Annotated in this window: 31 protein-coding genes; 16 read left to right on the plus strand and 15 right to left on the minus strand. The window is 68.3% G+C overall.

Going from position 1 to position 42,235, the window contains the following annotated elements; genetic code table 11:
- The first annotated feature begins 193 nt into the window (after positions 1–193).
- Both AC5JJ2_RS15955 and AC5JJ2_RS15960 read left to right on the plus strand, forming a co-directional pair.
- On the plus strand, positions 194–658 hold the full coding sequence (locus AC5JJ2_RS15955; RefSeq protein WP_495859003.1) for a hypothetical protein: 465 nt from the start codon (positions 194–196) through the stop codon (positions 656–658).
- Positions 655–960, plus strand: a complete 306-nt coding sequence (locus AC5JJ2_RS15960; protein ID WP_495859004.1) for a hypothetical protein — start codon at positions 655–657, stop codon at positions 958–960. Before AC5JJ2_RS15955 ends, AC5JJ2_RS15960 begins: the two co-directional genes overlap by 4 nt.
- Before the next feature lie 112 nt (positions 961–1,072).
- On the opposite strand, the gene AC5JJ2_RS15965 is transcribed toward AC5JJ2_RS15960, so the two are convergent.
- From AC5JJ2_RS15965 to AC5JJ2_RS15990, 6 genes are all read right to left on the minus strand, one after another.
- Positions 1,073–1,768, minus strand: coding sequence for a HisA/HisF-related TIM barrel protein (locus AC5JJ2_RS15965; protein WP_495859005.1), 696 nt, complete (start codon positions 1,766–1,768; stop codon positions 1,073–1,075).
- A 105-nt stretch (positions 1,769–1,873) separates the two neighbouring features.
- Positions 1,874–6,133: a DUF4340 domain-containing protein gene (locus AC5JJ2_RS15970; protein WP_495859006.1), complete on the minus strand. Its 4,260-nt coding sequence runs from the start codon at positions 6,131–6,133 to the stop codon at positions 1,874–1,876.
- A 282-nt stretch (positions 6,134–6,415) separates the two neighbouring features.
- Positions 6,416–8,992, minus strand: a complete 2,577-nt coding sequence (locus tag AC5JJ2_RS15975; RefSeq protein ID WP_495859007.1) for a hypothetical protein — start codon at positions 8,990–8,992, stop codon at positions 6,416–6,418.
- 107 nt (positions 8,993–9,099) lie between these two features.
- Positions 9,100–9,864 carry an ABC transporter permease gene (locus AC5JJ2_RS15980; RefSeq protein ID WP_495859008.1) on the minus strand — a complete coding sequence of 255 codons (765 nt, stop codon included), beginning with the start codon at positions 9,862–9,864 and terminating at the stop codon, positions 9,100–9,102.
- 104 nt (positions 9,865–9,968) lie between these two features.
- Positions 9,969–10,691 (minus strand): ABC transporter ATP-binding protein, encoded by a 723-nt coding sequence (locus tag AC5JJ2_RS15985; protein WP_495859009.1) that lies wholly within the window; start codon positions 10,689–10,691, stop codon positions 9,969–9,971.
- Between the two features lie 212 nt (positions 10,692–10,903).
- Positions 10,904–12,901 carry a HEAT repeat domain-containing protein gene (locus tag AC5JJ2_RS15990; protein ID WP_495859010.1) on the minus strand — a complete coding sequence of 666 codons (1,998 nt, stop codon included), beginning with the start codon at positions 12,899–12,901 and terminating at the stop codon, positions 10,904–10,906.
- 256 nt (positions 12,902–13,157) lie between these two features.
- On the opposite strand from AC5JJ2_RS15990, the gene AC5JJ2_RS15995 reads away from it, so the two are divergent.
- Positions 13,158–14,633 (plus strand): WD40 repeat domain-containing protein, encoded by a 1,476-nt coding sequence (locus tag AC5JJ2_RS15995; RefSeq protein WP_495859011.1) that lies wholly within the window; start codon positions 13,158–13,160, stop codon positions 14,631–14,633.
- Between the two features lie 192 nt (positions 14,634–14,825).
- Positions 14,826–16,286 (plus strand): enoyl-CoA hydratase-related protein, encoded by a 1,461-nt coding sequence (locus tag AC5JJ2_RS16000; protein WP_495859012.1) that lies wholly within the window; start codon positions 14,826–14,828, stop codon positions 16,284–16,286.
- Positions 16,287–16,333: 47 nt separating this feature from the next.
- On the opposite strand, the gene AC5JJ2_RS16005 is transcribed toward AC5JJ2_RS16000, so the two are convergent.
- Positions 16,334–17,347, minus strand: coding sequence for an alpha/beta hydrolase family protein (locus AC5JJ2_RS16005; RefSeq protein WP_495859013.1), 1,014 nt, complete (start codon positions 17,345–17,347; stop codon positions 16,334–16,336).
- Positions 17,348–17,529: 182 nt separating this feature from the next.
- On the opposite strand from AC5JJ2_RS16005, the gene AC5JJ2_RS16010 reads away from it, so the two are divergent.
- On the plus strand, positions 17,530–19,011 hold the full coding sequence (locus tag AC5JJ2_RS16010; protein ID WP_495859014.1) for an aldehyde dehydrogenase family protein: 1,482 nt from the start codon (positions 17,530–17,532) through the stop codon (positions 19,009–19,011).
- 46 nt (positions 19,012–19,057) lie between these two features.
- Here AC5JJ2_RS16010 and AC5JJ2_RS16015 read toward each other — a convergent pair whose 3' ends face one another.
- The 3 genes from AC5JJ2_RS16015 to AC5JJ2_RS16025 form a co-directional block, all read right to left on the minus strand.
- Complete coding sequence (locus AC5JJ2_RS16015; RefSeq protein ID WP_495859015.1) at positions 19,058–20,338, minus strand: Gfo/Idh/MocA family protein; 1,281 nt, start codon at positions 20,336–20,338, stop codon at positions 19,058–19,060.
- 72 nt (positions 20,339–20,410) lie between these two features.
- Positions 20,411–22,240 carry an Hsp70 family protein gene (locus AC5JJ2_RS16020; RefSeq protein ID WP_495859016.1) on the minus strand — a complete coding sequence of 610 codons (1,830 nt, stop codon included), beginning with the start codon at positions 22,238–22,240 and terminating at the stop codon, positions 20,411–20,413.
- Positions 22,241–22,534: 294 nt separating this feature from the next.
- Complete coding sequence (locus AC5JJ2_RS16025; RefSeq protein WP_495859017.1) at positions 22,535–23,530, minus strand: EF-hand domain-containing protein; 996 nt, start codon at positions 23,528–23,530, stop codon at positions 22,535–22,537.
- Positions 23,531–23,709: 179 nt separating this feature from the next.
- Between AC5JJ2_RS16025 and AC5JJ2_RS16030 the strand changes: the two genes are divergently transcribed.
- Positions 23,710–24,645: an SPFH domain-containing protein gene (locus tag AC5JJ2_RS16030; protein ID WP_495859018.1), complete on the plus strand. Its 936-nt coding sequence runs from the start codon at positions 23,710–23,712 to the stop codon at positions 24,643–24,645.
- Between the two features lie 321 nt (positions 24,646–24,966).
- Complete coding sequence (locus AC5JJ2_RS16035; RefSeq protein ID WP_495859019.1) at positions 24,967–25,149, plus strand: type II toxin-antitoxin system antitoxin; 183 nt, start codon at positions 24,967–24,969, stop codon at positions 25,147–25,149.
- 31 nt (positions 25,150–25,180) lie between these two features.
- Here the strand turns inward: AC5JJ2_RS16035 and AC5JJ2_RS16040 are convergent, their stop codons facing one another.
- Positions 25,181–25,783, minus strand: coding sequence for a hypothetical protein (locus AC5JJ2_RS16040; RefSeq protein ID WP_495859020.1), 603 nt, complete (start codon positions 25,781–25,783; stop codon positions 25,181–25,183).
- Positions 25,784–25,843: 60 nt separating this feature from the next.
- Here AC5JJ2_RS16040 and AC5JJ2_RS16045 point away from each other — a divergent pair, with 60 nt between their 5' ends.
- From AC5JJ2_RS16045 to AC5JJ2_RS16060, 4 genes are all read left to right on the plus strand, one after another.
- On the plus strand, positions 25,844–26,947 hold the full coding sequence (locus AC5JJ2_RS16045; protein WP_495859021.1) for a cis-3-hydroxy-L-proline dehydratase: 1,104 nt from the start codon (positions 25,844–25,846) through the stop codon (positions 26,945–26,947).
- A 3-nt stretch (positions 26,948–26,950) separates the two neighbouring features.
- On the plus strand, positions 26,951–27,817 hold the full coding sequence (locus tag AC5JJ2_RS16050) for a DUF4351 domain-containing protein (RefSeq protein ID WP_495859022.1): 867 nt from the start codon (positions 26,951–26,953) through the stop codon (positions 27,815–27,817).
- Between the two features lie 21 nt (positions 27,818–27,838).
- Positions 27,839–28,531, plus strand: coding sequence for a phospholipase D-like domain-containing protein (locus AC5JJ2_RS16055; RefSeq protein ID WP_495859023.1), 693 nt, complete (start codon positions 27,839–27,841; stop codon positions 28,529–28,531).
- A gap of 139 nt (positions 28,532–28,670) precedes the next feature.
- Positions 28,671–30,782, plus strand: coding sequence for a DUF7133 domain-containing protein (locus AC5JJ2_RS16060; protein WP_495859024.1), 2,112 nt, complete (start codon positions 28,671–28,673; stop codon positions 30,780–30,782).
- 227 nt (positions 30,783–31,009) lie between these two features.
- On the opposite strand, the gene AC5JJ2_RS16065 is transcribed toward AC5JJ2_RS16060, so the two are convergent.
- Both AC5JJ2_RS16065 and AC5JJ2_RS16070 read right to left on the minus strand, forming a co-directional pair.
- Complete coding sequence (locus AC5JJ2_RS16065; RefSeq protein WP_495859025.1) at positions 31,010–31,696, minus strand: TVP38/TMEM64 family protein; 687 nt, start codon at positions 31,694–31,696, stop codon at positions 31,010–31,012.
- Positions 31,697–32,019: 323 nt separating this feature from the next.
- Entirely contained in the window at positions 32,020–34,119 is a 2,100-nt protein-coding gene (locus tag AC5JJ2_RS16070; protein WP_495859026.1) for a hypothetical protein, read from the minus strand.
- A gap of 222 nt (positions 34,120–34,341) precedes the next feature.
- On the opposite strand from AC5JJ2_RS16070, the gene AC5JJ2_RS16075 reads away from it, so the two are divergent.
- Together AC5JJ2_RS16075 and AC5JJ2_RS16080 are read left to right on the plus strand one after the other, a co-directional pair.
- Positions 34,342–34,935, plus strand: coding sequence for a hypothetical protein (locus AC5JJ2_RS16075; protein WP_495859027.1), 594 nt, complete (start codon positions 34,342–34,344; stop codon positions 34,933–34,935).
- A gap of 13 nt (positions 34,936–34,948) precedes the next feature.
- On the plus strand, positions 34,949–36,385 hold the full coding sequence (locus AC5JJ2_RS16080) for a magnesium chelatase ATPase subunit I (protein ID WP_495859028.1): 1,437 nt from the start codon (positions 34,949–34,951) through the stop codon (positions 36,383–36,385).
- 117 nt (positions 36,386–36,502) lie between these two features.
- Here the strand turns inward: AC5JJ2_RS16080 and AC5JJ2_RS16085 are convergent, their stop codons facing one another.
- Positions 36,503–37,384, minus strand: coding sequence for a methyltransferase domain-containing protein (locus tag AC5JJ2_RS16085; RefSeq protein ID WP_495859029.1), 882 nt, complete (start codon positions 37,382–37,384; stop codon positions 36,503–36,505).
- A 174-nt stretch (positions 37,385–37,558) separates the two neighbouring features.
- Here AC5JJ2_RS16085 and AC5JJ2_RS16090 point away from each other — a divergent pair, with 174 nt between their 5' ends.
- The 3 genes from AC5JJ2_RS16090 to AC5JJ2_RS16100 are packed head-to-tail and all read left to right on the plus strand — an operon-like array spanning position 37,559 to position 41,399.
- On the plus strand, positions 37,559–38,485 hold the full coding sequence (locus tag AC5JJ2_RS16090) for a hypothetical protein (protein WP_495859030.1): 927 nt from the start codon (positions 37,559–37,561) through the stop codon (positions 38,483–38,485).
- 50 nt (positions 38,486–38,535) lie between these two features.
- Positions 38,536–40,233 (plus strand): CRTAC1 family protein, encoded by a 1,698-nt coding sequence (locus tag AC5JJ2_RS16095; protein ID WP_495859031.1) that lies wholly within the window; start codon positions 38,536–38,538, stop codon positions 40,231–40,233.
- The gene (locus AC5JJ2_RS16100) at positions 40,230–41,399 is read left to right on the plus strand and encodes a tetratricopeptide repeat protein (RefSeq protein ID WP_495859032.1); all 1,170 of its coding nucleotides are present in this window, start codon (positions 40,230–40,232) and stop codon (positions 41,397–41,399) included. Before AC5JJ2_RS16095 ends, AC5JJ2_RS16100 begins: the two co-directional genes overlap by 4 nt.
- Positions 41,400–41,410: 11 nt before the next feature.
- Here the strand turns inward: AC5JJ2_RS16100 and AC5JJ2_RS16105 are convergent, their stop codons facing one another.
- The gene (locus tag AC5JJ2_RS16105) at positions 41,411–42,157 is read right to left on the minus strand and encodes a sulfite exporter TauE/SafE family protein (protein WP_495859033.1); all 747 of its coding nucleotides are present in this window, start codon (positions 42,155–42,157) and stop codon (positions 41,411–41,413) included.
- Positions 42,158–42,235 lie beyond the last annotated feature (78 nt).

Consider the following 42,235-nt stretch of genomic DNA (forward strand, 5'->3'; position numbering starts at 1 on the left):
GGTGAGCGGCTTTATATAGCCGCCGGCTTGCCGGCGGGGTTATGCGACACCCAAAACCCCGCCGGCAAGCCGGCGGCTATATGAACCGCGAACTGCCCTTTACACCACTTCCGACCTCTGGCATATGCCGTACTCGGATCGTTCGGGGCGGGCCGTCGGGGGACGGCCGGCCGCGGATCGTGGGGGACGTTGCATGAACCGCTTCGCCGCCGGGGGGCTGGCCGTGGCGCTGGGCCTCGCGGCCGGGATGGCCGCCGCCGACGGGCCGAAGCCGGCCCGCACTTCCGGCAAGAAACCCGACGAGAAGGTCGAGAAGAAAGCCGACACGCCGCTGCGGCCGCCGGTCATCATCGCGCCGCTGACGGCCGACGTGCTGTCCGAGGCGGTGAAGGACGAGCAGGCCGCCTGCACCCGCCGGCTGGACGCGTGCGCGAAGCTGCGGGAGATCGCGGCCGCGAAGAACGACGAGAAGTCGCTGGCGCAGATCGACGAGTTGGAGAAGCAAGCCATCGAGATTTGTCAGGCCCGCGTCGCCCGGATGGGGGTCCGCGGGACCGCGGCCCGGTCGAGCGTCGTCCGGGCCGCCGCGGAGCCGCCGTTCGACCCGGCGGCCGTGGCCCCGCCCGCCCCCGTCGAGACGCCCGGAGGGAAGCGATGAACAAGGTCCTACTCTGCGGGCTGGTGCTGGCCGGCGGCGGGTGCGTCCACATCAAGCCGGTCGGCCCGCTGGCCCAGTTCCAGGGGCTGAACCCGGACGGCAGCAAGCCGGCCGCGGAGACGCCCGACCCGATCGTGCGGGACGCGCCGCGGCCGACGCCGCCGGCCGTGTACATCACGCCGAGCGAGGTGACGGCCGCGAACGCCGACGAGGCGCTGAAGCGGCTGGCGCAAGAGTTGGAGACGGACCGCCGGTCGATGGACGCGATGCCGCGGTACGCCGAGGTGTCGGTGGTGAAGTAGCGGCCCGACTTCCGAAGTCCGGCTTCGACTTCGGAAGTCGATGTCGCAATCACTTCCTGTACAAGCAATCGTTGCCGGTTGGACTTCCGAAGTCGAAGCCGGACTTCGGAAGTCAGGGCAGCCGCCCGTCGTGGAACGCCGACGCGACGAGGACGCCGTCCACGCCGACCGCGGCCAGTCCTTCAACATCCTCTCGATTTCGCACGCCGCCGCCGGTGAGCAGCCCCACGTCCGGGAAGCGGTCCCGAATCCTTCGGCAAACGGCGAGCGTCCGTGGCCCGTCGTTCCCGCCGACGGCCGCCAGGTCCAGCACGATCAACGTCCGCGCGCCCGCCCCGACCGCCGCCGCCGCCACGTCGTTGGCCGTATCGCCCCAGGTAGACCCGCGGCCGAGCAACTTCCCATTCATCAGGTCGATCGAGACGGCGAACCCCGCGGCGTGATCGCGGAACGCGGCCGCCACGCCGGGGCCGTCGGCCGTCTCCGTCCCGACGACCGGCCGCACGGTCGCGGGGACGAGCCGCGCGTCGGCCGCGTGCCGCACGCCGAAGTCGAGCCAGACGGGGGCGGGGAACAGGTTCACAAACTCGCGGACGGCCGGCGATGGCCGGTCGCCGCCGCGGATCGCGTCGAGGTCGGCGACGTAGACTTCCCGCGCGGCGGTGACGCCGAGCAGGTCGTTCGCGACCGTGAACGGGTGGGTGGACGCCGTGACGGAGCTGACGACGGGCCGGTACTCGTCGCGCCGCCCGCCGACGCCGCGGACGACGTGGCCGCCGAGGATGTCGAGGACGGGGATGATGCGCACGAAAGGTTTTCTCGTTTCAACGGCGAGCCGAGCGGCGTAAGCCGCCGGGTAAGGGCGCGTTACCCGGCGGCTTACGCCGCTCGGCTCGCCGGGGTTGTCGCGGGATTATTTCCCGCCCACGAACCCCGCGCGGTCCTTCGTCAGCTTCCGCGTGTCGGCCTCGCTCAGCACGAACACGTCGGTGCGGCCCTTCTCGTCCACGCGGGCGTACACCCGCTTGCCGCCGCTGCCGCCCTCCTCGCGGCCGAGGTAGAGCGTCTTCGTCAGCCCGCCCTGCTGCGTAATCGTGACGATCCGCTGCGGCGGCTGGAGGCCGTACAGCTTCGGGTCCGCGTCCTTGTCGGCCGCGTACCGGAGGGCCTTCAGCCCGGCGAGCGCGTCCAGGAACTCGCTCACCTGGGCCGGGTCGATCCGGTCCGTCGGCTTCGCCGCGTCCGTCCAGTTCCCGCCGACCTTCGTGAACCGGAAGTCGGCGTTCCCGGCCTGCACGGAAATCGCCTCGACCTGGGCCGCGTCCACGCCGGACCACGCGGCCCGCTTGCGGTACTCGCCGGTCACCTTCGCCGTCAGCGACGGGTCGAGCAGCGCCACCAGGTCGCCCTTCTCCAGCTTCGCGTACACCCGGCCGCCCTTCTCCGCGCCGACGAGCAGGCTCAACACTTCGTTCGCCCCGTTCTTCAGCACCCACTTCACGGCCGGCTTGTCCAACCCGAACGGCTTCAGGTCCGTCGGCTTCTCCGCGACCAACTCGTCCGCCTGGAGCTTCGCCAGGGCGTTGATGAACTCGTCGATGTCCGCCTGCTCCGCCTCGGCCTCGACGGGCACGACCGTCTTCCACGTCCCGTTCACCTCGGCGAACGTGACCGCCCGGTCCCCGCGGGTCATCTCGATGCGGTCGGCCTTCGCGAACTTCGCCAGCGCTCGGTCGCGGAACTTCAGCGGCGCGGCGAGCAGCCGTGTCGCCAGCGGGCCGGGCAGCACGCCGACGGTCGGGTTGCCGTCCACCATCGCGTACCGCTGGCCGTCCGGGTAGTTTTCGTCTACGAGATTACCGAGCTTCAGCACCTTGTCCGTCGGCTTGTCGAGGCCGACCTTCAGCGTGACGGTCGCGGTCGGCTTGTCGAGGCCGAACGGCTTCAGGTCCTTCGGTGCGTAGGCCGCGACCTTCGCGGCCCGCAGCTTCGAGAGCTGTTCCGTCAGCTCGTCCAGGATCGGTTGGTCGGCCTTCAACTTCGTCGGCTTCACCATGTCCCAGCCGACGGTCGCGCCCTGCACGATCTCCAACTCCTCGGCCCCCTTCTTGCGAACGAGGGAATTCAACGCGGGGGCGTCGAATGTCAGCAGCGTGCGGTCGGCGAAATCGAGCTTGCCGCGGGCGAGGGCCTCGACGCCGACGCTCGCCAGCACCGCCGCGGCCGGGCCGTCGTCGATCCGAGCGTACCGTTGCACGCCCCGCGCCTTGCTGAGGATTTCTTTGCCGAGCTTGACGGCGTGCGTCTCCGTCTTGCCGTCGGCGGTGAACGTGCCGGTGATCGTGTACGCCGGCTTGTCGAGGCCGAGGTCGGCCCACTTCACGGCCGGGCCGTACCCGGCGAGTTCCTGCACCGGCGGCCGCGCCAGGAAGCTGAGCAGCAGATCGACCGTCGGCTTGTCCGGCACGAACGCCGCGCCCTCGGCCTTCCACGCCCCCTTGTCGTCCTTCACCAGCGTCACGTTCTCGTCCGCCTTCGGGCCGACGATCTGCACCTTCGTCAGGGCGTCCGGCTTCTGGTTGAGGATCGTCTTGTCGAGCAGCTCCAGCGCGGGCTTATCCACGTCCTTCAACAGCGTGTCGTTCAGCACGAAGACGGCCGCGTTCGGCCCGTCGGCGAGCTTCGCGTACCGCGTGTTCGGCTCCGCCGCGGGCTTGCCGACGAGCAGCGTGCGCGTCACCGGAACCTCGGCCTTCGCGTCGTCCGGCTTCGCCTCCTTGTACGTGACGACGAACTTCAGCGCCGGCTTGTCCAGCCCGTGCTTCGCGGGGTCGGCCGTCGCCGCGTCGTACTTCTCGGCCCGGACGTTGGAAAGCGCCGACGCCACGGCCTGCGTCTGGAGGAACGGGACCGGGGCCTCGAACGGGCCGGTCAGCTTCCACGCCGCGGCGTCGCTCGTCAGCCTGTACGTCTCCTTCCCCTCGTCCCGCGTCACCTCGACGGCCGTGACCTTGTCCGGCGGCACGCTCCAGAGTTGCAGCGGCAGGAACGCGAGCGCCCCGTCCTTGAGCGAGTCGATCGTCGCCTTCGGCACGGTGAACACGCTGTTCGTCCCGGCCCGGCGGGCGTAATACTCCGGCTTGAACTCGGGGGACGCCCCGATCTCCAGCTTCTCGACCTTCACGCCGAACGCGAGTTCGACGGTCATCGTCGGCTTCGTCAGGCCGTACTTCTTGTCCAGGTCTTCGGGCTTCGGCGCGTCGTCCACGTACTCGGTCACTTCGAGCCGCGACAGGTCGCCGGTGAGTTGGTTGGCCTTCGCCTCGTCGGCGTCAATGGCCAGCGGCTTCGTCAGCTTCCACTTCGCGTCCGGCTTCGCGAGGGCGAACGTGTCGGCCCCACGGGTGACGGTCACGCCGGTGAGCTTGAGTTCGGCCGTGTCGAAGAGGCGGCGGCCGCGGTACGCCAGGGCGGGCCGGTCGAGCAGCTTCTTCACGTCGTCCGCGACGACGTTCACCCGCGGCCACCCGGCCACCTGCACGTTCAGCTTCTTCTTGTCCGCGTCGTGCTTGCCGAGGACGTACTTCACGGAGCGCGGGGCGGGCGGGGTCTGCCCGTCCGGAACCTTTTCTTGAATCGTCAGCGTGATGGAACTCGTGCCGTCGAGGCCGAGGCCCGTCAGCACCGTCGGGGCCGGGTTGTCGAGGACGTTCTGCTCCCCCTTCGGCTGCGCCACGATGAGCGGGTCGGCCGGCGTCGCCGGGTTCTTCGCCTCCAGCTTCGCGAGCTGGTCCACCAGTTCCGTCACCTTGCCCGACTCGGCCAGCACGTCGCCGACGTACCACCGGTCCTGCTTCTCGTCCTCCTTGTCGGCATTCTTGTTCCCCTTCTTCTTCGTCAGGGAAATCGGCGGTTGGCCCTTGAGCGCGACCTCGACCTTCGTGACCTCGTCCGTCTCGAACCGAGCGAGCGTCGCGTCCCGCAGGTCGTCGAGCTTCGGGAACAGGTCGGCGAACTTGTCGGCCTTCACCTCGAACAGCAGGTCGAGGCCGTCGATGCTGGCGTAGTGGTACGTCTCGGTCGTCTTCGGCGGCGGGGGCGGCGGCGCGCCGAACGGCATCGGTGGGGGCGGCGGCGGGCCGTCCTTCACGACCGTCCGCGACACCTTGCCGACCTTCAGCGTCGTCGGCCCGGCCGCGCGGGTGACGGTCAGCACGTACTGCGGCTTGTCGAGGCCCGTTTCCGTCGAGGGCTTCGCGGGCAGGAACTGCTCGACCCACAACTCGGGGACGGCGGTGAGCAGGCCGCGGAGCTTCGCCGGGTCCGGCCGGTCGCGGAGCGGCGTGAGGCTTTTGCCCGCGGCGTCGATCTCCCACGCCGTCGCCAGCTTGTTCGCGGCCAGAGCGGGTTCGCTCGTCGCGTCCCGGTCCGCCTTCGGCGTCGGGTTCGGGGCCACCCGCTTCAGTGACAGCCCGCTGTCAGTGGTTTCGATCTTGATGGAAGTAATGTCGTTGCCGACGACGGCGGCCCGGCCGCCGGGCGGGGTCGGCTGCGCCGGGTCGAACGACTCGCCGCCGGTCAGCTTGACCCGCTCGAACTCCGGGAAGAGTTGCTTCCGCCGGTACTCCTCCGGCTTGCGGGCGGCGACCTGCATCAGGTCCGAGTCGAACCGTAACAGGTCGGCGTGGTCGTCCACCTTCACGAACGTCGGCCGGGCGTACTCCGGCTCGTCCGGCTTCGCCGCCGGGCGTCCCAGGGTCAGCGTGGTGGTGCGGTTGCCGGTCGTCAGCTTCGCGACGATCTGCTTCTGCGTCGCGTCCAGGCCGTAAGCCTTCAGGTCGCCGTCGGGCGCGATCGGCTGGAACCGCGACTTGAGGTTCGCCAGCACGCTCACGAGCGCCTTCGCGTCGTCCTGGCGGACGGGCCAGTTGCCCGGTTGCGTCCACGCGCCGTTCGCCCCGCGGACGAGCGACAGCGTGTCCTTGTCCGCGGCGAGCGTGAGGGCCGTCACGTCGTCGGCCTTGAGCAGCGCGAGCGCGTCGGCGGCCGGGGACGCGGCGGCGGGCGGCGGCGGGCCGATGCCGAGCGTCGGGGCGACGGCGTCGCCCTTCCACGCCCAGAACGCGGACCCGGCGACGAGGGCGAGCAGCAGAATCGTGGTGAGCCAACGCATGGTGAAGTCTCGAATAATCTCGTTCACTCGTGGGGCCGGGCGTCGCAACGCCCTCCCGTTCCCGACAACGGCGAGCGTCACGGCGTAAGCGTGACGTGTCTAGAAATCGCAACGACCGGTTTTGTGGAACCCTGAGCGGAAGCGACGGGGTGGAGGCGATTCACCCCGTCGCTTCCGCTCAGGGTTCCACAAGCAACGGCATTCTCTCGCCGCGGGGCACGAGACACGTCACGCTTACGCCGTGACGCTCGCCGTTGATACGGACGGGCGACGTTGTGGCCGCTACCGCACCTTCCGCAGCATCAGCATCAGGACGCCGAGGTACGCGCACGCCAGCGGCAAGCCGACGGCCGTGCCGAGCCGCCAGTAGAGCGATTGCTTCTCGCTCATCTCCACCCGCGGGAACTGCCACTTCTCCTCGGCCGGGCGGTCCTTGGGCAGCCGGTCGTCCCGCTTCAGTTGCCAGTTCAGCGTGTGGACGAGCAGCTTCTCGTGGGCCGGGTCGAGCGACTTGCCGGCGATCAGCCCGCCGTGGCCGTACACCGCCACCCGCACCGTCGGCGGCGACGGCCGGTCCTCCGGCTTCAGCAGGTTCGCGTAGTTCTCCGGCTCCACCACCAGCGGCGTCAGCCCGGTCCAACTGCCGATCGCGCCGCCGACGATGCTGCGGGCCTGCTCCGCGACCAGCTTCGGCTGGAACCACTCGGCCGGGACCGTCCGCTCGATGGCCGCGCCGACCGGGAACGGCCCTTTCCGCTCCTCGTCCCGCGTGCCGCGCTTCGGGTCGTCCGGCTTCGCCGGCGTGAACTCCGGCGTGTACTCGCCCTCCGGGACCGGCTTGTCCTCGCCCCATGACTCCTTGCCGCTCTCCGCGACCGTCGCCACGAACTTCTGCCTCGCCGCGACCTGCGCGTTCAGGTAGACCGGCCGGAACCAGTTCCGCCGCAGCTGCGCCTGCGCCTCAGACGTGCGGCCGGACACCTTCATCGCCTCGGCGATCGGGTTCGCGGCCTTCCCCTTGCCGGGGAGGTCGAACGTCAGCGGCGGGACGGTGACGGTCCCGCCGGCGCGGAGCGTCTCGCCGCTCTGCTCGACCATCGCCCGCGTCTCGGCGTCGTACATGACGGTCAGGGTGCTGAACTCGAACCCGAGCCGCTTGAACACGCCCTCCAGCGCGTCGTCCGGGAAGCCGGGGATCGGCCGCACGTTCGACGGGTCCACCGCCCCGAAAAGCCCCAGCACCGGCTTCCCGGCCTTCAGGAAGTCCTTCACGACCTCCGCCTGGTCCTCGGTCAGCGAGTAGATGGCGGGCGGCAGGAAGTCGCCGGTCACGAGGTTCGGCGTCGTCTGCCGCGGCACGATCAGCACGTCGCAGTCGGCGACGGCGCGGGCGAGCTTTAGTTTCACGTCCGTCGTCCGCCGGGCCTCGACGGCCCGCTCGTTCTTCATCGCCTCCAGGTACTTCGGCGTGACCTTGTCGAGTTCCTCCTTGTTCGACTTGATCCGGTCCTGAATGGCCTTGATGTTGTTCGCCAGGAACTCGGACGCGGCCTTCCGATCCTCCTCCGTCTCGAACGGCTGGTTGAACTTCAGGAACTCCAGCTTTTTCGCGATCTGGTTCAGCGGCTCCTTGTCCACCGTCTCCTTCGACTTCTGGAACAGCACGAGTTGCAACTCTAGCCGCGGCTGCCGGGCGCTGAACGTGGCGTAGGCGTTCTCGATGGCCGTCAGTTCGTTCTCGGCGAACGTGTCCCCGGCGGCCGTCCCGGCCCCTCGGCCGAGGCCGCGGCGGGTGAACACGTCCACGATCTCGAACCCGTTGCGTTCGAGCATCCGCCGCAGGCCGCCGCTGGTGTACCGGTCGGCCTCCTCGTCGCCGGCCGACTGCGACGCGAAGAACGGGTGGATGACGAGCAGCCCGACCTTCGGCTTCTTCTCGCCGAGCTTGAACACGCGGTCCGCGAACGGCCGGATGCCCTGCGGGATGAGCACGAGGTTCTTGTTCTTCGCCTGCGTCGTCCCGTCGGCCCGCGTGACCAGTTCCTGCGACGCGGTCTTGTCGAGCAGGTAGAACTCGGCGAAGCTGAGCCGCTGCACCTTGCCGTCGGCGTGGAAGAAGATGCTGTTCTCCGGGGCCGATTCGAGCGCCGCCCGCAGCGTCGGCGATTCCTTCGTCGCGGCGTCGAGTTGGTCGAGGTAGCCTTCGTCCGTCGTGTCGAGGACGGTGACGCGGAATTGCGGGCCGATCTCGCGGAACAGGTCCACCAGGTCGCGGACCTTCTCCGTCACCTTGCGGTCGGCGGCCGACACGAGGCTGTCGTCGGTCGAGCTGGTGGCGGCGTTCGCGGCGTCCGGCTTCCGCATCTTCAGCACGATCACGTCCGTCGGCCGGGTGATCTTCCGCAGCTCGTCCTGCACGTCCGGCGGCAGCGTGAACTGCTTGTCCCGCGTCAGGTCGAACCGCTTGTAGTGCGAGAACGACCAGTAGTTAACGATGACCACGAGCGCGACGGCGAGGGCGGTCTGGAGGTAGCCGTTCGCGCCGACGGCGGTGCGGCGGCCGGTGACGAGCGTGATCGCGCCGAGCAGCTCGACGACGAGCCACAGCGCGACGGCGATCCCGCCGACGCCGACGACCCAGCTCGCGACCTTCGCGGCGTCGCCGAACTTCCCCTCGAACGCGGATTGGTAGTTCGCCCACAGCGCCTTCGCGCCGTCTGTCGTGAGATCGACCGCCGGCAGGTCGGTGGCGAGCAGCACGCCGCCGACGGCGGCCGCGAGCAGCCCCGTGAGGCCGAGGCCGCGGACGGTGAACCGGAACACGTTGCCGAACGTCGTGCGCTGGCGTGCGTCAACCATGAATCGACCTCTTCAATTTCGCATTTTTCATTTCACATTTTTCATTGGTTCAAAAAGTCTAACACTTTGAACCAATGAAAAATGAGCAATTCAAAATGCAAAATGGTTTATCGCAACCGGCGGGCTTCCAGACTCCGCACCGTCAGGAACAGGCACAGCAGCGTGACCGTCGCGTACAGTACGATATGCCGGGTGTCCAGAATCCCCCGCGTGAAGTCCCGGCGGAAGTGCTCCGGCACGCTGATGAAGTACACCAGCTTCGTCGCCAACGACCCGGCGTCGTACTCCGGCCGCCAGAACGCCGCCACCACGAACACCAGGCTCAAGAGCATCGCGATCATCGCCGCCACGAGCTGACTCTTCACCAGGCTCGACACGAACAGCCCGATGGCCAGGAACATCGCCCCGGCGAGGAACGCCCCGAGGTACGACGTGACGACCGGCCACGGGTCGATCCGCGGCCGCATCGTGTTCATGTCCAGGTCCAGCAGCACCGGCAGGTACGCGACCGTCGGCAGCCAGAGCACCACGTAGAACATCAGGCACGCCACGTACTTGCCGGCCACGACCTGCCAGTCGCGGATCGGGGCCGTCATCAGGCTCTCGAGCGTCCCCGTGCCGCGCTCCTCGGCGAGCAGCCGCATCGTCAACAGCGGCGGGATGAACAGGAACACGAGCCAGAACTTCTCGTCCCCGAGCAGCGTCTGCATCGGGAACTCGGCCCCCCGCGGCCCCGGCTCGGTGAGCAGCCCGAGCGTCAGCCCGAACAGCCGCCCGGTCACGAGCAGGAACACGGCGAGCGTGACGAACCCGATCGGCGAGAAGAAGTACGCCGTGAACTCTCTCTTGATCAGACTCAGGGTGGGTCGCATGGCGTTCTTGAAACTCGGAACTCGGAACTCGGAACTCGGAATGACGATCACGAAGGTGGTCCACGGTTTTCGTTCCGCGTTCCGCACTCCGAGTTCCGAGTTCCTCAAATCCCCTCTTGGCCGGTCAGCCGGACGAAGATGTCTTCCAGGCTCTGGTTCCCGTGCTTCTGCCGGACCGCCGCGAGCGACCCGTCGGCCACGACCTGGCCCTGGTAGATGATGATGACCGAGTCGCACGCCGCTTCCACTTCCGACAGGATGTGCGTGGACAACAGCATCGTGTGCTGCTGGCCCAGCTCGCGGATCAGCTTGCGGGTTTCGCGGATCTGCGTCGGGTCGAGGCCGGCCGTCGGCTCGTCGAGGATCAGCACCGGCGGGTCCGCGAGCAGCGCGTCGGCGAGGCCGACCCGCTGGCGGTAGCCCTTCGACAGCGTGCCGACCAGCTGCGACTTCACGTCCTTCAGCCAGCAGCGTTCCAAGACGTAGTCAATCCGCTTGCGGCGGGCGGACCAGCCGAGGCCCTTCAGCCCGGCCCGGAACTTCAGGTACTCGGCCACCCGCATGTCGGCGTACAGCGGGCAGCTCTCCGGCATGTACCCGATCCGCCGGCGGGCCTCGATCGGGTCCCAGAACACGTCCCGGCCGTCGATGCTGGCCTTCCCGGACGTGGCCGTCAGGAACCCGGCGAGGATGCGCATGGTCGTGGACTTGCCGGCCCCGTTCGGACCGAGGAACCCGACGACGCGGCCCTTCGGCACCTCGAACGAGATGCCGCGGACCGCGGGGTATTCGCCGTAGTACTTGTACAGGTCTTGGACGAGGATCATGGGGGGCACGGTCCCGGCAACGGTGTGACTCAGTGGCGGCGGCGACCCGGCAGGTTGAACGCACGTTATGGATTAGACGAACCGTCCGGGCAAGGCAAGGGGCGAAACGTGGGCGGGTTACGGAGGTGGTAGGAAGACGATGGAAATGACGGGGGGCCGGGGCACGGGATGATTCCCGCGCCCAGGCCCCCGGTGTCAATATGCCGACGGCGTTACTTCCCGAACAGCCGGCCGGGGCTGCGGGCCAGGTCCGGCGTGTCATCGACGGCCGGTTTCGCCGGCGCGGCGTCGCCGTCCGCCTCCTGCGGGTGCTTCTTGCCGCCGAAGATGCGGCCGGGGGCGCGGTTCAACGACGGCTCCTCGAACGGCTGCGCCCGGATCGTGTCCGCGTCCGTCGGCAGGTCGAAGCTCGCCTGCTGCACGTCGCCGGCGCGGGTCGTCGAGCGGGTCACTTCCACGTTCGCCACTTCCAGGTTCGAGTCCGACTGCGCCAGCCGGGCGAGCTGCGTGATCGGGATGCCCCGCGGGGTGGCGTCCACCGCGACGGTCGCGGCCAGCACCTTCGCGGCGTCGGCCTTGCGAATCACCTCCACCACCTCGGCGTACCCGCCGCCGAACTCGCCGACGGCCGTGAGGACGCCGCGGAGCGTCGCGGGCACTTGCGCCGTCACTTCCTTCGCCCCGTCCTGACCCGTCGCCAGGTACGTCACCGTCGCCTTCTCGTCCCCGGCCTTCGCCGAGATGACGAAGTCGTTGCCGACCGGGATCGTGAACGGCGGGACGAGCGTGCCGCCGGTCCCGAACAGCACGACCTCCGCCCGCTGGCTGCTCGTCAGGTGGACGACGGCCTGCGAGGTCGGCGCGACCTCGTGTAGCCAGAACGCCTTCTTGACGTGCGTGCCGTGCAGTTCCGGGTGGCGGTCGTTCGCGCTCCGCAGGGCGACGAACGCCCCGTACCGCAGCCCCGTGTCCGGGTGCTTCATCAGCTCGACGAGCCGGTCGGTGCTGACGCCGTCGTCGATGCTCGCCAGGGCCGTCAGGCAGTGCGACCGCAGGGCCGGGTGCTCCTCGGCCAGCTTCGCGAGGTCGGCCGCGCCGCTCGTGCTGCCGAGGTACGCCAGCGCCTCCGCCGCGGCGAACCGCACCCACGGGGACTGGCTCTGCAGCCCCGTTTGCAGCGCCCGCGTGCTCTCCGCGCCGAACGCCTCCAGCTTCGCCGCCGCGCCGATCGCCGTCTCCGGGTCGAGCAGTTCCTGTTCGAGCTTCTTGCGGAGCAGGCTGTCCGGGCCGCTCGGGACCATCGGGACTTGCCGGGCGACGATGAGGAAGCGTTCGTGGTTGAGCCGGTACGCGGGCGGCACTTTCACGAGGACCACGTCGCCCTTCACGGCATTCGCGACCTTGTTCCGGGCGTCGCCGGCGAGCAGGAACGTGGCGTTCAGCCGGGCCGCGACCTCCATCGCCGTCCGCGGGTTCGCGTCCTTCTCGTTCAGCATGAAGAAGTACGGCCGGTCTTCGAGAACGCGGCCGCCGCCCCACACCCGGCCGGCCGTGGCCGTCGGCGCGTCGCTGGCGACCGTGGCCTTCAGCTTCGCCGTGTTCTCCATGACGCCGGCGACGAGCGGCCCCTCGGCCCGCACGAGCGTCTTGCCGACGAGCAGCGTGTCGCCGCTGACGGCCGGGTTCGCGCCGACATCGAGGCCCGCTTCGATCATCCGCTGGCGGACCGTGCCGGACAGCTCCGACGTGGCGAGGTCGGCCTCGAAAAGGATGCCGCCCTTCAGGCTCGTCGTCCGGCTGCCGCGCGGCAGGACGATGTCGATGTCGATGCTGTCGCCCTTCTTCGCCCCCGGCGGGATGACCGCGGAAACGAGGACGAGCGAGCAGGTGTTGTTCGGGTCGTCGAGGAACTGCTTCGGCGTGAGCTTCTTCTTGCGGAGGTCGCGCTCGAGCATCGGCCGCCACTCGCCGGCGGCGACGCACCCGGTCCCCGGTAGCCCGTACACGAGGCCGACGGCCGACACCTGGATCGGCTCGGTGTTGCTCACGACCGTCTTCTGGCCGACGGTGGCGGCGATGTTCTTCTCGGCCGCGTCGTCCGCGGCCTGCGGGCGGGCGGTTTGGCCCTTGTCCTTCTCGAAGGAGGTGCAGCCGGCGACGCCGTGAATGGCGGCGAGTACGCCCACGGTCAGGAGTGCGGCCCGCGTCATCGTGTTCCCCCCGTTCCCCGGTCGGCCGGAACTCCCCAGTCCGCGGCCGACCCGTCGGGCGGCGTGCAAGTGCGCACGCACATTCCCGGACGGGGGCGGACGATAGCGTGAGGGAAACTTGAGTCAAGTGAAAAATGCCGGCCGGCGAGTGGCCCGGCGAGCCGAGCGGCGTAAGCCGCCGGGTTAATGTCGCGGGCGACTCACCCGGCGGCTTACGCCGCTCGGCTCGCCAACGGCCGCCGGGTATTATGTCCGCATGTTGAAGTTTGAAGCGATCCTCCTCGACCCGTCCCCCGGCGAGATCGCCGAGCGGCTGGCGGACGCCACGGCCGCCGCGAACAAGCGGTGCCGCACCCGGCTGCTCGCGGACGACCCGGCGAAGTGGCGGAAGTTCGCCCGGCAGGTGCAGGCGTCGCCCGAAGGCTTCGAGCTGTGGCGCGGCGGCAAGGGCGGCGTGCCGGGGACGCAACTCGTCGGCGGGTGGTGGACGGACCACGTCGGCCGCAAGCACGTCGTCCTCCGCGGCCGCCGGATCGAGCACGACGCGGCGAAGGTGCTCTTGCACAAGGACGAACTGGCCCGCCGCCCGCCGCTGTGGCACTGCTACCCGGAGCACCTGTACCAGCGGCTGTTGCCGGACGGCGACGGCGTGCCGGTGACGGAGTGGATCGCGGCGTGCGGGTGCGGCGCGGTCGGCACGCCGGAAGCACTCGGGTGGATGGGCGAGACGTGCGGCCCGTGCCACGACCGCCGCGAGGAGGCCGGGCCGGCGGCGCTGAAGGGCAACCGCGTCGGGTGGCTGCACGGCGTCCGGAACCCGTTCAGTTGCGTGGCGTTCAGCCGGGACGGGACGAAGGTGGCGGCGGTGGAAGAGGACGGGCCGCTGTGCGCGTGGGACCTCGAAACGGGCGGGACGCGGCCGGGCCGGACCTCGCCGTTCGAGATTCGAGAGGGCCGGGCGTTCTTCCTGGGCGACCGCGACGACCGGGTGCTCGTCACGGAACAAATCACGGGATGGACCTGTGTGTTCAAGGCGCTCAAGGGGAGCGACGACGGCCGGTGGGAACCGGGCGGCTTGACGGAGGACTTCCGCACCTTCCCGACCGACGAGCCGGACCGGGTGGCCGTTCTGTTCGGGAACACCCTGCGCGTGGCGGCGTACCCGTCCGGCAAGACGCTGCACGCCCGCGAGTTTCCCGGTGCCGTCTGGGTGTCATCGCCGACGCGGCCCGACCCCCGGCACGTCGTCGCCGTCGGCACGGAACAGGTAACTGTTCTCGAATCCGCCACTTTGGGTGAAACCGCAACGGTCCCTTTGCGACTGATGTTGCCCTCAGGGGCACATGTTTACCACAACATCCAGGCCGTGTACCACGAGGCGATGAACGTCGTGTTCATCGGCCGTCACTCGGACCTCGAAATCTTCGATGCGCGGACGGCAAACTACCGCCCTTCCATCTCGCTCTATCGCGTGCCGATCGCGAGCTATCAGAACGGCCCGGCGTTCGTCCGCGCGATGGCGCTGTCGCCGGACGGCCGGTTCCTGTACCTCGCCGTCGCCGGGCGGCTGGTCGTGTTCTCCGCCGGGTTGATGCAACCGAAGGCCGCGTTCGCGTGGCACGTCGGCGACATCGAGGCGCTGGCCGTGTCGCCGGACGGGAAGACGGTCGCGACCATCGGCAACGACGGTGTCGTGAAGCTCTGGCCGATGGACCGGCTGCTCGACGTGTGACCCGCTTGGTGGGAACGTGTACGAATTATCATTATAGGTGTCGCGTCAACCCAGGTGGCGATTCCGCCACGGGGGCCACCCCGTGGCGGTGGCGGCGGTGGCGGTGTCGCCTGTCAAGTTGGCAGGGTCCGGGGGGCAGCGGGGGTACGTGGCCTTGACGCCCGCCCGCGAATTTCGCGACCATGCCGGGCGATGCTGCTCGAGACGCACACCGCCTGGGTCGAGGCCGACGGCCGAATCGCGACGCTGTGGCTGAACGGGGCCACCGTCGCGGACGTCGGCCGGGCCGTCGCGGCCGTGCGGGACGACCCGTTCCTCGAAATCCTCGTCGTCCGCAGTGCGAGGCCGACCGGCTTCGCCGTCGCCACGCCGTTCCTCGACGACCGGTACGAATTCGCACACGCGGGCCGCCGCGTCCTCCGCGAACTGGAAGAGTTGCCGATCCCGACGCTCGCGTTCATCGAGGGGCCGTGCGCCGGGCCGGGCCTGGAGCTGGCGCTGGCGTGCGACTACCGGCTAGCCGTCGCCACGCCGGACGCGTGGCTCGCGCTCGGCGACTCCCCGTGCTGGGGCGGCACGGCCCGGCTGCGCGAACTCGTCGGGGCGCGCACCGTCGGCACGGTGACGGCGCGGGAGGCGAAGGCCATTGGCCTGGTCGATCACGCCTTCTGTCAGCGGCGGGCGAAGATCGAACTGCGGACGTGGCTCGACCGGCTGGAGGACCGCCCGCGGAAGCGGCGACGCCCGTGGCTCGGCTGGCGGCGACGCCTACGGCTCGACGCGGCGGAGTTGGAAGCGTTCGTGACGGCCCCATCGGTGAGCGTGGCCGGAGCCGCTTCCCCTTGCTTGCGCCGCGGGCTGGTCGTCGAACTCCGCGGGTGTCCGCAGGCCGTGCCGTTCGCCGTCGAGTATGTCCTCCGCGGCGGCACGGTCGTCACGGACGACCCGGAAGCCATCGGCGAACGGCTGACGGGACCACTGCTCCGCGGCCGGGCGACGCCGCTGGAGCGCGAGCAGGCCCGCACCCGCGTCAAAACCGAGGGCCGCGGGAACCTGATTTTCGAGGCCGAATCCGCCGACCCGTTTGCCGTCGTGCGGGCCACGCTGCGGCCGCACGCCCGGCCGGTCCGCGTCGGGTTCCCGCTGTTCGCGGACTCGCCCGCCGTCGAACTCACGCCGGGATCGGCTACCGCGGCCATCGCCGAGTTGTTCGCGAGCGCCGGGTTCGCGCCGGCGGTCGTGCCGGACTCACCGCGGCTGCCGGCGCGGGCGCGGTTCGCGGCCGTGGCGGACGAGGCCGTGCGGCTCGTTGCGGACGGCTTTCCCATCGAGTTAATCGACGACGTGGGCCGCGCGGTGACCGGCCGCCCGCCGCTGCGGGCGCTCGACGAGTTGGGAACTGACACCGTGGTGTCACTCGTGCCGCGGGTGCGGCCGTTCGCCGCCGCCGGGCTGCGGCGGGCGTTCTACCACGCCGACCGGCCGGCCGAAGCGAACGCGCTGGCGCAGGCGATGCTCGGGGGCGACGTGTCGGTCGAAGAAGACGAGCGGGAGGACGCGGAACTGGCCGGCGAGATCGAACGGCGACTACGGGACGCGGAGGGGAACGCGGATCGCGTCGAAGAGAGTCTTCCGCTGCGGCGTGCGGCATAACGTGCGCGAAAGCCCCGGCACGGTCGTGCCGGGGCTTTCGCGCCCAATCACTTCGCGGTCAGCTTCTGAATCAAGAAGTCGTTGATGCCCGTGTACTTCGCCGACTTCTTCTCCGGCCACGACACCTCGGCCTCGACGCCGGCCTTCTGCATCACCTCGGCCAGCTTCACGCCGTAGATCGCCGCGTGCGTCGGGTCCTTCGGCCTCTGCCCGACCTCGACCGGCACGTCCTGCGACGCGTAGCTCAGGAACACCGGCGCGTCGTCCTTCGTCACCAGCTCGATCGGCGAATACTCCTTGATCCACGGCATGATCGTGTCGCGGTTCTTCAGCGCCTCCTCGAACTCGCCCGGCCGCGGCCGGCCCTCGGCCCGGTAGCCGAAGGCGTGCCCGCCGTAATTGGCGTTCGGCATCCATTCGCGGAGTTGCTTCGGGTCGAGTGACGTTTGCGCGCCGTTCACGGCCGCGCACGTCAGCCGGGTCGATTCGCGGGCGACCGGGTCGTCGCTCTTGGGGTCCGCGAGGTCGTCGTGCAGCGCCAGCCACAACGACGTACACGCCCCGGCCGACCCGCCGGTCGCGCCCACGCGGGTCTTGTCGAGGTTCCACTCCTTCGCCTTCGACCGCATCACCTGGATGGCGCGGGCGGCGTCGTGAAGCGGGGCCTTCACCGGCGGCTCGACCTTCTGCTCCATCGCGTGCTGGATGAACCGGTAGTTCACGGACGCGACCGAAATCCCGGCGTCCAAGAACGGCTTGATGGCGGTCGTGCCGTAGGAGTTCTTGTCGCCGTTGACCCACCCGCCGCCGTGGATCATGACGACCAGCGGCGTCGGCTTGTCGGACTTCGCCTGCCAAAAGTCGAACTTCTGCCGCGGGTGGTCGCCGTAGGACACGTCGGCGGCCGTCGGCGTCGGGCGGACCGGCGGGGCCTTCTTCTCCGGCTGCTTCGCTTTCGTCTCCGGCTTCTTCTCGGTTCGCGCCTTCGGCTTCTCGGCCTGGGCGAGGATCGTGCCGACGCCGACCGTCAGGGCGGCGAGGGACAGGAACGTGCGGACCATCGGGGAGTCTCCATTGGGGAAAGGGACACGCGGCGGGAAGTTGAGGATACCCGATTGCGTGCAGAAGTCACCAGAATATAGCCGCCGGCTTGCCGGCGGGGTTTTGCAATCCCCAGAACCCCGCCGGCAAGCCGGCGGCTATATTAATCCACCACCCATCTCCCCAACCGAGGGCCTCTCCCATGTCCGCGACCGCCACCGCCCCGCGCCCGAAACTCACCGCCCCGAAAGTCGCCAATCAAAAGATGCTCGTCGGCGGCAAGTGGGTCGAGGCCGCGTCCGGCAAGTCGTTCCCGACCGTCAACCCGTCCACCGGCGAGACGATCTGTCAGGTGGCCGAGGGGGACAAGGCGGACATCGACCTCGCGGTGAAGGCCGCCCGCAAGGCGATGGACGGGCCGTGGGGCCGGATGAACGCGTCCGAGCGCGGCCGGCTGATGAACAAGCTCGCCGACGCCGTCGAGAAGAACGTCAACGAGCTGGCCGCCCTCGAAACGCTCGACAACGGCAAGCCGATCGCCGACTCGCTCGCCGCCGACCTGCCGCTGACGATCCAGTGCTATCGGTACTACGCGGGGTGGGCGGACAAGGTCACCGGTAAGACGATCCCGGTGGACGGCAACTACTTCTGCTACACCCGGCACGAACCCGTCGGCGTCGTCGGGCAGATCATCCCGTGGAACTTCCCGCTCCTGATGCAAGCCTGGAAGTGGGGGCCGGCGCTGGCGTGCGGCAACGCCCTCGTGCTGAAGCCGGCCGAGCAAACGCCGCTGACCGCCCTGCGAATCGCGCAGCTCGCGCAGGAGGTCGGGTTCCCGGACGGCGTCGTCAACGTCGTCCCCGGCTACGGCCCGACGGCCGGGGCGGCGCTCTCCTCGCACATGGACGTGGACAAGATCGCGTTCACCGGCGAAACGTCCACCGGCAAGATCGTGATGACCGCCGCGGCGAACAGCAACCTGAAGCGGGTCAGCCTGGAACTCGGCGGGAAGTCGCCGAACGTGGTGTTCGCGGACGCCGACCTGGACGCGGCCATCGAAGGGGCGTACTTCGGCCTGTTCTTCAACCAGGGGCAGTGTTGCGTGGCCGGCAGCCGCCTCTTCGTGGAGGAGAAGGTGTACGACGAGTTCGTCCACAAGATCAGCGCGAAGACGAAGGCCCGCCGGGTCGGCGACCCGTTCGACCCGGCGACGGAGCAAGGCCCGCAGGTGAGCCAGGAGCAGATGGACCGCATCCTCGGGTACATCGAGCACGGCAAGAAGGACGGGGCGAAGCTCCTCACCGGCGGCGGGCGGGCCGGCGGCAACGGCTACTTTGTAGAGCCGACGGTGTTCGCGGACGTGCAGGACGGGATGAAGATCGCGCAGGAGGAGATCTTCGGCCCGGTCATGAGCATCCTGAAGTTCAAGGACATCGACGAGGTGATCGACCGCGGCAACCGGACGCTGTACGGCCTCGCCGCGGCGGTGTGGACGAAGGACGTGAAGAAGGCGCACGCCCTGGCGCACCGGCTGAAGGCGGGGACGGTGTGGGTGAACTGTTACGACGTGTTCGACGCGGCCGCGCCGTTCGGCGGGTTCAAGATGAGCGGCATCGGCCGCGAGCTCGGCGAGTACGCGCTGAACATGTACACGGAGGTGAAAACGGTGACGATGGCGATGTGAAACCAGCGGTTAGCGGGCGATCCGATGGGTCGCCCGCTAACCGGTCTTACACGCTCTCATACGTCCACGGCTTCCGCTGCTCGCGGGCCAGGTGCGTGTCCGCGTCCTTGTCGTTGACGAACGCCTCCGTCGCCGCGTCCCACGTCAGCTTGCGGCCGAGCCGCAGCGCGATGCCGCCGAGGTGGCACAGCGACGCCGACCGGTGGCCGACCTCCACGTCGCAGATCGGGGGCTTCCGCGTCTTCACCGCCTCGAAGAAGTTCGCCATGTGGTCGTTGCTCACCGGCAGCCGCACGTCGCCCGTCGCGAAGGCGTCCTTCAGGATCTCCGGCTTGCTCGCCTCGATCTTGCCGCGGGTCACGAACAGCCAGCCGTCCGGCCCCTCGAACTTGATGCCGATGCCCGTCTCGCCGGCCTTCGGCTCGCGGAGCTGCGCCCCGAAGATGCTGTGCGTCGTCGTCGTCTGGCAGCGGTGCTTCACGCCGTTCGCGTAGGTGTAATCGACCTCGTACTCCGGCGGCGTCGTGAACCCGCCCTCGACCGGCTTCACCAGGACGCGGCCCTCGATGGTTTGCGGGCCGCTGCGGTCCAGGCCCATCGCCCACAGCGCGATGTCGTTGTGGTGCGCGCCCCAGTCGGTGATCGTGCCGCCGCTGTACTCCCGCCAGAACCGGAACCAGAGGTGGCACCGCTCCGGCACGTACTCCGCCTCCGGGGCCTGCCCCTGCCACGTGTTCCAATCCAGCGTACTCGGCGGCGGCGACGCCTTGAACGGCCCCTTCGCGGGACCGGCCGGGAGGACCGTCGTGATCTGCGTGAGCTTGCCGAGGCGGTTGTTGCGGACGACCTCGCAGGCGAGCCGGAACTTCGCGTCGCTCCGCTGCTGGCTGCCGGTCTGGAGCACGCGGCCGGTCTGCTTCACGGCGGCGACGAGCCGCTTCCCCTCGTCGATGGTCAGCGTCAGCGGCTTCTCGCTGTACACGTCCTTGCCGGCCCGTAGCGCGGCGAGGTTGACGAGGGTGTGCCAGTGGTCCGGCGTGCCGTTGAGGACGATCGCCACGTCCTTGCGGTCGATGACCTTGCGGAAGTCGGCGTACACCTCGGCCGCCGGGTGCGCCTTCTTCGCTTCGGCGGAGTTCTTCGTGTCCACGTCGCAGACGGCGACGACCTCGCCGAACCGGGCGGCGTCCTTCAGGATGCCCCGCCCGCGGCCGCCGCAGCCGACGAGCGCGATCTTCGGTTTGGCTTCGTCGCGGGCGAGGAGAAGATTGGGTGCGAGGGCAGCGGCTGTGGCGAGGGCCGCGCGGCGGGTCGGGAGATGCGACATGATTCGTCTCGAGAGGGTGGAAGAGGCGGGCGTTAGTATAGCGTGCGCCCCGTTGGGTCGCACGCTAAACGGTCACGCCCTCTCCCGCACGTTGAATTCGAGCTTCCACCGCTGCTTCCCGTCGCGGCTGTGGCACCAGATTTCGAGCTGGCCCACCTCGGTCACCTTGCTGTGCAAATGCACCGGCACGACGGCCCGGCCCTTGCCGTCGAGCGTCACCCGCATCGGCGTCAGCTCCTCGATCTGCTCCTCCCACTCCTCGACGACCGCGCCGGCCTTGTCCTCGCGGCGGATAGTGGAACCCAGGAATCGGAACTCCGCCTCCTCGCCGACGACGAGGCCGAACTCCTGCTTCGGCAGGTCCGCCTCCGTCCCCTCCTCCATGCCGAACGGGGCGACGCACAGCGCCTTGATCGGCGGCGCGAGGCCGGGGACGGCGGGGGCGGCCGTCTCGACGCCGATGTAGTAGGCTCGGGCCGTGCCGCCGCGGATGCGGATGCCCTTGCCGCGGCGGACGAGGCCGTAGTACGCCGCGCCCTTCGCGACGGCTTGATCCAGGTCTGCGCCGGCGAGCGTGCGGACGGCGTCGGCCTTCGCCGCCTTCGCCCACGCGTTCAGGACGTGCATCAGCCGGTCCCGCAAGCCGTCGGACTTGAACACGCCGCCGTTGAACAGCACGGCCGACGGCAGCGCGGCCGCGTCGCCCTTTTTCTTCTTCGACGGCTTCTCGCGGCTCGCGAGTGCCTCGGACTGGCGGTTTAAGAAGTGCGCCAGGTGGCGGGTGATGCCCGCGTCGGCGACGTAGGGCAGCCCCAGTTCCTGAAGGCCGCCGGCCCGCGCCCGCGCCGGTTCCGTGTCCTTCGGGCACTCGGGGAGGAAGCCGTCGATCAGCACCCTCTCCACGTCGGCACGCGGCAGGTCGTACTTGATGGAACCGCCGATGACGGAGCGCCCCTTGCCGAGGACGGTGACCGGCGCGGATTGCTTCGTCGCGTCGGACAGGAGCAGCTCCTTCGCCGCCCGGCAGCCGTAGGTGAGCTGCAGCATCTGGTTCGCGTCGAGCTTCGTCCCCTGCTTCCCGAGGGCCGCGGCCGCCGTGTGTGCGAGCGCCAGGTCCATGTTGTCGCCGCCGAGCAGCAGGTGGTCGCCGACGGCCAGCCGCGTGAGCGACAGGTTGCCGCCCTCCTCGCCGACCTCGATGAGCGTGAAGTCGGTCGTGCCGCCGCCCACGTCCGCGACGAGGATCAGCTCGCCGACCTGCACGTCCTTCCGCCAGTTGTCGCCGAGCGAATCGAGCCACGAGTAGAACGCCGCCTGCGGCTCCTCGAGCAGCGTGAGGTGCTCGAACCCGGCCGCCTTCGCCGCCTCGACGGTCAGGTCGCGGGCCATCGCGTCGAACGACGCCGGTACGGTCAGCACGATCTCCTGCAGCTCCAGCCGGTGGTCCGGCGACTTCGCCATCGTTGCGTTCCACGCCTCGGCGATGTGCTTCAGGTAGCGCGTGCTGGCTTCGAGCGGCGACACCTTCTTTCCGCCCTCCGGGGCGCGGAACGGCAGGATCGGCGACTTCCGATCCACCCCGGCGTGGCCGAGCCACGACTTCGCGGACGCCACCAATCGGGTCGGGACTTGCGAGCCGAAGTTCCGGGCGAACTCGCCGACGGCGAAGTCGCGGTTGGCGTCCCACGGCAGTTTCATCGCGCCGGCCGGCTGCTCCCCGTCGCCGGGCAGGTACAGGAATGACGGCAGCAGGGATCGCTCCTCGACGACGCCGGGGTTCACGACCTGCGGGATGGCGAAGCCTTTGACCTTCGCGGCGTCGCCGGCCCCGGTGTCCACGTAGGCGAGGGCGGAGTTGGTCGTGCCGAGGTCGATGCCGACGACGAAGCGCGATGCGGCCATGAAGCGGGGTCCCCGAGGGTGCGACGGAATCGGGGTATTCTACGCGAGAAGACTGGAAATCGCAGGGGAAATGCATCCACCCGCCGCGTCGAGCTGCTGGAGGGTTCGTGCGTCCGGAAATCTTGAGCGGCCTCCGGCGGCCGGGCCATAGTAGTAGGCACACTCCGTGTGCCGTCTGCTGAGTGCCGCGGAAACCTACATAAGGTCGCTGCGACCGACAGCAGACGGCACACGGAGTGTGCCTACTACTATGCCGCTGCGAACTCGACGCTTGGACGAAGAAGAGAAGTGGCGTCACCGCCGGCGGGCGAGGAACTTCGACGGCAGCGACGGCAGGCTCTTCTTCAAGTACGGCGACGCCGGCTCCTGCTTCATCAGGCACTTCAACTCGAACGGCGTGAACAGCCCGTCCCCGTCGCGGTCCACCTCGGCGAACTCCTCCAGCGGCCGCTGGCCGACAGCCCGCCACTCGTACAGCCCGACCTGCCCGTCGCGGTCCTCGTCCAACTCGCGGAACCACGCCGGCACGCTCGCCGGCGGCTCCTTCTTCGGCGGCGGCACGGCTTCCGGCCGTTCCTCCGGAGGCGGGGCTGTTGGCAGGCCCGCGGACAGCACCGTCGGGTTGTCCCGGTAACCCGTCATCCGGGCGCGGAAGTATTCGCGGTACTCGTCGTACTCCAGCACGCCGTTGCCGTTCGCGTCGAACTGCCCGGCCGCCGCCTTCAGCGACTCGGGGGTTTCCGCCGGTTCCAGCGCGCCGCTCTTGTTGCGGTCCAGCATCGTGAATATCTTCGCTGCATCGTCGAACGGATCGGCCTCGACCTTCGGCGTCTTCCACGGCGGCGAGTTCCCGGCCGTCAGCGATTGCCCCGCGTAGGCCAGGAACATCTCCCGCGTGATCGGCTGCTGCTTCCCCACCTCCAGCCGCTGGGCCGTGCGGAGGTAGAGTTCCTTGACCGACTTGTCGCGGATGCCCGGCAGCGCCCACGCGGGCTGCCCCTGACTCACGGCGTCGAACCAGCGGTTGAAATCGACCTCGCCGCGGCCGTCCGCGGCCGTGACGCCGGGGAACTGCGAATCCATCACCTTCAGCCACCGGTCGCGCTCCGTCTCGACCGCGAACGTCCGCTTCGCGGCCGCGAAGATGATCTGCTCGTCCTTGCTGGCGAGCGGCTTCTCCTTCGGCGGCTTCTCCTTCTTCGGCTTGTCCTGCCCCGGCGTCGGCGCGACGAGCATCGCCCCGACCCACGCGGCGGCCGCGAGTTTCAACGACAGTCGGGCGTGGCGCACGCGGGAAGCTCCCTGGGTCCGTCGGAGAGCGTGAAGGCGGGATGAGAAATGAAACCATGATCGGGCAGAAAGGTTCCGGTTCTCATAAATCCCGGCCCCGACCCGGCGAAATGCTCCTTGACCAGCTCGATACCAAAGTGATATCATCACGATATCGGGCGGAATCACGGGAGAAAGCCATGCAAGAGCGCGAGCTGAAACTGATGTCCGGGTGGGCGGGGCTGTTCGGGTTGTTCTGCCTCGCCGGGCTGATCGCGGTGGTCATCGCCCTCACGGTCAACCTTCAACTGCCCTGGCTGGCGTTCGTCGCCGGGGTGCTGGCGGTCGGGTGGTTCATCCTGCTGTTCGGGTTCATCGTCAACGGCCCGAACCAGGCCCGCGTCGTGCAGCTGTTCGGCAACTACGTCGGCACAGTCAAGGAGACCGGGTTCTACTACGGCAACCCGTTCTACTGGCGGACCCGCGTGAGCCTGCGGGTGCGGACGTTCGAGACCGGGGTGGAGAAGACGGAGGAGGTGAAGGACGCGGCCGGCAAGGTGCTGGCCCCGGCCACGTCGTCGCGGTCGCCGTTGAAGGTGAACGACAAGGACGGCACGCCGATCGACATCGCGGCCGTGGTGGTGTGGAAGGTGGTGAACCCGACGCACGCGGTGTTCGAGGTGGACGACTACGAGTCGTTCGTGCGGACGCAGGCGGACAGCGCCCTGCGGAACCTGGCGAGCCGGTACAGCTACGACGCCCCCGAGACGGACGTGCATTCCCTCCGCGGGCACATCGACGAGGTCGCGGCGCAGCTGAAGAAGGAGCTGCAGGACCGGATGCAGCAGGCGGGCGTGGAAGTTCAGGAATCGCGGATCAGCTACCTGGCCTACGCCCCCGAGATCGCGGCGGCGATGCTGCAACGGCAGCAGGCGGGGGCGATCATCGCGGCCCGGGCGCGGATCGTGGAGGGGGCGGTCGGCATGGTCGAGCACGCCCTGGAGCTGCTGAAGGAGAAGGGCGTCGTCGAGTTCGACCCGGAGCGGCGGGCGGCGATGGTGAGCAACCTGCTCGTGGTGCTGTGCGGCCACTCCGTCCCGCAGCCGGTGCTGAACACCGGGACGCTGTACAACTGACGGCGAAGCCGACCGCGGGTCACAACCCGCGGTCGGGCCGTTTTCACCCCGAGGGCGACCTTCGCCCCCACGGGGTTTTCACCCCGAAGGGGTGGGACATGTCAGCCCAGGGCAAGAAGCGCAGCGACGCCGCCCTGGGTACGACCGTCACCGAGGGAAGCCCTGAAAGGGCGAAAGAGTCTTCCGCCCTTTCAGGGCTTGTGGTGTCGGTGGGGGCGGTACCCAGGGCGTTGCCCTGGGCTGACATGTCCCACCCCTTCGGGGTGAAAACCCCGGCGGTTGATGACGGTGGTTGCAACCCATACGGCGTTGGATGTTGTCATGCCGAGAAAAGCGTTCTTGTTGCGGATCGACGACGCGGTCCTCGCCGCGGTCCAGCGGTGGGCCGACGAGGACCTCCGGAGTCTGAACGGCCAGATCGAGTTCCTGCTGAGGCAAGCGCTCGCGAAGCGCGGCGTGAAGCTGAAGGAGAAGGACGAAGAGAAGCACGAAGAGAAGGAATAGTCGGTACTGCCCTGGGGTCGCGTTAATAGTTTTAGTCGTCGATCTTGGCCCCTTCCGTCCCAGGAATTGGTTTGAGCACGATTACCCACGGCTTGACGTGACTGACATTGTCGATTTTTTGCTCAAAGCTCCCGTCTAGTTCGATGCGTCCGTCTTCCCCACGATGCAGGTCAAACTTTGCTGTCACGTCGTATTCATCTGGTCGGTATTCGCATATCCCCTGGAAATGAATACCGTCTTCGGAACACCCTCTAAACGTGCCCATGCCTATGTTATCAGTGAAGTAGATGCGAAGGTCGTTATCAACGAGCACGACCTTGGAAACGACAGTTTCGTACTTTTTGTCGCACTTTCCTTCGTACTGCATCTTTTCTCCTTCCGTTGGGGGGGTGGGGGCCACGACCGTCAGGCCCTCGCGGCCCCAAATTCTACTCCCTTGGCCGCCGATCCCTTCCAGCAATACCGCCACACCCCAGACGTGATCGATCAGCTCCGATGCCATCGCGGGCGTGACCTTCCACTTCGGCCCGTCGTCCGCCTCGTCTCGTCGGTAGTTGTAGTACGCCAAGCACAGAGCGAGCGCGGTCGGGTGGTTGTCCCACTTCTTGCCGTGGTCGTTCGTCAGCCGCGTCATCTTCGACCCACTGCCAGTACACTTGAACCTCACCGCCCGTTCCCCCTCGGAACCCGTCGCATGAAGATCACCCGCATCCGCGCCCACCGGGTCGAGCTGCCGCTCGTCGAGGGGAGCTACAAGTGGTCCGGCGGCAAGGCCGTCACCGTGTTCGACAGCACGATCGTCGCCGTCGAGACGGACGCCGGGATCACCGGGCACGGCGAGGTCTGCCCGCTCGGACCGTTCTACCTGCCGGCCTACGCCAACGGCGTCCGGGCCGGGATCGCCGAACTCGGCCCGCACCTGCTCGGCGAAGACCCGACGCACCTCGCGAAGCTCAACCGCCGGATGGACGCCGCCCTGCTCGGCCACCCCTACGTGAAGTCCGGCCTCGACATGGCCTGCTGGGACGTCCTCGGCCAGGCGACCGGGCTGCCGGTGTGCGTGCTGCTCGGCGGGCGGTACGGCGACGACGTGCCGCTGTACCGGGCCATCTCGCAGGAGTCGCCGGAGGCGATGGCCGGCCGCGTCGCCGGGTACCGGGCGGAGGGCTACCGGCGGTTCCAACTGAAGGTCGGCGGCGACCCGGACGTGGACGTCGCGCGCATCCGGGCCGTGGCGGCCGTGCTGCAACCGGGCGACCGGCTCGTCGCCGACGCGAACACCGGCTGGCTGATGCACGAGGCGATGCGGGTCGTCCGGGCCGTCCGCGACGTGGACGTGTATATCGAGCAGCCGTGCAAGACCTACGACGAGTGCCTGTCCGTGCGGCGGCACACCGACCACCCGTTCGTGATGGACGAGAACATCGACTCGCTGGAGGCGCTGCTCCGCGGCCACGCCGACGGGGCGTTCGACGTGGTGAACCTGAAGATCAGCAAGCTCGGCGGGCTTTCGAAGCTGAAGCAGGCCCGCGACCTGTGCGTGTCGCTCGGCGTGGCGATGACGCTGGAGGACAGTTGGGGCGGCGACGTGGTGACGGCCGCGATCGCGCACGTCGCCCAGAGCACGCCGCCGGAACTGCTGTTCTCGACGACCGACTTCAACAGCTACGTGACGGTCAGCACGGCCGACGGCGCGCCGCGGCGGGCGAACGGCCGCATGAGCGCCTCGACCGCTCCGGGTCTGGGGGTTCGCCCGAAGCTGGACGTACTCGGCCCGCCGGTCCTCGTCGTGGAGTGAGCGATGGCGAAGCCGTTCGACGCGACGCTGAACGCGCTGATCGACGCCCGGCCGGACGACTGGGCGAACGGGTTCGGCCGGCTCGTCGGCATCCCGCCGGGGCCGTGCGAGGTGCTCGACACCGACCTAGCCACGACCGTGCAGGCGGACAAGGTGTTCCGCATCAACGGCCCGCAACCGGCGATCCTTCACCTGGAACTGGAGGCGAACCCGCGGCTCGGCGTTCCGCACGACCTGCTCCGGTACAATACGCTCATCGACCACCAGCACGGCCTGCCGGTCGAGACGGTCCTCGTGCTGTTGCGGCCGAAGGCGCTGGCGAGCGACCAGACCGGCCGGTATGATCGGGTGGGCGTCGGCGGCCGGCCGATCACGACGTTCCACTACCACGTGGAACGGGTCTGGGAGCGGCCGACCGACTACTGGCTGACCGCCGGCCTCGGGCTGGCCCCGCTCGCGCTCTTGACGAACGAGGCGAGCCGGGATTTAGATGGAACCCTCGACCGCTTCCGCGACAAGTTGCGAGCGGACAGCGTGGCGGAGCCGCTGACGAGCGCGGTGCTGAGTTCGTCGTACTTCCTGTGCGGCCTACGGTTCGACCCGGACGAGGTGCAGCGGATCTTTCGGAGGTTCAACATGTTGATGGAAGAATCGACGACGTATCAACACACGATCCAACTCGGCCGCACCCAGGGCCGGGTCGAAGAGGCCCGCAACTTGTTGCTCCGGCAGGGCACGAAGCGGTTCGGGCAGCCCGCCCCGGCCGTGACCGCCCGGCTCGACGGCATCACGGACATCGCCCGGCTCGAATCGCTCGCGGACCGCATCCTCGACGCGACCGACTGGGACGACCTGTTCAAAACGGTTTGACCTCCCGCCCCCCCGCCGCTCATGACGCTCACCGAAGTCGAAGCCTTCCTCCAGCGATCCATCGCCGACCGCCAGTTCAGTGGCGGCGAGAAGGCCGCGTTCGCGCAGTGGCTGGCCGCGAACGCCCGCACGCCGCAGGACCGCGGCGTCGTCCGGCACGCCGTCTTCGACGCCGCCCGCGCCGCGTCCGCGTCCCTCGATTCGGCGCAGCTCCTCGAATGGCTCGAAGACACGCTGAAGGTCGTCGCGCCGGTCGAGCCGCAACAGCCCGCGGCATCCACCACCCCCGCCGAGGCGTTCTTCTCGCCGGGGACGGCCTGCCTGCAGCAGATCACCCACCGGTTCGCCGCCGCCCGCCGGTCCGCGGACGTGTGCGTGTTCACGATCACCGACGACCGCATCACGCGATCCATCCTCGACGCCCACCGCCGCGGCGTGCAGCTGCGAATCATCACGGACAACGACAAGGCGTTCGACCTCGGCTCGGACGTGCAGCAACTCCGCGCCGCCGGCGTCCCGCTGAAGGTGGACGCGACGCCGTTCCACATGCACCACAAGTTCGCGATCTTCGACGGCGTCCGGCTGCTCAACGGCAGCTACAACTGGACCCGCGGGGCGGCCGAGTCGAACGAGGAGAACCTGATCGACACCGGCGACCCGAAGCTGATCGCCGCGTTCGCCGCCGAGTTCCAGAACCTGTGGAAGAAACTGTAAGGCCACCGAATGGCCCGCAGATGACGCAGACTTCGACGCAGATAAAGAAGATAAAACCAGAAGATGATTTTGGTTCTTATCCGGTTTTTATCTGCGTCGAAGTCTGCGTCATCTGCGGGCCATTCTGAGAGGGACGTTTATGCTCGGTCGTTCGTTGCTCGTCCTGTTCCTCTTTGTCGTCCCGGCTGCGGCCCAGACGCCGACGCCGTTCTCGGACGCCGGGAAGTATGTCAAGAAGGGCAACCGCGCCGACTCCATCCGCGCGACCCTCGCCAGCTTCGGCGTGCCGAACCTCGAGGGGAAGTGGTACTACGCCGGGCCGTTCGACAACGCCGGCGACGCCGGGTTCGACTTCGCGTACCCGCCCGAGAAGGCGAAGGTCGTGGACCTGACGGCAACGTACACCGGCAAGCGCGGCGCGACGTTCGGCTGGAAGGAAGCTCCGAACTTCCGGCCGGGCGAGCTGTACGACATCCAGAAGCTGTTCCCGAAGGTGCGGCGGGACGCCGTCGTCTATTTCCTGCACGAGTTCGACTCGAAGGTCAACGCCCGGCTGCCGCTGTCGCTCGGCAGCGACGACCACCTCAGCGTCTTCTCGTTCGGCGACCGCGTCCTGCACGAGCACGCCGAGCGCGGGGCCGCGCCAGACCAGAACGCCGCGCTCATCAAGGTGAAGGAAGGGAAGAACCAGCTTCTGCTCAAGGTCTGCCAGCTCGCCGGCGAGTGGAAGGTCTACATCAACCCGGAGATGCCGGACTACGCCCCGCCGCAGGTCATCAAGGCGCTCGACCGCGACTTCGCCCGCGGCAACCCGGCCAACAGCGGCGGCAACGCGAACGAGGACAAGTTCTACAAGGTCACCACCCTCACCCCGCCCGCCGATTGCGTGCTGGAAGTCGGCGGCCTCGCGTTCCGGCCGGACGGCAAGCTGCTCGCCTGCACCCGCCGCGGCGAAATCTGGCTCATCGACGAGCCGTCGTCGCAGGCCCCGAAGTTTAGCAGGTTCGCCACCGGCCTGCACGAGGCCCTCGGCATGTGGGTGCAGGACGACAAGACCGTCTACGTCGTCCAGCGGCCGGAGTTGTCGAAGCTGACCGACCGCAACGGCGACGGCACGGCCGACGAGTTCGCCACCGTCTCGGACAAGTGGGGCGTGTCCGGCGACTACCACGAGTTCTCGTTCGGCCCGGCCCGCGACAAGGACGGCAACTTCTTCGTCACCCTCAACGTCGGGTTCGGTGGCGGCCACCAGGCGAAGGCCCCGTGGCGGGGCTGGTGCGTCAAGATCGACGGCAAGACCGGCGAGATGGAACCGTGGGCCTACGGCCTGCGGTCCCCCAACGGCGTCAACTTCTCCCCGGACGGCGAGCTGTTCTACTGCGACAACCAGGGCGAGTGGGTGGCCACGAACAAGATGCACCACGTCAAGAAGGGGAAGTTCTACGGCCACCAGGCCGGCCTCCTGTGGGTGAAGCACTCGCCGTTCGCCGAGACGGTGAGCGACAAGGTCCCGTTCGGCATGACGTACGACGGCCAGCCCGCGCCGGGCAAGACGTCGCCGAAGGGCCTGCCGGAGGTGGACCCGCCGTGCGTCTGGTTCCCCTACGGGCGGATGGGGCAGTCGATCACGGAGCCGAAGTGGGACACGACCGGCGGCAAGTTCGGGCCGTTCGCCGGGCAGTGCTTCGTCGGCGACCAGACCCGCTCGACGGTCATGCGGGTGGCGCTGGAGAAGGTGGACGGCGTCTACCAGGGGGCGTGCTTCCCGTTCCGCGCCGGGCTGCAGTGCGGGGTGAACCGGATCGCGTTCGGGCCGGACGGCAGCATGTACGTTGGCCAGACGAACCGCGGCTGGGGGTCGGTCGGCGGCAAGCCCTACGGCCTGCAGCGGATCGCGTTCGCCGGCGCGGTCCCGTTCGAGGTGCTGACGATGACGGCGACGAAGGCCGGGTTCGACCTGACGTTCACGAAGCCGGTGGACCCGAAGAGCGTGGAGAAGGCGACGGCCTACGCGATGAAGTCGTTCACCTACGTCTACACGAGCCAGTACGGCTACCCGGAGACGGACACGCAGGGCGAGAAGCCGGAGGTGCTGGGCGTGTCGCAGGACGGCCGCACGGTGAGCATGTCGGTGCCGGGCCGGCGGGTCGGCCGGGTGTACGACCTGAAGCTGAACGACGTGAAGTCCGCCGCCGGCGACGAGCTGCTCCACGCCGAGGCGTACTACACCCTCAACGCGATCCCGAAGTGAACGTGGTCTTTGCCCCGAAGGGGCGGAACATGTCAGCCCAGGGCAACGCCCTGGGTACACGTCCCACCCAACACAACAAGCCCTGAAAGGGCGGCACAGCGCAACCTGTGTCGCCCTTTCAGGGCTTACCTCCGTGGAGGTCTCACCCAGGGCGGCGTCGCTGCGCTCCTTGCCCTGGGCTGACATGTCGTGCCCCTTCGGGGCGAAAACCATTCGCCACTCCCGCGTCACGCCTCCGGCCGCCGCCGGCGCATCAGGTAGTGGACCGGCGGCCAGACCGCCAGCGGGACGGCGGCGCTGACCAGCAGCCCGGCGGCCGGGCGGTCCAGGTACGCCTGCCCGAGCGCCCCGAACGCGAACCCCATGGCGAAGCTGCCGCACGCCAGCGCGGCGACGAACGGCCCGGCCCGCATCCCGGCCAGCCCGGCCAGGCAGCACAGCGCCTCCGGCAGCAGCGGCATCCACCGGGACAGGGCGACCGCCCACAGCCCGTACCGCTCGAAGAACCGCCGGAGCAGCGCCAGGTCGGCCTCCCCGACCAGCCGCCGGGCCGCCCGCGGCCCGACCGCACGGCAGCCACCGTACGCCACCAGCCCGGCCAGCGCCGACCCGGCCCCGCCGATCAGCCCGCCGAGGACCGGCCCGTAGATCATCCCCAGCCCGGCGATCACCGCCGTCGCCGGGACCGGCGCGACGAGGTCGGCGACGATCAGCCCGACCCCGGCCAGCCACGCCCAGCCGCCGAACTGCCGCAGCCGGTTCAGCCCCTCCTCCCCGCCGAAGTACGCGTCCACCTCGTCGTCGAACGCGAGGGCCGGGACGAGCATGACGACGACGAGCGCGAACACGATCCGGTACAGCCGGCGGTGCGACCAGAACCCGGACGAAGGCGGGGCATCGGGGGCGGGGGTCATGAGACTCCGGGGAGCGCGGCTTGGGCCGCACAGTACGCCATCTCGTCCTCCCGCCACGCGGCCGGGATGGCGGCGACTTCCGGCGGCAGGCCGGTGGCGAAACTCGTCCTGGGTCCACCTCGGGTTCGGACTCGCGGCATTGTACCACGGCGACGAGCTGCTCCACGCCGAGGCGTACTACACGCTCAACGTGATCCCGAAGTGAGCCGTCACCGGGCCGTCCACCATCCTTCGGTCCTCCAACATAGCGTTTAACTCGGCCGGTCCGCCGGGTTGTGGAGCACCAGCCCCTAGTTCGGCGGTCTAGTGTATTCAGAGCAAAACTACGGTACCCTTTTAAGGAATGCTGCTGCCGAGTTCGTTATTTTGTACTGGCGCAGCTCATGCCATGTTGTACCGAGCACTTTTGACAACTTATCAGCATTAACATAATAGAACTTAGTGTCTGAATAGAGTATGTCTTCCTTGAGGAGTTGTCTGAGGATGCTCCAGCCCATGTCACCCCTCATGACGCGCTCGTGCTCAATCTTGTCTCGATACTTGGCGAGTCCGCCTTTGCTATGCGACGCGAACTCCAATAGGATACGCCGAAGGCGTCGGTACTTTGGAACGATAGCGGAGTCGGCATTGATCCTCTGAGTTTTTTGAGCGTACTTGGCGAGAGGATACGCGAGATTGTGCTCGTTGCACCCAATCTCGATCGTTCCGCCTTTGGTGGTGACGGTGTTGACATGTCCTTGAGCTTGCAATACGTCGAGGAACAAACCCGCTTCGCTGCATCCCGGCTGGCTTGGGCTCCCACGAACGATCAGGTCTGGGGCGTCAATCTGGATTCTTCTGGACGCGATCCGACAAACCCCCATGCAGTCAAGAGCAGGAGTACCCTTCAGGGTAACATCGCATGGCAAAGTGACAGTGGTATTTGCCAAGAATGGGCCAAGCGGGATTACGTCTGCGTCGGAAATCATTCCTTTAAATTTGAAAGCGCGTTGCTGTTGTGTGCTTTGAATAGTGACCAAAACCTCTAGTTCGGCCGAAGATTGCGATGGGATGTCCGACTCATCCCATGACAGCCCATTCACCTCGATTCCAATCTCGTGCCCCCTGCCAGTGAAGTCCGAACACGACTGAATCAGCATATTGAAGTATCGCCCTCTGATTTCGATGTTCTCGGCCAGTTGTGCCATGATATACAGCAGATGGTACGTCGGCCGATTCACCGCAGCGAAATCGAAGGCGAGCGTCTGGTACTCGGGGACATCGCTCAAGGCACAGCGCGAGACGGCGACAGCCTCGAACACGGCGTTTCGGATACGCTTATCGTCTAGAAAAGGGTGTTCGGGACACCAGGATGCCAACGCCTTCTCGTACTCCTCGTTTAGTGGAGCGTCGGCGATCACGCGCCGCGGGAACTCGCGACACAGCGCGCGTGCCAGTACGCGAGCACACTGTTCAATTTCATCGTACAGTGTGGCTTCTAGCTGCATCGCGACCTTCGTGTCCGCCTTATTGGCGATGTCTTTGATGAAATTCGGTACGGCCTTCTCGTCGTGTTCTCGGCGCAATAACATGTCCGCGATGCGGATTAGCAAGTCCACTTCCAGGTCGCCATGCGCACCCTCGCTTAGCGATTGAATGATACGGTGGTAATTCTTCTCAGTCTGAAGAAGTGTGGCAATTGCATCTAACACTGGCGGGTAGCCAAGGAACGAAAGGAATGCGGTGCTTCCACCTTCAGAAGTAGCAAACGCGGCCCCCAATTTCTTCAGGACACCATCGCGTGCCTCTTTGTACAGAGGTTGCTGATTAGAATTTTTCTGCTGCACATAGGCGTCAATGTACCCCTTCGCCTGTTCCAGATCGAAGGGATCGATGCGGATGAGCGCCACATCGGACCCTTTGTCTGCCAGATAGAACCAAGCATTGAGCAGCACTTGACTCCGCCCGAACACGATCACCGACGTTGAGTTGGCCCCCTTAGACAGTTTGATGATGTCGTCGAGAAACGCTTCAAAACCTTGCTCGTTCGTTTTGGAGCGGCCTTCGTCGATACCGTCAATGATGATTCCATGTGTACCATTTCGGAGTCCTGTGAGTACTGCTCCGACTTTATCAATCGGGTAAGCATCGGTCAGGATGCCAGTGAGTGCGTTCGCCGCGACGGTCTTGTGCTTCGCCAAGTCGAGGATCGGTAGCCCTGTGTCATGCGCCAACTTGTGGGCCGTTGTCGATTTGCCAGATGCGCCAACGGCAGAGACCAGTAGGATTGTCGGCTTTTTTGTTGGGTACTCCTCTTTCGTGAAGGTTGGCTCGATGTATGGCTCCACGTTCTCCGTTCGCAGATAAAACGACTCTGACGGCGTCTGCAATGGTATTGGTAACTTCTGCGAACCGGCGATGGATTTTAGAGCATTGTAATGCATGTTGCACCCTTTTCTTGAGGCCGACTACGGGTATCTTAGTTGGTCCAAAAAATCAAGCGATCATTCGTCTTGCAACGTCCGAGTGCGTTACCCTAGGGTAACGATCCCACGCTACTTAGTCAAAAACGAATCTTCCTGCCAAAAAAATCTCCGCCCCACGACATTGACATATGTTCACCAACCGGCGTAGAGTGTGGTGTCTTTTCACCCGGAGGCCACGTCATGACCGCCGCCGCACCGCCGCCCGTCGCCAACCGCATCGCCCGCCACCTCGCCCCGCCGCTCCCGCAGACTCCAAAGGAGCGGCAGGCCGTGTGGGCCGACACGCTCGCGGCCGCCATGCTGTACTACCAGCGGCAGCTCGCCAGCCCGGTCGCGCACGAGGCCGCCGACGCCGCCCGCGCCATCTTCGACCTGGAGAAGACCCGGCTGCGGCACGGCCGCGACCTCGCCGGGGCGGAACCGCCGCCGGAGCCGGACGTGCTGCCGCCGCTCGCACCACTGTACCAGGTGAAGGCGTGCGAGCAGACGCTCGACGCGGCCGTGAAGGCCGGGGCGTTCGACGCGGACGACGAGGAGGACGTGGAGCCGCCCACGGCGGCCGAGGAGAAGACGGACGACGAGCTGGTCGCCGAGTACGAGGCGGTGTGGCCGGAGAAGTTCGCGGGGTGCGTGGGGATGATGCGGGAGCTGCTGGCGAAGCGCGGCCGGGTCTGCGACGACGCGGAAGTCAAGCGGGAGACGCGGTGGTACCTCGCCCGGAAGCTCGCCGACCGCCGGGCCGAAAGCCCACCCGCGACCGCGCGTGGGCTTTGACGGGTTGCCTACAATGTGGAATTCCCCGCAGGAGCGAACCGTGAGCGACCGTCCCACGACCTTGAAGCAACTCCGCGAGTCCGGCTGGCAGTCGAAGTCCGTCAAGCACGAACTCCGCGACAACTTCCTCGCCGCGATGAAATCGACCGACGACCTCTTCCCCGGCATCGTCGGGTACGACGACACCGTCATCCCGGAGATCAACATCGCCATCCTCGCCGGGCACGACATGCTCTTCCTCGGCGAGAAGGGGCAGGCGAAGTCCCGCATCATGCGGTCGCTCGTGCGGTTCCTGGACGAGTACCTGCCGTACCTCGCCATCCCCGGCTCGCCGGTCCACGAGGACCCGTACCACCCGATCACGAAGGCCGGCAAGGAGCTGGTGGCGAACACGCCGGAAGATCAAATCCCGATCGCGTGGTGGCATCGGAAGGAGCGGTACGCCGAGCGACTGGCCCCCGGCACGAAGTTCGCCGACATCATCGGCGAGATCGACCCGGCGAAGCTCGCCGCCGGTACGAGCATGAGCGCCGAGGACGCCCTGCACTTCGGCCTCATCCCCCGCATGCACCGCGGCATCTTCGCCATGAACGAGATCCCGGAGCTGGACGACCTGATCCAGGTCGGCCTGTTCAACATCCTCGAAGAGCGGGACGTACAAATCCGCGGCTACCCGATCCAGTTCGACCTGGACGTGCTCATCCTCTTCAGCGCGAACCCGACGACCTACAACCGGTCCGGCAAGGTGATCCCGCAGCTGAAGGACCGCATCGGCTCCTTGATCCAGACGCACTACCCGCGGGAGCGGCAGCTCGGCATCGAGATCATCGACGCGGAGAACGGCCTCGACCTCGGCGGCGAGTTCCCGGTGTTCGTGCCGTACTTCATGAAGGAGATCATCGAGCAGGTCAGCGTGTCGGCCCGGAAGTCGAAGTACGTGGACCACGCCAGCGGCGTGAGCGCCCGGTTCAGCATGGCAAACTACCGGACGATGGTGGCCAGCGCCCGCCACCGTGGCGTGAAACTCGGCGAGAAGCCGGCCGTCCCGCGGATCAGCGACCTCGGCCACCTGCCGACCTCCTCCCTCGGCAAGCTCGAACTCGACCTGATGGGGTCGAACCAGATGAGCGAGAAGCAGGTGCTGGACGCGATCGTGGCGGACGCGATTCGGGTCGTCTTCGAGGAGTACGTCGAGAAGCACGGGCTGGACGAGATCGCGGAAGTCTTCGGCAAGGGCGTGAAGATCGAGGTCGGCGACCTGCTGCCGAGCGCCGAGTACGCGAAGCGGCTGAAGCGGGTCCCGCGGGCGTGGGAGAAGGCGTTCGAGGTGAACGCCGGGGAGAGCGACGCGGTCCGGGCGTCGTGCGTCGAGTTCGTGCTCGCCGGAATGTACGCCAGCGACCGCATCAGCCGGGCGGCGAAGCACGGCCGGATCGTGTACGAAACCTAAGAATGGCCCGCAGATGACGCGGACTTCGACGCAGATGAAGAGGATAAAAACCAGAACCGGATTTCGGTTCTTATCCTCTTCATCTGCGTCGAAGTCCGCGTCATCTGCGGGCCGTTTTTACGCCTTCTTCCGCGCGTACAGGGCCGTGGTCGAGGCCAGCTCGAAGTTCGTCGCCGTCGGCAGGTCGCGGACGAACGGGCGGGCGAAGTGGTCGCGGGCGTCGCCCAACAGGTCGCCGACCTTCTGGTCCAGGAACTCCTTCCGGGCCGCGGCCGGCAGCGCCGCCGCCCAACTCCGCAGGAACCACGTCAGCGTCCAGATCGGCGTGCCGCTCGGCAGCACGGCCTGCTTGTCGATGGCCATGCCGCTATCCTCGAACAGACTCCGCAGGCCCTCGCCGGTCATGTTGAAGTAGTGCTGCGGGTAGCCGTGCAGCGGTTGCAGGAACGGCACGACGGCGAACAGTTTCCCCCCCGGCTTCAGCACGCGGACGATCTCCTTCGCGCACGCGAACGGGTCGCGGACGTGCTCCAGCACGTTCAGCGAGAACACGGCGTCGAACACGCCGTCCCGGAACGGCAGCCGCTCGCCGACGCCGCGCACGTCGGTGGTCGGGTACGAGCAGATCTCGAAGTTCACCACGTTGTCGTAGTAGACGTTCCGCAGCCCGGCCCCGCAGTCGAGGATCATCCCGTCCGGGTACGCGGCGATCAGGTCGATGGAGTCCTCGCCGTACTCGTTCGCGCTGACGTTGTCCGTGTCGGTGATGTGGAACTGCTTCCGCAGGTCGGCGCTGAGGAAGTCGAAGAACCCCGGCGTCTCGACGCACGGCAGGTCGGTTCGGAGCAGCGGCCGGACGCGGGCGAGCTTCGCCGCCTTGCGGGCCGGGAACGTCGGGTCGTCGGCGGCCGGGGCGGCGACCGGGCGCAGGCGGCGCTTCACCCGCCGGGCGAGCGGCACGCGGCGGAGCAACATCTTGGCGAACGGCTTCAACGGCATCGGCCCACCCCCCGTGGCGGGCGGGCCTATAGCGAGCGGGCCGCGCCGGTGTCAACAGAGACCGGGCGGCCGCGGGTCGCGAGGGATTTCCGATTTTCTCATGGCGGGTCGCGCCGCGGGAACCGCCTCCTCGGAGCGTCCGATACCTTCGCCCACCCACCCACGGAGATCGCGATGACCCGACGCGCCACCCCCCGGCTCGCCCTGACGACGCTCGAAGCCCGCGAGAACCCGAGCGGGAACGTCACCGCCGCCCTCGTCGGCGGCCAGCTGACCGTCCTCGGCGACGCGGCCGACAACGACATCCGGGTGATCCAGGCCGGCAACACCGTCACCGTCACCGGGAACGCTGGCACGACCGTGAACGGGCGGCCGGCCGTCACGCTCACGACCGGCGGCCTCGTCCAGGCCGAGTTCAAGATGGAGGCCGGCAATGACCACGTCTTCCTGATCGCGCTGAACGCGAGCAACGACATCGGCGTCGATGTCGGCGACGGCAGCGACACCGTCGAGGTCAGCAACGTCCGAACCGGGGCCAACTTCACGGTCACCGGCGGCCAGGGCGACGACCTGTTCGGCATCGCGAACACGGCCGTCGGCGGGGACATGGACCTGGCGTTCGAGGACGGCGACGCGACGCTATTCGTCACCCGCACGACGGTCGGCAAGACCCTCGCCGTCGGCACGAAGGACGCCGACGACTTCATGATCCTGGACACCCTGACCGTCGGCGAGGACATGGCGATCGACGCCGGCAAGGGGGACGACGTGGTCACGCTGGGGAACGCCGTCGCCGTCGGCAAGGACCTGAGCGTGAACACCGACGAGGGGGCCGACCGGGTGCTCTTGTCCCAGGTGTCGGCGTTCAACGCGAGCGTCGAGACCGGGGACGGGGACGACCGGGTGACGCTCAACGGCGTGCAGCTCCGCGAGAGCCTGACCGTGGTGACGGACGCCGGGAACGACACGATCACCGCGACGAACGTGCGGGCCGAGAAGGAGGCCGTGTTCGTCGGCGGGGCCGGGTTCGACACGTTCGACGACAACGGCGTGTTCGCCGGGCTGAAGAAGGAAGTGAAGGAGTTCGAGGCCGTCATCTGACCGGGATTCCCGTTCGCTTTCGGCCGGGACGCGGGTTAGAATCGCAGCCCATGAGATCGTCACTCGTGGGCTGCCTACTTCTGCCCGCCCTCCTCACGGCCTGCTCGTCGTCCCCGCCACCGCCGACCGCGCCGCAACCGGCCGGCCCGGCGTGGTTCGCGGACGCGACCGCGACGGTCGGCCTCGCGTTCCGCCAGCAGGCCGGGCCGACGGACAAGTACTTCATGCCGCAGGTCATGGGGTCCGGCCTCGGCGTCATCGACTTCGACAACGACGGCCGCCTCGATCTGATCGTGCTGAACAACGCCGGGCCGAAGGCGACCGCGAGGCACAAGCTCTTCCACCACGAGCCGGACGGCACGTTCCGCGACGCGTCGGCCGGGTCCGGGCTGGATGTCGCCGGACACGGCATGGGCGTGGCCGTCGGCGATTTTGACAACGACGGGTTCGCGGACGTGTACGTCTCCCAGTACGGCGGCGGGCGGCTGTTCCGCAACAGCGGCGGCGGGAAGTTCGAGGACGTGACCGACCGCGCCGGCGTCGCCCAGCCGCGGTGGGGCACGTCGTGCTGCTTCGTCGATTTCGACCGCGACGGGTGGCTCGATCTGCTCGTCGCGAACTACGTCGATTACGACCCGTCGAAGCCGTGCGTGGACGGCAGCGGCCGCGGCGACTTCTGCCACCCGAACCAGTTCCCCGGCACCGCCGCCCGGCTGTTCCGTAACCGCGGGAACGGCACGTACGACGACGTGACCGTCTCGTCCGGCCTCGCGGCGAAGCCGAGCAACGGCCTCGGCGTCGGGTGCGCCGACTTCACCGGCGACGGGTGGCCGGACCTGCTCGTGGCGAACGACGCGAAGCCGAACCACCTGTGGGTGAACCAGCGGAACGGCACGTTCCGGGACGAGGCGGCCGAGCGGCGGGTGGCGTTCGACGCGGTGGGGAACGTCCGGGCGAACATGGGCGTGGCCGTCGCCGACCTGCACGGCGACGGCCGGGACGACGTGTTCGTCACGCACCTGGCCGAGGAGTTGCACACGCTCTGGCGGCAGGATTCGCCCGGCCGGTTCAAGGACGCGACCGGGGAAGCCGGCCTCGCGCGGCCGGCGTGGCGGGGGACCGGGTTCGGGACCGTCGCCATCGACTTCGACCACGACGGGCGCGTCGATTTGGCCGTCGCGAACGGCCGGGTGATGCGGGCGCGGACGCCGCTGGTCGGCACGCCGGGGGCCGACCTGCCGGCGTTCTGGCACGCCTACGCGGAGCGGAACCAGCTGTTCGCGAACGCCGGCGGCGGCACGTTCCGGGACGTGTCCGCGGACAGCCCGGCGTTCACCGGCACGCCCGGCGTGCATCGCGGGTTGGCGTGGGCCGACCTCGACAACGACGGCGCGATGGATTTGATCGTTTCTTCCATCGAAGGCCCGGTGCGGGTGTTCAAGAACGTCGCGCCGAAGGCCGGGCACTGGCTGCTGGTGAAGGCGGTCGATCCGCGCGGGAACCGCGACGCACTCGGCGCGGTGGTGACGGTGCGGGCGAAAGACAAGCAATGGCGCGGCCGGTCGAACCCCGGCCAGAGCTACTGCACGAGCGGCGACCCGCGGGTTCACTTCGGCCTCGGAAGTGTAACGGCCCTCGACGCGATGCGCGTCGAATGGCCGGACGGCCTGCGGGAAGAGTTCCCCGGCGGGACCGCGGACCGGCTCATCACGCTCACCCGCGGGCAGGGGAAGGCGGTGACGCCATGAGGTTATCGAAGCGAGTCGGGATTACGGGCGGGCTGGTCGTTGCGGTCGCCGCCGGGGTTTGGCTCTGGAATCGGCCCGCCGTGCCGGACCCGCCGGCCGTGGACGTGAGCCGCGCCGACCCGGCGGTGGCCGACGCCGTTGCGAAGGCGACCGCCGCGGTGAAAGCCGACCCGCGGAGCGCCGCCGCCTGGGGCGAACTCGGGATGGTGCTGCGGGCGAACGACTTCGACACGGACTCGGTGCGGGCGTTCGAGGTCGCCGAGCGGCTCGACCCGGCCGACTGGCGGTGGCCGTACCTCCAGGGGCTGACGCTCGTGCTATTCGAGCCGGACCGGGGGACGGATTGTTTGAAGCGGGCCGCCGACCGCGCCCCGGCGGACCGGCCGGAGGCGAAACTGCGGCTCGCCGAGGTGCTGTTCGACGCCGGCGACACGGACGCGGCGGGGCGGCTGGCGGAAGGGTCGAACGGCCCGCGGGCGGCGCTGATTCAATCGCAGGTGCTGGCGAGGCGCGGCGACTGGGCCGGGGTCGTTCGCGTCACCGAGCCGCACCGGTCGAACCCGCTCTGCCGGAAGCGGATGGCCGGGCTGCGGGGCGACGCCCTCCAGCGGCTCGGGGACGCGGACCGGGCCGCGGCCGAGTGGGGGCGGCATACCGAGATGGTGGACGACCCGGCGTGGCCGGACAATGTGGTCGAGGACGTGCTGAAGCGGGCGACCGGGACCGCGAACCGGGTCCTGTACGCGAGCGGCCTCCTCGCCGACGGCCGAACCGCGAAGGGCGTCGGCGAGCTGCGGCAGTTGATCGCGAACGACCCGAACGCCTCCGCGGCCCGATTGTTGTTGGGGCGGACGCTCATTCAAGGCAACGACCCGCACGGCGCACGCGGGGTATTGCGGGAGCTGACGGCCCGCGACCCGGAGTCGGTCGAGGGGTGGTTCCAGTACGGCGTGGCGGCGTTCCTGGTCGGCGACACGGCCGCCGCGGCGGCGGCGTTCGAGCGGACGGCGGCGTTGAAGCCGGACCACGCCCTGGCGCACTTCAACCTCGGCCACTGCCACAAGAAGCGGGGCGACCGGCCCGCGGCGAGGGCGGCGTTCGAGGCGGCCCTGCGGTGCAAGCCGGACCACCGGCCGGCGGTCGAGGCGCTGCGCGAGCTGAAGTAGAAACCGCCGATTCACACCCGGAACGTCTCCAGCACCAGCTTCACGACCGCGACCAGCAGGGCCACGCCGAGCAACTTCCGCAGCAGGCCGCCGTCGAACCTCCGCGCTCCGAGGTAGCTGCCGATCAATCCGCCGACGCCGGCCGCGACCACCCACGGCCCGCCGACCGTCGGCAGCGTTTGCCCCTTCGAGAAGATGCCGGCCAGCCCCGCGAGTGAGTTCCCCAGGATGAACGCCGCCGACACGCCGGCCGCGGCCTTCGTGTCCGCCCAGCGGAAGAACAGCAACAGCGGCGTCAGGAACACGCCGCCGCCGGTCCCGGTCAGCCCGGCGAGCAGCCCGACGCCCGCGCCGGTCGCGACCGCCATCGGGACCGCCGGCGGGTTCGTCACGGCTTCCTTCGGCACGGTCCGCATCATGAGCCGCAGCGCGGCCACGAGCAGCACGAGCGCGACGACCAGCTTGTACCCGTAGTCCGGCAGCGTGACCGACCCGCCGAAGAACGCGAACGGCATCGACCCGACGAGGAACGGCCAGAGGATTCGCCACGAGAAATGGTTCGCCCTCGCGAACTGGGCCGCCGTGATCGTGGCGACGAGGATGTTGAGGGTGAGTGCCGTCGGCTTCGCGACCGATTGTTGCAGCCCGAACAGGGCCATGACCGCGAGATACCCGGACGCCCCGGCGTGGCCGACGGACGAGTACAGCGCGGCGACGACGAAGATGAGCGCGACGAGCAGGAGGTCTTCGGGGGCCATCCGGGGGATTGTAGGGTGGGCCGAGGCTTTGCGAGGCCCACCGAGCTACTCCCTCTCCCCCGGCTTTGCGGGGGAGAG

This window comes from Limnoglobus sp., from assembly GCF_059499385.1.

Coding starts and splice junctions, on each gene's coding strand:
- AC5JJ2_RS15955 (WP_495859003.1), top strand. CDS start 194: ATGAACCGCTTCGCCGCCGGGGGGCTGGCCGTGGCGCTGGGCCTCGCG.
- AC5JJ2_RS15960 (WP_495859004.1), top strand. CDS start 655: ATGAACAAGGTCCTACTCTGCGGGCTGGTGCTGGCCGGCGGCGGGTGC.
- AC5JJ2_RS15970 (WP_495859006.1), bottom strand. CDS start 6,133: ATGCGTTGGCTCACCACGATTCTGCTGCTCGCCCTCGTCGCCGGGTCC.
- AC5JJ2_RS15975 (WP_495859007.1), bottom strand. CDS start 8,992: ATGGTTGACGCACGCCAGCGCACGACGTTCGGCAACGTGTTCCGGTTC.
- AC5JJ2_RS15980 (WP_495859008.1), bottom strand. CDS start 9,864: ATGCGACCCACCCTGAGTCTGATCAAGAGAGAGTTCACGGCGTACTTC.
- AC5JJ2_RS15985 (WP_495859009.1), bottom strand. CDS start 10,691: ATGATCCTCGTCCAAGACCTGTACAAGTACTACGGCGAATACCCCGCG.
- AC5JJ2_RS15990 (WP_495859010.1), bottom strand. CDS start 12,901: ATGACGCGGGCCGCACTCCTGACCGTGGGCGTACTCGCCGCCATTCAC.
- AC5JJ2_RS15995 (WP_495859011.1), top strand. CDS start 13,158: ATGTTGAAGTTTGAAGCGATCCTCCTCGACCCGTCCCCCGGCGAGATC.
- AC5JJ2_RS16000 (WP_495859012.1), top strand. CDS start 14,826: ATGCTGCTCGAGACGCACACCGCCTGGGTCGAGGCCGACGGCCGAATC.
- AC5JJ2_RS16005 (WP_495859013.1), bottom strand. CDS start 17,347: ATGGTCCGCACGTTCCTGTCCCTCGCCGCCCTGACGGTCGGCGTCGGC.
- AC5JJ2_RS16010 (WP_495859014.1), top strand. CDS start 17,530: ATGTCCGCGACCGCCACCGCCCCGCGCCCGAAACTCACCGCCCCGAAA.
- AC5JJ2_RS16015 (WP_495859015.1), bottom strand. CDS start 20,338: ATGTCGCATCTCCCGACCCGCCGCGCGGCCCTCGCCACAGCCGCTGCC.
- AC5JJ2_RS16020 (WP_495859016.1), bottom strand. CDS start 22,240: ATGGCCGCATCGCGCTTCGTCGTCGGCATCGACCTCGGCACGACCAAC.
- AC5JJ2_RS16030 (WP_495859018.1), top strand. CDS start 23,710: ATGCAAGAGCGCGAGCTGAAACTGATGTCCGGGTGGGCGGGGCTGTTC.
- AC5JJ2_RS16035 (WP_495859019.1), top strand. CDS start 24,967: ATGCCGAGAAAAGCGTTCTTGTTGCGGATCGACGACGCGGTCCTCGCC.
- AC5JJ2_RS16040 (WP_495859020.1), bottom strand. CDS start 25,783: ATGACGCGGCTGACGAACGACCACGGCAAGAAGTGGGACAACCACCCG.
- AC5JJ2_RS16045 (WP_495859021.1), top strand. CDS start 25,844: ATGAAGATCACCCGCATCCGCGCCCACCGGGTCGAGCTGCCGCTCGTC.
- AC5JJ2_RS16050 (WP_495859022.1), top strand. CDS start 26,951: ATGGCGAAGCCGTTCGACGCGACGCTGAACGCGCTGATCGACGCCCGG.
- AC5JJ2_RS16055 (WP_495859023.1), top strand. CDS start 27,839: ATGACGCTCACCGAAGTCGAAGCCTTCCTCCAGCGATCCATCGCCGAC.
- AC5JJ2_RS16060 (WP_495859024.1), top strand. CDS start 28,671: ATGCTCGGTCGTTCGTTGCTCGTCCTGTTCCTCTTTGTCGTCCCGGCT.
- AC5JJ2_RS16065 (WP_495859025.1), bottom strand. CDS start 31,696: ATGACCCCCGCCCCCGATGCCCCGCCTTCGTCCGGGTTCTGGTCGCAC.
- AC5JJ2_RS16070 (WP_495859026.1), bottom strand. CDS start 34,119: ATGCATTACAATGCTCTAAAATCCATCGCCGGTTCGCAGAAGTTACCA.
- AC5JJ2_RS16075 (WP_495859027.1), top strand. CDS start 34,342: ATGACCGCCGCCGCACCGCCGCCCGTCGCCAACCGCATCGCCCGCCAC.
- AC5JJ2_RS16080 (WP_495859028.1), top strand. CDS start 34,949: ATGTGGAATTCCCCGCAGGAGCGAACCGTGAGCGACCGTCCCACGACC.
- AC5JJ2_RS16085 (WP_495859029.1), bottom strand. CDS start 37,384: ATGCCGTTGAAGCCGTTCGCCAAGATGTTGCTCCGCCGCGTGCCGCTC.
- AC5JJ2_RS16090 (WP_495859030.1), top strand. CDS start 37,559: ATGACCCGACGCGCCACCCCCCGGCTCGCCCTGACGACGCTCGAAGCC.
- AC5JJ2_RS16095 (WP_495859031.1), top strand. CDS start 38,536: ATGAGATCGTCACTCGTGGGCTGCCTACTTCTGCCCGCCCTCCTCACG.
- AC5JJ2_RS16100 (WP_495859032.1), top strand. CDS start 40,230: ATGAGGTTATCGAAGCGAGTCGGGATTACGGGCGGGCTGGTCGTTGCG.
- AC5JJ2_RS16105 (WP_495859033.1), bottom strand. CDS start 42,157: ATGGCCCCCGAAGACCTCCTGCTCGTCGCGCTCATCTTCGTCGTCGCC.